The sequence below is a fragment of the Geodermatophilus sp. URMC 64 genome, from assembly GCF_053502555.1.
Map to the genome: position 1 here is coordinate 3,545,919 of NZ_CP199955.1, position 55,915 is coordinate 3,601,833.

General features: G+C 71.0%; 52 protein-coding genes, 1 other RNA gene, 2 pseudogenes and 1 other annotated feature (2 of these 56 only partly in view). Of the genes and pseudogenes, 16 read left to right on the forward strand and 39 right to left on the reverse strand.

The window, feature by feature from the left end:
* Together ACWIYF_RS17245 and ACWIYF_RS17250 are read right to left on the reverse strand one after the other, a co-directional pair.
* A protein-coding gene (locus ACWIYF_RS17245; RefSeq protein WP_448624057.1) for a DUF6414 family protein crosses the window boundary here: on the reverse strand, nt 1-206 show its beginning. It extends 673 nt beyond the left edge of the window; 206 of the gene's 879 nt are visible here — the first part of the coding sequence; it begins with the start codon at nt 204-206; the stop codon falls past the left edge of the window.
* A gap of 254 nt (nt 207-460) precedes the next feature.
* Nucleotides 461-943 carry a cupin domain-containing protein gene (locus tag ACWIYF_RS17250; protein ID WP_448624058.1) on the reverse strand — a complete coding sequence of 161 codons (483 nt, stop codon included), beginning with the start codon at nt 941-943 and terminating at the stop codon, nt 461-463.
* A 142-nt stretch (nt 944-1,085) separates the two neighbouring features.
* Here ACWIYF_RS17250 and ACWIYF_RS17255 point away from each other — a divergent pair, with 142 nt between their 5' ends.
* The gene (locus ACWIYF_RS17255; RefSeq protein ID WP_448624059.1) at nt 1,086-2,225 is read left to right on the forward strand and encodes a diguanylate cyclase; all 1,140 of its coding nucleotides are present in this window, start codon (nt 1,086-1,088) and stop codon (nt 2,223-2,225) included.
* A gap of 110 nt (nt 2,226-2,335) precedes the next feature.
* Complete coding sequence (locus tag ACWIYF_RS17260; RefSeq protein WP_448624060.1) at nt 2,336-3,646, forward strand: M24 family metallopeptidase; 1,311 nt, start codon at nt 2,336-2,338, stop codon at nt 3,644-3,646.
* 16 nt (nt 3,647-3,662) lie between these two features.
* Here ACWIYF_RS17260 and ACWIYF_RS17265 read toward each other — a convergent pair whose 3' ends face one another.
* The 5 genes from ACWIYF_RS17265 to ACWIYF_RS17285 are packed head-to-tail and all read right to left on the reverse strand — an operon-like array spanning nt 3,663 to nt 6,181.
* The gene (locus ACWIYF_RS17265; protein WP_448624061.1) at nt 3,663-4,094 is read right to left on the reverse strand and encodes a ChaB family protein; all 432 of its coding nucleotides are present in this window, start codon (nt 4,092-4,094) and stop codon (nt 3,663-3,665) included.
* Nucleotides 4,095-4,142: 48 nt separating this feature from the next.
* Nucleotides 4,143-4,550 carry an acyl-CoA thioesterase gene (locus tag ACWIYF_RS17270; RefSeq protein WP_448628764.1) on the reverse strand — a complete coding sequence of 136 codons (408 nt, stop codon included), beginning with the start codon at nt 4,548-4,550 and terminating at the stop codon, nt 4,143-4,145.
* On the reverse strand, nt 4,547-4,777 hold the full coding sequence (locus ACWIYF_RS17275) for a hypothetical protein (RefSeq protein WP_448624062.1): 231 nt from the start codon (nt 4,775-4,777) through the stop codon (nt 4,547-4,549). Before ACWIYF_RS17275 ends, ACWIYF_RS17270 begins: the two co-directional genes overlap by 4 nt.
* Nucleotides 4,778-4,787: 10 nt before the next feature.
* On the reverse strand, nt 4,788-5,045 hold the full coding sequence (locus tag ACWIYF_RS17280; protein WP_448624063.1) for a DUF2795 domain-containing protein: 258 nt from the start codon (nt 5,043-5,045) through the stop codon (nt 4,788-4,790).
* Nucleotides 5,042-6,181: a baeRF2 domain-containing protein gene (locus ACWIYF_RS17285; protein WP_448624064.1), complete on the reverse strand. Its 1,140-nt coding sequence runs from the start codon at nt 6,179-6,181 to the stop codon at nt 5,042-5,044. Before ACWIYF_RS17285 ends, ACWIYF_RS17280 begins: the two co-directional genes overlap by 4 nt.
* Nucleotides 6,182-6,323: 142 nt before the next feature.
* Here ACWIYF_RS17285 and ACWIYF_RS17290 point away from each other — a divergent pair, with 142 nt between their 5' ends.
* On the forward strand, nt 6,324-6,671 hold the full coding sequence (locus ACWIYF_RS17290; RefSeq protein ID WP_448624065.1) for a hypothetical protein: 348 nt from the start codon (nt 6,324-6,326) through the stop codon (nt 6,669-6,671).
* Nucleotides 6,672-6,740: 69 nt separating this feature from the next.
* On the opposite strand, the gene ACWIYF_RS17295 is transcribed toward ACWIYF_RS17290, so the two are convergent.
* From ACWIYF_RS17295 to ACWIYF_RS17335, 9 genes are all read right to left on the reverse strand, one after another.
* Nucleotides 6,741-7,643, reverse strand: a complete 903-nt coding sequence (locus ACWIYF_RS17295) for a type II secretion system F family protein (RefSeq protein WP_448624066.1) — start codon at nt 7,641-7,643, stop codon at nt 6,741-6,743.
* The gene (locus ACWIYF_RS17300; RefSeq protein WP_448624067.1) at nt 7,643-8,578 is read right to left on the reverse strand and encodes a type II secretion system F family protein; all 936 of its coding nucleotides are present in this window, start codon (nt 8,576-8,578) and stop codon (nt 7,643-7,645) included. Before ACWIYF_RS17300 ends, ACWIYF_RS17295 begins: the two co-directional genes overlap by 1 nt.
* Nucleotides 8,578-9,984 (reverse strand): CpaF family protein, encoded by a 1,407-nt coding sequence (locus ACWIYF_RS17305; protein ID WP_448624068.1) that lies wholly within the window; start codon nt 9,982-9,984, stop codon nt 8,578-8,580. Before ACWIYF_RS17305 ends, ACWIYF_RS17300 begins: the two co-directional genes overlap by 1 nt.
* The gene (locus tag ACWIYF_RS17310; RefSeq protein WP_448624069.1) at nt 9,981-11,171 is read right to left on the reverse strand and encodes an AAA family ATPase; all 1,191 of its coding nucleotides are present in this window, start codon (nt 11,169-11,171) and stop codon (nt 9,981-9,983) included. Before ACWIYF_RS17310 ends, ACWIYF_RS17305 begins: the two co-directional genes overlap by 4 nt.
* Nucleotides 11,168-11,899 (reverse strand): Flp pilus assembly protein CpaB, encoded by a 732-nt coding sequence (gene cpaB, locus ACWIYF_RS17315; RefSeq protein WP_448624070.1) that lies wholly within the window; start codon nt 11,897-11,899, stop codon nt 11,168-11,170. The genes ACWIYF_RS17310 and cpaB overlap by 4 nt, the downstream gene beginning before the upstream one ends.
* Nucleotides 11,900-11,906: 7 nt before the next feature.
* Nucleotides 11,907-12,866: a pilus assembly protein TadG-related protein gene (locus ACWIYF_RS17320; protein WP_448624071.1), complete on the reverse strand. Its 960-nt coding sequence runs from the start codon at nt 12,864-12,866 to the stop codon at nt 11,907-11,909.
* On the reverse strand, nt 12,854-13,249 hold the full coding sequence (locus tag ACWIYF_RS17325; RefSeq protein ID WP_448624072.1) for a TadE/TadG family type IV pilus assembly protein: 396 nt from the start codon (nt 13,247-13,249) through the stop codon (nt 12,854-12,856). The genes ACWIYF_RS17320 and ACWIYF_RS17325 overlap by 13 nt, the downstream gene beginning before the upstream one ends.
* Nucleotides 13,250-13,344: 95 nt before the next feature.
* Complete coding sequence (locus tag ACWIYF_RS17330; protein WP_448624073.1) at nt 13,345-13,572, reverse strand: Flp family type IVb pilin; 228 nt, start codon at nt 13,570-13,572, stop codon at nt 13,345-13,347.
* 174 nt (nt 13,573-13,746) lie between these two features.
* Nucleotides 13,747-14,409: a prepilin peptidase gene (locus ACWIYF_RS17335; protein WP_448624074.1), complete on the reverse strand. Its 663-nt coding sequence runs from the start codon at nt 14,407-14,409 to the stop codon at nt 13,747-13,749.
* 48 nt (nt 14,410-14,457) lie between these two features.
* On the opposite strand from ACWIYF_RS17335, the gene ACWIYF_RS17340 reads away from it, so the two are divergent.
* Nucleotides 14,458-15,774, forward strand: coding sequence for an APC family permease (locus ACWIYF_RS17340; protein ID WP_448624075.1), 1,317 nt, complete (start codon nt 14,458-14,460; stop codon nt 15,772-15,774).
* Nucleotides 15,771-16,001: a hypothetical protein gene (locus ACWIYF_RS17345; RefSeq protein ID WP_448624076.1), complete on the forward strand. Its 231-nt coding sequence runs from the start codon at nt 15,771-15,773 to the stop codon at nt 15,999-16,001. Before ACWIYF_RS17340 ends, ACWIYF_RS17345 begins: the two co-directional genes overlap by 4 nt.
* Nucleotides 16,002-16,003: 2 nt before the next feature.
* On the opposite strand, the gene ACWIYF_RS17350 is transcribed toward ACWIYF_RS17345, so the two are convergent.
* The 5 genes from ACWIYF_RS17350 to ACWIYF_RS17370 all read right to left on the reverse strand — a co-directional run bounded on the left by ACWIYF_RS17350 (nt 16,004) and on the right by ACWIYF_RS17370 (nt 23,080).
* Entirely contained in the window at nt 16,004-16,681 is a 678-nt protein-coding gene (locus tag ACWIYF_RS17350; RefSeq protein WP_448624077.1) for a hypothetical protein, read from the reverse strand.
* Entirely contained in the window at nt 16,678-20,229 is a 3,552-nt protein-coding gene (locus ACWIYF_RS17355; protein ID WP_448624078.1) for a PKD domain-containing protein, read from the reverse strand. Before ACWIYF_RS17355 ends, ACWIYF_RS17350 begins: the two co-directional genes overlap by 4 nt.
* Nucleotides 20,230-20,409: 180 nt before the next feature.
* Entirely contained in the window at nt 20,410-21,204 is a 795-nt protein-coding gene (locus tag ACWIYF_RS17360) for an alpha/beta fold hydrolase (protein ID WP_448624079.1), read from the reverse strand.
* Between the two features lie 292 nt (nt 21,205-21,496).
* Nucleotides 21,497-22,360 (reverse strand): sensor domain-containing diguanylate cyclase, encoded by an 864-nt coding sequence (locus ACWIYF_RS17365; RefSeq protein WP_448624080.1) that lies wholly within the window; start codon nt 22,358-22,360, stop codon nt 21,497-21,499.
* A gap of 153 nt (nt 22,361-22,513) precedes the next feature.
* A complete protein-coding gene (locus ACWIYF_RS17370; RefSeq protein WP_448624081.1) occupies nt 22,514-23,080 on the reverse strand; it encodes a dihydrofolate reductase family protein in 567 nt (188 codons plus the stop codon).
* A gap of 494 nt (nt 23,081-23,574) precedes the next feature.
* Between ACWIYF_RS17370 and ACWIYF_RS17375 the strand changes: the two are divergent.
* Nucleotides 23,575-24,832, forward strand: a pseudogene (locus tag ACWIYF_RS17375) (IS3 family transposase).
* Nucleotides 23,860-23,988 (forward strand) — a sequence feature (AL1L pseudoknot). Its footprint overlaps the pseudogene before it by 129 nt.
* Before the next feature lie 1,103 nt (nt 24,833-25,935).
* On the opposite strand, the gene ACWIYF_RS17380 reads toward ACWIYF_RS17375, so the two are convergent.
* The 4 genes from ACWIYF_RS17380 to ACWIYF_RS17395 all read right to left on the reverse strand — a co-directional run bounded on the left by ACWIYF_RS17380 (nt 25,936) and on the right by ACWIYF_RS17395 (nt 31,540).
* On the reverse strand, nt 25,936-26,454 hold the full coding sequence (locus tag ACWIYF_RS17380; protein WP_448624082.1) for a hemerythrin domain-containing protein: 519 nt from the start codon (nt 26,452-26,454) through the stop codon (nt 25,936-25,938).
* A 680-nt stretch (nt 26,455-27,134) separates the two neighbouring features.
* Nucleotides 27,135-28,217, reverse strand: a complete 1,083-nt coding sequence (locus ACWIYF_RS17385; protein WP_448624083.1) for an S-4TM family putative pore-forming effector — start codon at nt 28,215-28,217, stop codon at nt 27,135-27,137.
* Nucleotides 28,136-29,821, reverse strand: coding sequence for a phosphotransferase (locus tag ACWIYF_RS17390; RefSeq protein ID WP_448624084.1), 1,686 nt, complete (start codon nt 29,819-29,821; stop codon nt 28,136-28,138). The genes ACWIYF_RS17385 and ACWIYF_RS17390 overlap by 82 nt, the downstream gene beginning before the upstream one ends.
* A 3-nt stretch (nt 29,822-29,824) precedes the next feature.
* The gene (locus ACWIYF_RS17395; protein ID WP_448624085.1) at nt 29,825-31,540 is read right to left on the reverse strand and encodes a GAF domain-containing protein; all 1,716 of its coding nucleotides are present in this window, start codon (nt 31,538-31,540) and stop codon (nt 29,825-29,827) included.
* A gap of 1,619 nt (nt 31,541-33,159) precedes the next feature.
* Between ACWIYF_RS17395 and ACWIYF_RS17400 the strand changes: the two genes are divergently transcribed.
* The 3 genes from ACWIYF_RS17400 to ACWIYF_RS17410 all read left to right on the forward strand — a co-directional run bounded on the left by ACWIYF_RS17400 (nt 33,160) and on the right by ACWIYF_RS17410 (nt 34,975).
* Nucleotides 33,160-33,723 carry a hypothetical protein gene (locus ACWIYF_RS17400; protein WP_448624086.1) on the forward strand — a complete coding sequence of 188 codons (564 nt, stop codon included), beginning with the start codon at nt 33,160-33,162 and terminating at the stop codon, nt 33,721-33,723.
* A gap of 199 nt (nt 33,724-33,922) precedes the next feature.
* Nucleotides 33,923-34,138, forward strand: coding sequence for a hypothetical protein (locus ACWIYF_RS17405; protein WP_448624087.1), 216 nt, complete (start codon nt 33,923-33,925; stop codon nt 34,136-34,138).
* A gap of 402 nt (nt 34,139-34,540) precedes the next feature.
* Nucleotides 34,541-34,975 carry a hypothetical protein gene (locus tag ACWIYF_RS17410; RefSeq protein ID WP_448624088.1) on the forward strand — a complete coding sequence of 145 codons (435 nt, stop codon included), beginning with the start codon at nt 34,541-34,543 and terminating at the stop codon, nt 34,973-34,975.
* 194 nt (nt 34,976-35,169) lie between these two features.
* Here ACWIYF_RS17410 and ACWIYF_RS17415 read toward each other — a convergent pair whose 3' ends face one another.
* From ACWIYF_RS17415 to ACWIYF_RS17425, 3 genes and pseudogenes are all read right to left on the reverse strand, one after another.
* Nucleotides 35,170-36,165: a restriction endonuclease gene (locus tag ACWIYF_RS17415; protein ID WP_448624089.1), complete on the reverse strand. Its 996-nt coding sequence runs from the start codon at nt 36,163-36,165 to the stop codon at nt 35,170-35,172.
* Between the two features lie 1,214 nt (nt 36,166-37,379).
* Nucleotides 37,380-37,712: a helix-turn-helix domain-containing protein gene (locus ACWIYF_RS17420; protein ID WP_448624090.1), complete on the reverse strand. Its 333-nt coding sequence runs from the start codon at nt 37,710-37,712 to the stop codon at nt 37,380-37,382.
* 74 nt (nt 37,713-37,786) lie between these two features.
* A pseudogene (locus tag ACWIYF_RS17425) lies at nt 37,787-39,040 on the reverse strand (IS256 family transposase).
* Between the two features lie 246 nt (nt 39,041-39,286).
* Between ACWIYF_RS17425 and ACWIYF_RS17430 the strand changes: the two are divergent.
* A complete protein-coding gene (locus ACWIYF_RS17430) occupies nt 39,287-40,330 on the forward strand; it encodes an IS110 family transposase (protein WP_448624091.1) in 1,044 nt (347 codons plus the stop codon).
* Nucleotides 40,331-40,456: 126 nt separating this feature from the next.
* Here ACWIYF_RS17430 and ACWIYF_RS17435 read toward each other — a convergent pair whose 3' ends face one another.
* Nucleotides 40,457-40,597: a helix-turn-helix domain-containing protein gene (locus ACWIYF_RS17435; RefSeq protein WP_448628765.1), complete on the reverse strand. Its 141-nt coding sequence runs from the start codon at nt 40,595-40,597 to the stop codon at nt 40,457-40,459.
* A 968-nt stretch (nt 40,598-41,565) separates the two neighbouring features.
* Between ACWIYF_RS17435 and ACWIYF_RS17440 the strand changes: the two genes are divergently transcribed.
* Nucleotides 41,566-42,660, forward strand: coding sequence for a tyrosine-type recombinase/integrase (locus tag ACWIYF_RS17440; protein WP_448624092.1), 1,095 nt, complete (start codon nt 41,566-41,568; stop codon nt 42,658-42,660).
* Between the two features lie 29 nt (nt 42,661-42,689).
* Here the strand turns inward: ACWIYF_RS17440 and rnpB are convergent.
* An RNA gene (gene rnpB / locus ACWIYF_RS17445) (RNase P RNA component class A) lies at nt 42,690-43,090 on the reverse strand.
* Between the two features lie 28 nt (nt 43,091-43,118).
* Nucleotides 43,119-43,835 carry a PIG-L deacetylase family protein gene (locus ACWIYF_RS17450; RefSeq protein WP_448624093.1) on the reverse strand — a complete coding sequence of 239 codons (717 nt, stop codon included), beginning with the start codon at nt 43,833-43,835 and terminating at the stop codon, nt 43,119-43,121.
* Between the two features lie 130 nt (nt 43,836-43,965).
* Between ACWIYF_RS17450 and ACWIYF_RS17455 the strand changes: the two genes are divergently transcribed.
* A complete protein-coding gene (locus ACWIYF_RS17455) occupies nt 43,966-44,721 on the forward strand; it encodes a sulfite exporter TauE/SafE family protein (protein WP_448624094.1) in 756 nt (251 codons plus the stop codon).
* A 7-nt stretch (nt 44,722-44,728) separates the two neighbouring features.
* On the opposite strand, the gene ACWIYF_RS17460 is transcribed toward ACWIYF_RS17455, so the two are convergent.
* Both ACWIYF_RS17460 and nadA read right to left on the reverse strand, forming a co-directional pair.
* Nucleotides 44,729-45,385 carry a hemerythrin domain-containing protein gene (locus tag ACWIYF_RS17460; protein WP_448624095.1) on the reverse strand — a complete coding sequence of 219 codons (657 nt, stop codon included), beginning with the start codon at nt 45,383-45,385 and terminating at the stop codon, nt 44,729-44,731.
* A gap of 66 nt (nt 45,386-45,451) precedes the next feature.
* On the reverse strand, nt 45,452-46,483 hold the full coding sequence (gene nadA / locus ACWIYF_RS17465) for a quinolinate synthase NadA (protein WP_448624096.1): 1,032 nt from the start codon (nt 46,481-46,483) through the stop codon (nt 45,452-45,454).
* A 130-nt stretch (nt 46,484-46,613) separates the two neighbouring features.
* Here nadA and ACWIYF_RS17470 point away from each other — a divergent pair, with 130 nt between their 5' ends.
* The 3 genes from ACWIYF_RS17470 to ACWIYF_RS17480 are packed head-to-tail and all read left to right on the forward strand — an operon-like array spanning nt 46,614 to nt 49,077.
* Entirely contained in the window at nt 46,614-47,483 is an 870-nt protein-coding gene (locus tag ACWIYF_RS17470; RefSeq protein ID WP_448624097.1) for an ABC transporter substrate-binding protein, read from the forward strand.
* Nucleotides 47,444-48,337 (forward strand): amino acid ABC transporter permease, encoded by an 894-nt coding sequence (locus ACWIYF_RS17475; RefSeq protein WP_448624098.1) that lies wholly within the window; start codon nt 47,444-47,446, stop codon nt 48,335-48,337. Before ACWIYF_RS17470 ends, ACWIYF_RS17475 begins: the two co-directional genes overlap by 40 nt.
* Nucleotides 48,334-49,077: an amino acid ABC transporter ATP-binding protein gene (locus ACWIYF_RS17480; protein WP_448624099.1), complete on the forward strand. Its 744-nt coding sequence runs from the start codon at nt 48,334-48,336 to the stop codon at nt 49,075-49,077. Before ACWIYF_RS17475 ends, ACWIYF_RS17480 begins: the two co-directional genes overlap by 4 nt.
* On the opposite strand, the gene ACWIYF_RS17485 is transcribed toward ACWIYF_RS17480, so the two are convergent.
* The 6 genes from ACWIYF_RS17485 to ACWIYF_RS17510 all read right to left on the reverse strand — a co-directional run bounded on the left by ACWIYF_RS17485 (nt 49,074) and on the right by ACWIYF_RS17510 (nt 54,433).
* Complete coding sequence (locus tag ACWIYF_RS17485; RefSeq protein WP_448624100.1) at nt 49,074-49,571, reverse strand: pyridoxamine 5'-phosphate oxidase family protein; 498 nt, start codon at nt 49,569-49,571, stop codon at nt 49,074-49,076. The genes ACWIYF_RS17480 and ACWIYF_RS17485 overlap by 4 nt on opposite strands.
* Nucleotides 49,572-49,677: 106 nt before the next feature.
* Nucleotides 49,678-50,769, reverse strand: coding sequence for a bifunctional RNase H/acid phosphatase (locus tag ACWIYF_RS17490; protein WP_448624101.1), 1,092 nt, complete (start codon nt 50,767-50,769; stop codon nt 49,678-49,680).
* A gap of 46 nt (nt 50,770-50,815) precedes the next feature.
* Nucleotides 50,816-51,556, reverse strand: a complete 741-nt coding sequence (locus ACWIYF_RS17495; RefSeq protein ID WP_448624102.1) for a zinc ribbon domain-containing protein — start codon at nt 51,554-51,556, stop codon at nt 50,816-50,818.
* 26 nt (nt 51,557-51,582) lie between these two features.
* Nucleotides 51,583-53,235 carry a monocarboxylate uptake permease MctP gene (gene mctP / locus ACWIYF_RS17500; protein ID WP_448624103.1) on the reverse strand — a complete coding sequence of 551 codons (1,653 nt, stop codon included), beginning with the start codon at nt 53,233-53,235 and terminating at the stop codon, nt 51,583-51,585.
* Nucleotides 53,236-53,238: 3 nt separating this feature from the next.
* Nucleotides 53,239-53,544: a DUF3311 domain-containing protein gene (locus tag ACWIYF_RS17505; RefSeq protein WP_448624104.1), complete on the reverse strand. Its 306-nt coding sequence runs from the start codon at nt 53,542-53,544 to the stop codon at nt 53,239-53,241.
* Between the two features lie 37 nt (nt 53,545-53,581).
* Nucleotides 53,582-54,433 (reverse strand): Nif3-like dinuclear metal center hexameric protein, encoded by an 852-nt coding sequence (locus ACWIYF_RS17510; RefSeq protein ID WP_448624105.1) that lies wholly within the window; start codon nt 54,431-54,433, stop codon nt 53,582-53,584.
* Nucleotides 54,434-54,538: 105 nt separating this feature from the next.
* Here ACWIYF_RS17510 and ACWIYF_RS17515 point away from each other — a divergent pair, with 105 nt between their 5' ends.
* Nucleotides 54,539-55,915 carry the 5' portion of an FUSC family protein gene (locus ACWIYF_RS17515; RefSeq protein WP_448624106.1) on the forward strand. 561 nt of this gene lie beyond the right edge of the window, so the window shows 1,377 of its 1,938 coding nt (coding positions 1-1,377); it begins with the start codon at nt 54,539-54,541; its stop codon lies beyond the right edge, outside the window.

Below are 55,915 nucleotides of genomic sequence, written 5' to 3' on the forward strand. Positions count from 1 at the left end.
CGCTTACCGCCATTTGACGGCTCTTCCCCTAGTCTGGGCGAAAGCTCCCCTGTTCTCTCTACCTCACTTGCCAGGCGCACCATCTCGCGCACGCTCTCGGCATTGCCCTGATCGAACCGCGACCAATAGTCCTCCAGGCGATTCACGTCCAGGTAGAGGTAGTCCCAAAAGCGCATGGGCGCTTGAGTTTGGCCGTCCTCGCTCATCAGATCTCCAAGTTGCTCACGACGTCAGGGGGGCATCGGGTAGACATGTGCTGGCACCTAGATTCAGTCGCGCCGGGTTCCGTCCGATCACCCTTAGCCTTGCTCCGCTATCCTGTTGCTCGTCCAGGTGGAAGGACCACGGTAGCCGCTCGACGGTGTGGTGCTTGAGGCAGAAGAACCAAGGACCCTCGGCCATCGACGGTCTCCTCTCGACTCGGCGCAGAACGCCCGAGCCGTCCCCGGGCCTCCACGGTTCAGATGTCCACGTTCACCTGGTCGTGCCGGGCGTAGAACGCCGTCCGCTCCTCGGGGCTCAGGTCCGCGGGGCTGCGGCCGCTGTTGCGCAGCTCCGCCACCTCGGCGAAGAAGTTCTCCCGGGCGATGCCGGGCGCGAACAGGATGAGGAACGACGTCTCCTCGTCCCCGTCGTTGCGGAAGCCGTGCACGCCGGTCTCGTGCACCAGCGCGTAGTCCCCGGGCCGGTAGGGCTGCCACGAGCCGTTGGCGTAGACCGTCAGCTCCCCGGTGAGCACGTAGAACGACTCGGAGAACGTCTGGTGGTAGTGCGGCGGCGCGCCGGCCGAGCGGGGCGCGACGCGGTACTCCACCAGGCCGTAACGCCCGTTGGTCACGGCTCCGGTGGCGACCATGCGCAGCGAGCTGGTGGGCCCGTTGGCGACCAACGGGTGGTCGGCGAAGGTGCGGACGTCGACCAGCGACGGATCGGGATGGGACATGTCCGACACCCTGGCATCCCCGCCCGTCCGTGGCAGCCGGTGAGGACGTCGCCCCGCCACCCGCCGTCCGCGCGACCCTCACGCGGGTGATGGCGCGCGGGAACCCCCGCAGATCGCGAGAAGTACGGCATCCTCTCCGGTGATGGACGGGGGCCAGGTGGTGGACGCGGACCACGGGTCCGGGCTGGCCGCCCTGAGCCGGGGACCGGAGCACCGGGTCGCCGCGCTGACGCTCGCCGTCCTGCTGTTCCTCGGCGGCCTCATGGGCTCGGTGAACCTCTTCGTCGACGGCATGATCCACGAGGGCGCCCAGGAGTGGGTCTACGGCGGCACGATGCTGTTCTGCATGGCGACGGCGGTCGCACTGGCGGCGCGCCGGCGGGCCAGCCGCGCGCAGACCTTCGCGCTGGTGCTGCTCGGGGACCTGATCTACGTCGTCGTCGCGCTGTGCGTGGAGGACGCCGTCCGCTACGCCACGCCGCTGATGCTGCTGTTCCCGGCGTTCGTCGCCGCCTGGTTCCTCGGCCGCTGGCAGCTCGCGGTCAACCTGCTGGTGACCCCGCTCGCCGTCCTGGTGGCGATGTGGACCAGCTACGAGGACACCACGGGCCTGGTCCTCCAGGTCGTCGTCGACGCCGGGATGCTCGACGCCGCCGCCGTCGGGCTGTTCATCCTGCGCCGGCGCGTCCAGCGGCTGCTCGAGGCGACCCAGGCGCTCACGGTCATGGACCCGCTGACCGGTCTGTACAACCGCCGCTACCTGGAGGAGCAGGCGCCGCGGGTGTGGCGGCAGTCCCGCCGCGACGGCCGCCGGGTGGCCGCGATGGTGCTCGACCTCGACCACTTCAAGCGGCTCAACGACGCCCACGGTCACGCCGTCGGCGATGCCGTGCTGCGGGCGGTGGCCGGCGCACTGTCGGCGAACGTCCGGCCGGCCGACGTCCTGGCGCGCACCGGCGGGGAGGAGCTGGTCGTGCTCGGCATGGTCGGCGACGCCGCCGAGGCCCGCCGGCTGGCCGAGCGGCTGCGCGCCGCGGTCTCCGCCTGCCGCACCGACGCCGGGCACGGGGTGACCGCCTCGATCGGCGTCGCGCTGACCTGGCCGGTCGACGGCGAGGAGCCCCGCGACTGCCTGTGGCGGCTGATCGACCGGGCCGACGCGGCGATGTACGAGGCCAAGCGGCAGGGCCGCGACCGGGTGGCGGCCCTGCTGGTCCCGCAGCCCCGCCCGGCCCGCGCCGCCGACCCCTTCGCCGACACCCCGGCGAGCGACGTCGCCTGAGCTCGACCGGTGGCCGAGCTCGACCGGTGGCTGAGCTCGACCGGTGGCTGAGCTCGACCGGTGGCTGAGCTCGACCGGTGGCATCGCCGGTTCTCTGCTTCGCTGTCGGCATGACCCTCGTCGTGCCCGACCCGACGCGCACGGTGCCCCTGCCGCTGCGCGAGCAGGCCGACGTCCGCGACCGCTGGCTCACCCAGCGGCTGCTCGACCTGCTGCCCGCGCTGATGGACCGCGCGGGCATCGACCTGTGGCTGGTGATCGGGCGCGAGTACAACGAGGACCCGGTGCTGGCCACGCTGCTCCCGGCGACCTGGCTCTCGGCACGGCGCCGCACGATCCTGGCCCTGCAGCGCAGCGACGACGGCGTCACCGCCGCGGCGGTCTCGCGCTACCCGGTCGGGCAGTTCCTCGCGGCGTGGTCGCCGGACGAGCACGCCGGAGTCCCTGCGGAGGAGTCGCAGTGGGCGGAGGTCCGGCGGATCGTGGAGCAGGCCCGGCCGCGGCGGATCGGCATCGACGTCTCGGCCGACGTCGCGCTCGCCGACGGGCTCTCGCACACCGAGCACCGGCAGCTCACCGAGGCGCTGGGCCCCTATGCCGACCGGCTGGTCTCCGCGGAGGAACTGGCGGTCGGGTGGCTGGAGACCCGGCTGCCCGAGGAGATCGCCGTCCTGCACGCGCTCAACCGGCTCGCGCACCAGGTCATCGCCGAGGCCTACTCCCCCGCTGCGATCACCGTCGGCGTCACGACCGCGCTCGACGTCGCCTGGTGGATCCGGCAGCGCTTCGCCGACCTGGGCGTCGGCGTGTGGTTCCAGCCGACCGTCGGCCTGCAGCGCGCCGGCGTGCCGCTGGTCGAGGAGCGGGGGACGACGCTGCCCGCCGTCCCCTACGACGCCGTCATCGAGCCCGGCGACCTCGTGCACTGCGACATCGGGCTGTCCAGCCTCGGGCTGACCACCGACACCCAGCGCAACGGCTACGTCCTCCGCCCCGGCGAGACCGCAGCGCCGGCCGGGCTGCGGGCGGCGATGGCCGCGGGCAACCGGATGCAGGACCTGACGACGGCGGAGCTGCGGATCGGGCGCACCGGCAACGAGGTGCTGGCCGCCGCCCGCGCGGCCGCGGCGGCCGAGGGCCTCGACGGCGACGTCTACTCGCACCCGGTCGGCTACCACGGGCACGGCGCCGGCCCGGCGATCGGGCTGTGGGACCAGCAGGACGGCGTCCCGGGCACCGGCGAGCGCCGGCTGCGCCCCGACACCGCCTACGCGCTCGAGCTCTGCGTGCGCGTGACGGTGCCCGAGTGGGGCGGCCAGACGGTGCGGATGGCGCTGGAGCAGGGCATCGCCCTCACCGACCGCGGGGTCGAGTACCTCGACGGCCGGCAGACCGAGCTGATCCTCATCCCCGGCGCCTGAGCAGCCGGGGACGGCCTCACTTCTTCTTGCGGGCGTCCGCGGTCTTCTTGTCGTTCGCCTTCTGGATGGCGTCGACGAGCTCCTTCTTCTTCATCTTCGTCCGGCCGGATATCGACAGCCGCTTGGCGACGTCGAGCAGGTGCTCCTTGGACGCGTTGGCGTCCACGCCGCCCTTGGTCCTCTTCCCGGTGTTCCGGCCGCCGGCGGCCTGGGCGTCGGACGGGCCCTTCTTGCCACCGGCCTTCTTCTCCCAGTGGTCGCCGACCTTCTCGAAGCTGTGCTTGACCGCCGCCCACGCGACCTGGGTGGCGCGCCGCTCGTCGCCGTACTCGTCGACGGCGGAGTCGTGCGCCTTGGCGAAGGTCCGCTGCGCCTTGGCCGGCGAACGGCGCAGGGTGCTGGGCAGCTCGCTCTTCTTCGCCGTGCCGTTCTTCGTGGTCTTCGGCATGACCGCTCCCTTCGTGATCACGAGCGGCCTACCCGCGGCCTGCCGCGGTCATTCCTGCAGGTAGCGCGCCCAGAAGGCGCGTTCCTCGTCGGTCAGCGCGCGGGAGGTGTCGGTCGTGATGTCGAAGACGACGAGGACGGCGTCCAGCCGGATCGCCACCTGGCCGTCCTGCACCAGTTCCTGGCGCATGGTGAAGGACTTCGTGCCGAGGCGGGTGATCCAGCTGGACACGCACAGCCGCTCGCCGGCGCGGTAGTACAGCTGGCGCAGGTAGTCGACCTCGAGCCGAGCCAGGATGACGTCCGGCTGCCGCCCGGGGGCGGCCGCCGGGGCCTCACCGGCCAGCGCCAGGCGGGCGTCCTCTAACAGGCTCAGCGCCCGGGCGTGGTTGACGTGCCCGTAGGAGTCCGGGTCCGACCAGCGCAGCTGGACCGGGTGCTCGTGCCGCGAGCTCAGGGCTGGTCCGCCGTCTCCGCCGACTGCCGGTGCGCGCCCTGGGCGTCGTCCGGGTCGGGGTGCACGGTCCGCTCCTCGGACTCGGCGAGGATCACCTCGGCGGCGACCTCCTCCATCCCGCTGCCCTGGAGGTCCTTCTCCTCCGGGAGCAGCTGGGCGCGGGTCTCGATGTTCTCCTCGGTGACGTTGGCCAGGGCCTCGGGGCTCGGCTCCTTCTGCGTGGTCATGCGGGCCTCCTCAGAAGCGCTGCTGCTCGGTGCCCAGGCCGAGGGCCCGGGCGACGTCCTGCACGTTCTCGAACTGCCGGCCCTCGGGGAGCCGGCGCAGGTCGGCGAGTACGCCGTCGGGCGCGTTGTTCTCGGTGGCCCGCCCGATGAGCTCGTCGCGGGCCGCCGGCCACACCTCCTTGCCGAGGTGCTCGGCCAGCGCCGCGCGGCGGTCGAGGTCGGCCTGGCCGGTGCCCGGCGCGGTGGCCGGCTGGTGCGGGTCGCTCATGCGTTGCCCCCACCCGGGGTCGAGGCGTCGGTGTACCGCAGGACGGCCGCCACCGGGATGTCCCCGGGCAGCGCCGACCGCGGGACGACGACGACGCCGGCCTTGGTCGCCACCGCCGCGGCGAGCAGCGCACGCTCGGCCGGCACCGAGTGGGTCTCCTGGGAGCCGAGCGCCTGCAGGTCGGCCTGGTCGACGCCGAGCTCGAGCGGCGACCCGCCGACGAAGAGCTTCTCGTCGTCCTGCGGGGAGCCGAGGACGAGGGTCTCGACCTGGTTCTTCCGCAGCGCCTCGACCACCAGCGCCGTCCCGGTGACCGAGAGGCCGTGCGCCGAGGCCGCCTCGATCTGCTCGACCGCCCGGGCCTGCTCGTGTGCCTCGTGCTCGGCGAGCAGCTCGGCCGCGCGCCGGTCGATCGGCTCGCGGTCGGCACCGGCCGCGCGGCCGCCCTCGTCGAGGGTCACGACCTGGTCCTTCCACAGCTCACTGGCGTTGTCCAGGAGGTGCTGGCGGGCCCGGACGTCGCCGGCGACCAGCACGAACTTCACGCCGCCGAGCCGCCGGACGTAGGAGGTGATGTGCGCGGCGACCTGCTCGGCGTTCCGGTCCCACGCCTCCTCGGCGCTGTTCTGCCAGTGGTCGTGCGCCCAGCCGCCGACCTTGACCTTCTGGATGTGGAAGGTCTCGCCGTCGACCTGCTCCTCGACGGGCTCTCCGCCGAGACCCGACACGGTGATGTCGGCGCCCACCCGGTCCAGGACGACGACGATGTGCGGGATGCGGCCCGGCAGCTGGCTCAGCACCGACAGCAGGTCCGGCTGCGGCGACCACTCGGCGACCTCCTGCCGCGGCTGGTCGACCAGCGCCTCGTCGAGCAGGACCGACCCGTCGGAGGCGACGACGACGGCCCGGCCGCGCAGGGTGCCGGCCACGCCGCCCTCGTTGCCCTCCAGCAGCCGGCCGCGCACCGCCTCCACGACCGCCTCCGGCGCGCCCTGCTCGGTCAGCTTCTCGGCGACCGCCCGGACGCGGAGGTCCAGCTCGGTGTCGGCGTTCTCGCTCGTGTGCGTCACGTCGGCGCACACGGTGGCGTAGGGCCCGGGGCTGCTGAAGACGGTCTCCAGGAACGACACGTCCATGAGGGGGGACAACTCCTCGGATCGGTTCGGGGGGCGACTTCGCGGGGCGCGCACCGGCACACCCCGTCGGACTCGCCGCCTACCCACCGATCGCCCCCTCACACGCCGTGTCGGATCCCGGGGGCAGGGGTAGGCGGTCGGCATGACCGAGCACGACACGCTGCCCTTGCCCGACTACGACCACCTGCCGCTCGGCGGGCTGACGTCGCGCATCCGCACGCTGGACGAGGCGGGCGTGCAGACCCTGCTGGAGTACGAGCGGGCGCACGGCAACCGGCTGCCCGTCGTCGAGGTGCTGCGGCACCGGCTCGAGGCGCTGCAGAACGGCGCGCAGCCCTCCGGCGGCGACCCCGCGGCCGACTTCACGTCCGAGGCGCCCGAGCCCGCGGCCGGCGGGTCGAAGGTGTCCGAGGCGACCAGCGGCCCCGCGATGAACCCGCCGTCCCACGGCGACCCGACCAACCCCGCCCAGCCCCGCCCGACCGGCTGAGCCCCCGTCGAGATCGGCGATCTCGCCCGCTTCGGCGGCCGGAAGCGGGGGAGATCGCCGATGTCGGCGTCACTGACCGCTGAAGGCGTCGACGATGTCCATGGCCGCGGGCCCGAGCAGCACGATGAACAGCGTCGGCAGGATGCAGAGGATCAGCGGGAAGATCACCTTGACCGGGATCTGCATCGCCTTCTCCTCCGCCCGCTGCCGGCGCTTGAGTCGCATCTCCGCGGCCTGGGTGCGCAGCACGTCGGCGATGGAGATGCCGTAGGCGTCGGCCTGGACGACGGCGCGGATGAACCGGCGCAGGTCCGGGACGCCGGTGCGCTCGGCCAGCGCCAGGTAGGCCTCCCGCCGGGGCTGGCCGACGGCGATGTCCTGCAGCGTGCGGACCAGCTCCTCGGCCAGCGCGCCCTTGCCGTTCTGCCCGGCCCGGGCCATCGCGGCCTCGAAGCCCAGCCCGGCCTCGACCGCGATCGTCATCTGGTCGAGGGTGTCGGCCAGCTCGAGCGCGATGGCCTGCTGGCGCTCCTGTCCCCGGCTGTAGAGGAGCAGCTCCGGGACGACGTAGGCGACGCCGGCGACGGCGATCATGGCCAGCGCCAGCAGCAGGCCGGGCCGGGCCGAGACGAGCAGCAGCCCGAGCGCGCCGGCGACCGCGGCCAGGACGATCTTGGCGGCGACGACCCGGCCGAGCGGCCACGCGGCGGGCCGGCCGGCGGTGCCGAGCAGCCGGTTGATCCGGTCGACCGTGCCCGCGGGCGTCAGGGCGCGGGCCAGGCCGGCGAGGGCGCCGGGCCCGGTGCGGGCGGGCGCGCCGGCGGCGCCCGCGGGGTCCAGCCCGCGGACCAGGTTGTCCCGGGCCTGGACGGCGGCCCGGCCGGGGCGGGTGAACAGCGCCCAGCCGAACAGCGGCAGGGCGAGGGCCACGGCGCCGGCCGCGGCGAGCACGGAGGGAGGCAGGCTGCTCATCAGAACCGGATGCTCACCATCTTCTTCAGCCAGAACCCGCCGACCACGAGCAGCAGCCCGGCGAGCGCCAGCATCCCGTAGCCGACCACGCTCTCGGTGAACCCGGCGAGGTAGCCGGGGTTGGTCGCCCCGATGAACCCGCCGATGCCGAACGGCAGCGCCATCAGCACGACCGCCGACAGCTTGCCCTCGGCCGAGAGCGCCTTGACCTGGCGGCGGATGGCGTTGCGCTCCCGGATGGTGTGGCCGACCGCGTCCAGCACCTCGGCCAGGTTGCCGCCGACCTCGCGGTGGATCGCGATCGCCTGCGCCACCCAGGTGAAGTCGTCGCTGCCCATGCGGGCGGCCACCTCGTCGAGGGCCGCGTTGAGGTCCCGGCCCACCCGCGTCTCCACGACGATCCGGGTGAACTCCTCCGAGGTCGGGGCGGCCGCCTCCTGCGCGACGGAGTCGACCGCGCGGAGCAGGCTGTGCCCGGCGCGCAGGCTGCTGGCCATGAGCTGCAGCGAGTCGTCGAGCTGGTCGGCGAAGGCCGCCTGCCGCCGTCCCGCCTTGACCGACAGCAGCAGCTTGGCGCCCAGCGGCGTCAGGACGGCGAGCAGCAGGCCCAGCAGGACACCACCCAGCAGCGTGCCGAGGGTGCCGGCGACCAGGGTGGCCAGCCCGACGGCGAGCACGAAGTCCGGCAGCGACGTGCCGATGCCGGCCCGCTCCAGCGCGGCGGTGCCGGAGGCGAGGCGGCCGCGCTTGGTCAGCGCCTTCTCCACCGCGGCGCCGGCCGCCGCGCCGGCGCCGGCGAGCGCCGAGGGCGGCGGGGCGACCGAGGGGTCCAGGCGCGCCAGCGGCACCTTCGCCGGCGCCGGGAGCACGACGAGGGTGAGCAGCAGCAGCGCGCCGAGCACGGCGGCCAGGCCGACGACCAGCAGTGCCGTCATCAGGCCCAGCCCCGGGCCCGCGGCGGCTCGGCGGCGCCGAACACGCGCGGCGAGAGCTGGATGCCGAGCTCGGCGAACCGGTCGGTGAACCGCGGCCGCACCCCGGTGGGCACCGGCTTGCCGAGGAACCGGCCCGCGGGGTCCACGCCGGCGGAGTAGTCGAAGAGGAAGGCGTCCTGCAGGGTGACCGTCTCCCCCTCCATGCCCTGCACCTCGGTCACGTGGGTGACCCGCCGGGTGCCGTCGCGCAGCCGGGTCAGCTGGACGACGACGTCGACGGCCGAGGCGATCTGCTCGCGGATGGCGCGCAGCGGCAGGTCCATGCCGGCCATCAGGACCAGCGTCTCCAGCCGCGCGATCGCGTCGCGCGGCGAGTTGGCGTGCACCGTCGACAGCGACCCGTCGTGGCCGGTGTTCATCGCCTGGAGCATGTCCAGCGACTCCCCGCCGCGGCACTCGCCGACGACGATCCGGTCCGGCCGCATCCGCAGCGAGTTGCGGACCAGGTCGCGGATGGTCACCGCGCCCCTGCCCTCGATGTTCGGCGGCCGCGACTCCAGGCGGACGACGTGCTCCTGCTGCAGCTGCAGCTCGACGGCGTCCTCGATGGTGACGATCCGCTCGCCGTCGGGGATGAACGACGAGAGCACGTTGAGCAGCGTCGTCTTCCCCGTGCCGGTGCCGCCGGAGACGATCACGTTGAGCCGCGCCTCGACGCAGGCGCGCAGCAGCTCGGCCATCTCCGGCGAGAGGGTGCCGAAGTTCAGCAGGTCCTCGACCGTGAACGGGTCCTTCGAGAACTTGCGGATGGTCAGCGTCGACCCGCTGAACGCCAGCGGCGGGATGATCGCGTTGACGCGGGAGCCGTCGGTCAGGCGGGCGTCGACCAGCGGGGAGGACTCGTCGATCCGCCGTCCGACCCGGGAGACGATCCGGTCGATGACCCGGCGCAGGTGCTCCTCGCCGGTGAAGCGGACGCCGGTGCGCACCAGCTTGCCGCCCTGCTCGACGTAGACCATGTCGGGGCCGTTGACCATGATCTCGGTGACCGTCGGGTCGTCGAGCAGCCGCTGCAGCGGGCCCAGGCCGAGGACGTCGTCGGCGAGCTCGGCGGTGAGCCGCTGCCGTTCCTCGCCGGACAGCGGGACCTTCTCCTCCTCGACCACGGCGTCGAGCTCGGCGAGCACCAGCGCGCGCAGCTGCTCCTCGGCCAGCGTCGGGTCGGAGAGCCGGCTGCCCATCCGCTCGAACAGCGCCTTGCCCACGCGGTCCTTGAGCCGGGTGAGCGCGTCGATGGGCGGCGGCGGGGGTGGAACGGCGACGGCGGGGCGCGGCGGGGGCACGGCCGCTGTGACGGGCTGGGAGGGACCGCCGCGGGCGGCCTCGAGCCGGGAGGCGAGGTTCACGACGCCGCCCGGTGCTTGGCGCGGTAGCGGCTCGGCTTCATGATCGGCGTCGCCGAGAAGCGGGCGACCAGCCGCTTGAGCTCCTTGGCCAGCGGGTCCTTCTTGCCGCCCTCCAGCAGCGGGACGCCGCGGTTGGTGGAGGCGGGGGCCGCCTTCGAGCGGGGCAGGACGACATCGACGCCGGTGCCGATCGTCGTCTCGACGTCGCGGACGGACAGCCCGCCCTTCGGGTCGGCGAAGTTCATGACCACGTGCCGGCCGGCCGGGATCATGCACAGCTCGCGCAGCACGTCGAGCTCCTTGCGCAGCCCGCGGACGGCGGGGACGTCCATGCTGGTCAGCATCACCACGTCGGTGGCGCGGTCCAGCGCGGCCAGCGTCTGCTCCGACAGGCCGGGTGCGGTGTCGACGACGACGTAGCGGAACTCGCGGGCGAGGGCGGCCAGCAGCCGGGTCACGTCCTCGCCGGTCACGGTGTCGCCCGCGGCCGGCGACTCGGCGCCGCAGACCGCGTAGAGGCCGCTCGGGTGCTGGGTGAGGAAGGTCTTGAGGACCATGGTGTCCTCGCTGGCCGGCCCGCGGACGACGTCGGGCAGGCTGTACTCGGGCACCAGCCCCAGCGCCGACGCGACGTCCCCGAACTGCACGTCGAGGTCGACCAGCACCGTCGACTGCGGCGCGGCCTTGGTCAGCCCGATCGCCAGGTTGGTCGACACCGTCGTCTTGCCCACGCCGCCCTTCGGCGAGGCGACCGTGAGGACCCGGCCGGTGTAACGGGCGGTCTCGGTCACCGGGCGGAGCACCCGGCGCCGGCCGGTGGCGGCCGCGGCCGCGCGCTCGATGGCGCCGCGCAACGCGGCGACGTCGACGTCCGGGGGCACCAGGTCGCGGATGCCCGAGCGCATCGCCGCCTGCCACAGCTCCGGCAGGGGCTCGGTCAGCAGGACGACGCTGATGCCCGGCGCCTGCGCGTCCAGCCGGGCGGCGAGGGACAGCGCCTCGGCCGGCTGGGCGCCGGGTCCGATCACCAGCACGTCGGGCAGCTCGCCGTCGACGAGCTGCTCGAACAGCCGCGCCGGGTCGCCCGGCAGCCGCCCGGGCGGCAGCACGGACAGGTCGCCGTCCGTGGCCTCCTTCACGCGCAGGACGAGGTCCTCCCCCGCCGCCGCGAGCACGACGCGACTCACTGGTACACCTCCGTGTAGACGTTGCCGGGGGAAATGACGGTGGTGCCGCTGGTGTCGGCGCCGTCGGGCTCGAGGGAGAGCCAGACGGTCCCGTGCTCCATGCCGAACACGATCGGCTCGGCCTCCTCGGCGGTGACCGCGAACGTGATCATCAGGCTCTGCGACGGCGGCGCCGACGCGCCGGAGTCCTCGCTCGCGGCGGTCTCGGTCACCGCGGCGGCCGGCGCGCCCTGCACCTGGGTGACCAGCACGCCGTGCAGCACGGCATGCGTCGACCCCTCGATCGAGACGTAGACGCCGACGGTGTCCCCGGCCGCCAGCCGTCCGCCGACGGCGCGCTGCGGCTCGAGGAGCACGCTGAGCTCCTGGTCGCCCGGCGGCACGTCGACCGTGCCGGCGGCACGCAGCTCGTCCGGTGCCGCGAACCGGGCCGCGAGCAGCGGCTCGCCGGGCTGGAGGTCGACGGTGGCGACCAGCCCGGCGAGCTCCGCCAGGTCGGTGACGGAGCCGGGGGCCACGGCCTTCGCCGGCAGCAGCTCGGCGCGGACCAGGTCGGCGAGCTGGTCACCGGGCGTGCCGGCCGGCACGGCCTGGTCGACCACCAGGACGGACACGGTCTGCACGCCGGCCAGGGCGCGCGCGTCCGCCCCGCGGACGTAGGCCACCAGGACCACGGTGCCCACGAGGGCGAGCACGAGCGCCGCCAGCGCGGCCAGGATGCGTCTCACGGAGGGCCTACCTGATCAGTCGGAGGATGGAGGCCCCGAGGTCGGGACCGTCGTCGGTGTAGGTGAAGCGGTCGGACAGGTCGACGAAGCGGGTGAAGTAGCCGCTGATGCACCGGTCGTTGCCGCCGCAGGGGGCCGGGCTGGTCTTGTACTGACCGCCCAGCGAGTAGCCGGTGATCTTGAAGGCGGCGTACCCGAAGACCCGGTACCAGGCGTTGTTGCCGGTGGCGCCGGCCAGGTCGAACAGCGGGAGCAGCACGGTGCGGCCCACCCACGCCGAGAAGTCCGCCGTCGAGCAGTCGGAGGGCACGCTGTTGCCGGTCTTCGACGTCATCCGGTTGTCGAGGGCGCTGGTTGCCTGGCACCGGCCGGGGTCGGTGTCGATGTAGGCGAATCCACCGGGGACGACCAGGTCGGACGGTCCCGTGCAGCCGACCGTGTTCGAGGTCTTGGTGAAGTAGATGGTGTGCACTGTCGTCGAGGACGGCAGCCCGCCGTGGGTCTGCTGCTCGAACTCGCACCAGGAGAAGGTGACCGGCAGCACCGCGGTCCCGGCGCCGGGCGCGCCCCAGGCCACCGTCGCGGTCGCCGACACCTGGGTCGACTCGACGCCGATCACGGGAGCGAACCAGTGCTCGGTGGGCTTGCCGCCGGTCACGGTGACGCTCATCGGGGAGTTCGAGAGCACCGGCGGCGCGGTGCTCACGTCGGGGTCGTTGGCCGCGACCAGCGCCGAGGCCGTCGCGAGCATGTCCCCGCAGTTGCCGCGGGCGCAGTCCTGGGCCACGGCCAGGGCAGCGGCGTCGGCGGCCACCTGCAGGCGGGCCCGCTCGGCGTAGACGGCGCCGATGTCCACCGCGATCGCCGTGAAGCCCAGCATGGGCACGAGCAGCAGCGCCACGAGGACGGCGGAGGCGCCATGCTCCTCGGCCAGGCGGGCGCGCAGCCGGCGGGTCAGCCGTTGCATCGCATGACCCCCGTGCCGGTCAGCTGGACGCCCGAGCCGAAGAAGTCGGTGAAGAACGGGTGGCGGTAGGTGATGGTCACCCGCACCGAGGCCCCGGGGGTGTAGACGAGCGGGCAGGACGCCGGCGAGATGGCGATCTGCGCGTCGGTCAGCGCGGGGTCGAGCGACGAGGCGACCGAGCGCACCATGGCCCGGGTCTTGGCCTGGTCGTTCTGCAGCGCCATCGTGCGCACGCCCTCGCGGGCGGCCGCCGACAGCGTGCTCTGCACCTGGAAGGCGCGGCCGAACTCGGCGATGCCGATCACGAGGACGATCAGCAGCGGCACGATGAGGGCGAACTCCACCGCGCTGGCGCCGCGTTGCTCCCGCAGTCGCTGCCACATGGTCGTCCTCCCTCCTCGAGTCCTCGGTGCCGTGTCCGGATGCGCCTCGGCGCAGCGGCCCTCCGGGGGAAGGGCCGCTGCGCCGATGAGGAAGGTCAGCCGGCGGCCGGGGCCGGGGTGGAACCGCTGGGCAGCTTGGTGCCGATCAGCTCGAACAGGCCGTTGAGCTTGTTGCCGAGGATCACGACGGCGGCGATGATCACGACGGCGATCAGCCCGACCATCAGGCCGTACTCGACGGCGGTGGCGCCCTTCTCCTCGCGCTTCAGCCGGTCCTGGGCGAAGGCGGCGAGGGTGACGAAGGTGGCGTAGGCCTTGTGCATGCGGTGCTCCCTGGGGGTGGCGGCCGGCCAGGCCGGGTCGGGTGACCCGTCGTCGCGGCTCGGGAGGGGACGTCGGCCCGGTTCGCGCCGAACTGAAACTTCTTCAGCCGTGCGCGGGACCTCCGCCACACGATCGGGTAGCCGGTCGGAGGCCGCGGTGACGCTGGGTGACCGCTATCCCGCGAAGGTCGTCCAGCCGAGGGCCAGCCCGGCGCCGATCAGCATCGCGGGTCCGAACGGCAGTTCGCCGCGCAGCGCGACGCGTCGGGTGGCCAGCAGCACCAGCGCCAGCAGCGCCTGGACGACGAAGCCGGCCGCGCCCCCCAGCGCGACCGCCTCCCACCCCAGCCAGCCCAGGTACAGCCCGAGCAGCGCGGCCAGCTTCACGTCGCCCATCGCCAGCCCGCTCGGCGCGATCAGCGCCAGGAAGAGGAAGACGGCGAAGAGGACGACGGCGCCGAGGACGGCGCGCAGCAGCGACGGCCACTCCCCCTCCGCCGCGGCGGCGCCGGCCAGCAGCACCAGCCCCGCGACGCCCGCCGGCAGCAGCACCCGGTTCGGCAGCAGCCGGTGCCGCAGGTCGAGGACGGCGAGCAGCACCCCGACGGCGGCGAGCAGCAGGAAGGCCGGCAGCTCCCAGACCAGACCAAGGCACAGCGTCACCAGGCCGAGGACCAGCCCGGTGGCGAGCTCCACCCACGGCGGCCGGACGGCGGGCTCGGCGAGACGCCGCTCCTCCCACGGGAAGGCGCCCGCGGCCCGGTTGACGACCGCGCCGACGCCGAGGCCGAGCACACCGACGGCGATCGCCAGCAGCACGGTCGCCGTCGTGAACACGATGGCCACCCTCGCACAGGGACCGCACGCCACCCGGGAGGCCGATCGGTGAGCACCGGCCCGCAGCTGGACCGCCGGCTGGGCACCGCCGACGCGGTGCTCATCGGGCTGGGCTCGATGCTCGGCGCCGGCGTCTTCGCCGCCTTCGCGCCGGCCGCCCGCACCGCGGGGACCTGGCTGCTCGCCGGGCTGGCCCTCGCCGCGGCGGTCGCCTACTGCAACGCGACCTCCTCGGCGCAGCTGGCCGCGCAGTACCCGACCTCCGGCGGCACCTACGTCTACGGCCGCGAGAGGCTCGGCCCGTGGTGGGGATTCCTCGCCGGCTGGGGGTTCGTCGTCGGCAAGACGGCGAGCTGCGCGGCGATGGCGCTCACCTTCGCCGCCTACGCCGTCCCGGCGCAGTGGCAGCGGCCGGCCGCGGTGGCGGCGGTGCTGGTACTGACGGCGGTCAACTACCGCGGCATCACGCGCACGGCGCGGCTGACCCGCGTGCTGGTCACCGTCGTCCTGCTGGCCCTGGCCGTGGTCGTGGCGGCGAGCCTCGCAGGCGGCGAGGGCCTCGGCCGGCTCACCGCCTGGGCGCCGCCGCCCGACGGCTGGTACGGCGTGCTGCAGTCGGCCGGGCTGCTGTTCTTCGCCTTCGCCGGCTACGCGCGGATCGCGACGATGGGCGAGGAGGTCAGGGACCCGGCACGGACCATCCCCCGCGCCGTCCCGCTCGCCCTCGGCCTGGCGGTGGCGGTGTACGCGGTCGTCGCCGTCACCGCGCTCGCCGTCATCGGGCCGGAGGGGCTGGCGGGGGCCCGGGCACCGCTGGCGGCCGCGGTCGGGGACTCCGGCTGGGCCGTGCCGGTCGTGCGGATCGGGGCCGCCGCGGCGGCGCTGGGGGCGCTGCTCGCGCTCGTCGCGGGTGTCGGCCGCACCGCGCTGGCCATGGCCCGCGAGGGCGACCTGCCGCGCGCACTGGCCGCGGTCCACCCGCGGTTCCGCGTGCCGCACCGCGCCGAGCTCGCCCTGGCCGTCGCCGTCTGCGCCCTGGTGCTCACCGTCGACGTCCGGGGCGCGATCGGCTTCTCGTCGTTCGGCGTGCTGCTCTACTACTTCGTCGCCAACGTCGCGGCGTTCACCCAGCCCCCCGACCGGCGGCGCTGGCCGCGCGCACTGCAGGTGGCCGGGGCGACCGGGTGCCTGGTGCTGGTCGCCACCCTGCCCTGGCCGGCCGTCGTCGCCGGGCTGGCCGTCTTCGCCGCCGGCGCCGGGTACCGGCTGATCCGGCTGCGGCTCGGCCGCGCCAAAGCCCGCCGGAGCGGTTACCGTCCGCCGCACAGCGGCCAGCGGGAGCCGCGGGAGGGCGGGCGAGCATGAGCGTCGACGTGGACCTGAACGGGCTGCCGAACCCGGGCGGCTCCACCACCTTCTCCGATGCCGACCTCCCGGCCGGCACCTACTGCTTCCACGTCGGCGCCGGCGGCCAGCTGATCATCCTGGTCGACGAGCGCGGGGAGAGCCGCGTCGACCGGGTCTACAGCCCGTCGGCCTGGCACAGCGTGCGCGGCGACGTCTGGCGCAAGGGCCTGCTGCTGCAGGGCTGACCTCAGCGCGCCGGGACCGCTCCCCTGAAGACGGCGGGGAACCGGTAGCCGTCGACGTCCACCGACAGCACCACGTCGCCCAGCCGGTCGGCGGGGATGGCGAAGGAGTAGACCGCGGTCGCGCTCGCCCCGGGCGCCAGCGTGCCGCCGAAGTCGGCACTCTGCGCGTCGTAGATCGGGCTGGCCTGCGCCGGCGGCGCCCCGTAGGTGGCCTGCACGACGACGGTGTTGAGGTCCAGCGGCCGGCCGGTGTCGTTGGTCAGCTCCAGGGTGACGACGGTCTGCGGCTGCCCGGTCCGCTCCCCCGGGCCGGTGCCGGTGGTGACCTGCTGGTGCGCCTCGGTCACCCGGATCGTCGCGCCGTCGGACCAGGACGCCGGCGCCGCGAAGTCGGCCGTGGTGACCTGGACGGTCCGCGCGGACGCGGGGACGCCGTCGCGGGCGACCACCGACGCCGCCGGCTCCTCCGTCGCCGGGGACGGCGAGGCGGTCGGGCCGTCCTCGGCCTCCTGGGCCGTGGGGGCGGCGGGCGCGGAGGTCGACCCGGCCGCCGCACCCGGGGCGCCGTCCCCGTCCCCGCGGAGCCCGAGGAACGCGACCACGCCGGCGACCAGCACGAGCGCGAGGGCGGGGAGGACCCGCCGGAGCAGCAGGCTCCGCCGGGCCGGGGCCGGCGTCACGCGACCGGCCCGGCGCTGAAGGCCGTGAACCGGACGGCGGTGGCCGCAGTGGCGCTGGACGTCCGGTAGGCGGCCAGGCCGACGGCGCCCGCGGCCTGCAGGACGGCGGTGGTGTCGGTCCGGCTCAGCTGCCAGGTCGCCGGCTCGGCAGTCCCCGCCCACACCCGCGCCAGGACCTGCGTGGTTCCGGTGCCCGACACGCGGACCCGCACGTTGAGGCTGCCGCCCGCCTGGTACCGCAGACCGGTCACGGTCACCTCACCGTTCGGCCAGGCCTCGGTCGTGCCGGTCAGCCGCGACAGCGCGAGGTAGACCTGTCCGTCCGGCGCCACTCGGAGGCGCACCCGGTACTCGCCCTGGCCGGCGACGCGCCGGCCCGTCACGTAGACGTAGGTGCCGCCGCCGGTCGGCATCGAGCTCAGCGAGAACGAGGCGGTGATGTCCGCGCTGGTCCGGGCCACCCCGCCGAGGTAGGCGGCGGTGTTGTTGCCCGCCGCAGGCAGGTTCAGCACGCCGGCGCCCGGGGTCACCGACAGCCGGGCGGCCCCGGCCGAGGCCGTCCAGGCGCCACCGACGTCCGCCGTCCCCCAGCTCCCGGCGGGCACGGTCCGCGCGAAGCCGTCCTGGGCGAACGGCGCCACCCCGGGGGCGGTCACCGTGACCGTGCGGGTCGCGGTCCCGGTGGCGTCGGCGCTGTCGCGCACGGTCAGCGTGACCGTGTAGGTGCCCGACACGGCGTAGCTGTGCGTCGCGGTGGCGCCGCTGCCCGCGGCGGTGCCGTCCCCCCAGTTCCACGAGTAGGAGGCGATCGGCCCCTGCGCGTCGGTGGACGCCGAGCCGTCCACCGCCACCTGCAGGCCCGTCGGCGTCGCGGTGAACGAGGCGGTCGGCGGGGTGTTCGCCGGGCCGGTGACGGTCACCGTCCGCGACGTCGTCGCGGTCGCGCCGCCGTCGTCGGTCACCGTGAGCGTGACCGGGTAGCTGCCGGGGGCGGCGTAGGCGTGCGTCGCCGTGGCGCCGTTGCCGGCCGGGGTGTTGTCGCCCCAGTTCCACGAGTACGCGGCGATCGTGCCCGGCGCGGTGTCGGTGGAGCCGGAGCCGTCCACCGAGACGGTCAGCTCGTCGACGGTGCTGGTGAACGACGCGGTCGGCGACGGGTTCGTCGTCGTCCCGGTGGCGGTCGAGTAGTGGCCGGCCACCTGCGCCGCGGTGAGCGCGGCCGGGTAGATCGCGACCTCGTCGAGCGAGCCGTTGAGGTAGGCGGCGGCCGGCCGGTTGGTCAGCGCGGTCGTCGTCCCGCCGCCGACCACCCACCACCCGGTGAACTGGGTGTTGACGCGGGTCAGGGTCGGGATGTTGGCCACCTGCGCGCCGTCGACGTACAGGGTGGTGCCGCCGGGGTTGGCGGTGGACGCCACCACGTGGTGCCACCGGCCGTCGTTGACCGCCGCCGGGCTCTGGATCGTCGTGTAGGTGAGGACGTTGTTCTGCGTCCGGGAGTAGCCGAACGAGACGCGGCCCTGGGCGTCGACGTAGAGCGTCCGGTCGGTGGTGCCGCCCGCCCCGGAGGCGGAGTTGCCGTACTGGGCGATGATGCCGCCGGCCGTCGACGTCGTCCGGACCCAGGCCTCGACGCTCAGCGACGCACGGGTCTGGACGAACTGGGGCACCTGCTGGCTCGTGACCGCCCGGCCGGTGCTCGTGCCGTGGCCGGTGATCGCGCCGTTGCCCGTGACGGCACCGGCGGTCGTGCGGCCGATGCCGGCACCAGCGGTCAGGTTGAAGTTGCTCGCCGAGTCGACGATCGCCGTGCCGGAGGTCTCACCCATCCGCCAGAACGCGGCCGGGGCGTCGGCCAGGACGGCGATGGCGTAGGGCTGCGCCTGCGACGCCACGGTGACCGTCGGGCTGGTGGTGCTGGTGACGGTGTTGCCGAACGGGTCGGACACCCGCACCGAGTAGCTGGCCGTGCTGCCGGCCGGGCGCGTCTCGGTGAAGGTCAGGTTCTGCCGCTTCCACCAGTCGGACGTGACCGTGGTCGTGTGGATCGGGGTCGCGGTGCCGGTGCGGTACAGCGCGTAGGTCAGGGTCTGGTTGTCCATGTCCCAGGACGACGGCCACGTGACGGTCACCTCCCCCGGCGCGTTGGATACGGCCGCCGGCTGCATCCGGGCCGCGGTCAGCTCGGGACCGCGGCGGTTAGGCGCGATCGCCGTCGTCGCGACGCGGACCAGGCCCTGCTGCCGCGCGCCGTTGACGGTCGGGAACTCGCCGCCGAGCACCATGTAGTTGCTGTTGCCGGTGAGCGTCCAGGCAGCCTGCGACTGGCCGGTGTAGGTGCCGGCCGCGAGGGTCGGGAAGAAGGTGAGCACCGACGGGCACGGCCGCCCGGCCCAGCTGGTGTAGCGCGGGGTCTGGGTGGTGGCCTTCAACGTGCAGGTCGGGGCCACGGTGTTGGCGATGACGCGCTGCCACGTCGTCGGCACCGGGTTGGGGTAGCTGCCCGACGTCTCGCAGTCGTGCTGGTGCCCGGCGGTGTAGACGACGCCGCCGGTGGTGAACGTGTCGTACGGGTCGCCGTGGCAGTCGTTCATCCACACCAGGTCGAGGGTGTTGGCGTCGAGCGCGACGGTGCCCTCGATGTTGCCGACCATGAAGCCGTACAGGGTCACGTAGATGGTGGTGCCGGCGGCGCGCAGGCTGTGGGCGCCGCCCGCGTCGCCGCTGTTGGTGATCCCGAGGTCCCAGGTGCGCATGTCGGTGCCGGCGGTGTTCACCGAGGCCACGGCGACCGCGGCCGCCCCGTTCACCTGGGAGAACTGCCCGCCCAGGACGACCCGCGTGCCGTCCGGGCTGAGCGCGATGCCGCGGACGGTGTGGTTGGCCGTCGGCGCCCAGGTGGTGACGGCCCCGTTGGCGGCGTTGAACGCGGCCAGCCGGGTCCGGCTCTTCCCGCCGGCGGTGAAGAACATGCCGCCGGCGTAGACGGTGCTGTTGGTGGCCGCGAGGCTGTGGACCGCGCCGCTCACGTTCGGCGCGAACGTGGAGAGCAGGGCGCCGGTGGCCGTGCTGAAGGCGGCGACGTGCCCGCGGGCGATGCCGTCGACGGTGGTGAAGTCGCCGCCCACGTAGATGCGGGTGCCGTCCGGGGAGGCGGTGATGGTCCGGCCCTGGCCGTTGAGGGCGTGGTTGAACGAGGTCATCACGCCGGTGGTCAGATTGAACGCGAGCAGGTTCGCCCGGGCCGTCTCGTTGACGCCCGCCGCCGCACCGGCCGGGCGGGCCCGCGTGAAGCTGCCGGTGGCGTAGACCGTGTTGCCGACCGTGGTCATGGCCCAGACCACGCCGTTGACCTGGACGGTGCCCAGGCCGTCGGCGGCGAAGGTCGCGGGGACGCCGGCGTCCGGCCGGGTGTCGGCCGAGGCGGCGCCCGGGACGGCGAGGCCGAGGACGAGGAGCCCCAGGGCCAGCAGGACGGCGACGGGTGCCGAAGCGGCGCGCCGCCGTCGATAGCGGGCGCGCCGCGGCGCCGCGTCGGCCTGTGCCATGGTGGAACCCCCGTGAACCGCGATCAGCCTGGTGGCGCGCGGTCCCCCTGCCGGCGACATGACCGTGCGGTCGTCCCCCGACACCGGCGCTGACACCCGCTAGAGACCACGGTTGATTGCGGAGAGTCAACATCGCCTCGCGCGGTGTCGCCCGATCGTGCGGGTGCCGCGCGAGTTCCCCTACGCGCGGTAGAACTCGGCCAGCGCCGGCGCGAGGACGTCCGGCGGCACCTCGTGGAAGCCGCCGGGCAGGCGCACCCACCGGCCGTCGGGCACGGCGGCGGCGACCTCCTCCACCGTTCGGGACATCCAGGGCACCGCCGTCCCCTCGCTGGTCACGCCGAGCACCGGGACGCGGACCTCCGCCAGCAGGTCGACGGGCAGGGACTGCTCGTCGCCGCCCATGGCGTGCGCGTCGTGGACGAGGGTCGGAGCGAGGGCCTCCAGGCCCGGCCACATCGGCGTCGTCTTGAACGACGCGACCATCTCGGCGGGCAGGCCGATGACCCGGGTCTGGAAGTACTCGACCAGGCCGGAGCGGTCGCCCCGGTCGATGTAGCTCTGCAGCGTGCCGACGTAGTTCTCCGGCGCCGGCGGCGCGCCCTCGATGCGGTACGGCGGCTCGAGCACCGAGGCGCGGCTGATCGGGACGCCGGCGGCGACCGCCCGCAGCAGCAGCGCCCCGCCGGAGGAGACCCCGTGCGCGAAGACGGGCGCGCCGGGCTGGACTGCGTCGACCACGGCGGTGAGGTCCTCGAACTCCCGCTCGAGGGCATAGGGCGCGGTGTCGCCGCTGTCCCCGCGGCCGCGGCGGTCGTAGGACACCGCGCGCAGGCCGTGGTCGGCCAGCGCCCGCCCGAGCTCTGCCCAGGTGTTCCGGTCGTTGAACGCCCCGCCGACGATCACCACGGCCGGGCCGTCCCCCCACACGTCGTAGGCGATCGTCGTCCCGTCCGCCGAGGTGGTCTTCTCCACGTCGTCCTCCCTGCGCTCGATGGCTGCTACCGGGGAGGACCGGGCGGGAGGGCAGGACTCATCGGCTCCGGCGCGGCCGCTTCGGACCGTGCGGCTCGGCGAACGCGGGCAGCAGGTCGGCCACGGTCAGCAGCGCGAGGAACAGGGCGAAGAGCACGAATGCGACGGTCATGGTGCACACCTCCTGGGCTACCGGCCCGACGGTCCCCGCCGCGCCTGGGGGCGCGCTGTGCGCCTGCTGCGCGGAGACCGTGAGCCGCGACCAGGATTCGTCGCTGCGTCCCGGATCGGATCAGCGCCGGGCGCGTCTGCGGTGCTTGATCCGGTACATGGCGGAGTCCGCATGGGTCAGGACGTCGTCCGGGTCCTCACCGGGGTGGCCGACGGCGGCGCCGATGCTGACGCGGAGGTCGATCGGGCCGGCCGCCGTGGGCAGCGGCTCGTGCAGGCGGGCGGCGACGCGTTGGACCAGTGCGGCGAGCGAGGCCTCGTCACCGGCGGGACAGACGACGACGAACTCGTCCCCACCGATCCGGGCCACGGTGTCGGTGGGCCGGGCGGTGTCCCGCAGCCGGTGGGCCACCTCGACCAGCAGGCGGTCGCCGACCGTGTGCCCGTACGCGTCGTTGACCAGCTTGAAGTCGTCGAGGTCGCAGAACAGCACGGCGCAGCCCTCTCCCCGTTCCGGGTGCAGATGGCGGTTGAGCGCCTCGAACAGGCCGGCACGGTTGCGGGCTCCGGTCAGCGGGTCGACGGTGCTGCGCTGGTGGACCTCCGTGACGTCGATCGCCACGCAGGCGATGGCCGCCGGCCGGCCGTCCAGGTCGGGCAGCACGCTGTTGTGCATCACGACCCGACGGCGGGCGCCGTCGGCATCGAGCCAGTCGGCCTCGATCGCGAACGCGGCCGCCGTGCTCATCGCCGTCCGAACCGCCTCCTGGGCGGGCGCGACGTCCTCGGGCACGACGTACACGTCCCAGAAGAAGCGACCGGTCAGTTCGGCGGCGGTCAGACCCGTGAAGGCCTCCACCGCCGGGTTCACCAGCTGGATGCGCCCGGCGCCGTCGACGACGATGACCATCGCCGCCGTGGAGGTGACGAAGGCCTGGGTGAGGTCCCCCGTCGAGGACTCCAGCGGCGCGACGGACCACACCATCGACGACCTCGCTGTGCTCTCGTGCTCTCGGACCGGTGCGTCCCGATTCCCGATCGACCGGCACGACAAACTCCCGCGCGGAGCACCAGGTCGCCCGGGCAGCCCCGGCCGGGCCGCCGTCGTCGCGACCTGGCACAACCGCGCCACCGACTACTAGGGCCGGCGGACGGCGTAGCGCAGCCGAACGACACCGTTGCCGAACCGCCGGTTGTCCACCAGCTCCAGGTCGGTCGGGTGGTCGGCGGTCTCGAACAGCCGTCGACCGCGGCCGACGACGACCGGGCTGATGTAGAGCCGGTACTCGTCGACCAGGTCCAGTCGGCGGAAGGTCTCGACCAGGTCGACCCCGCCGAGCGTCATGTCCCCGCCGGGCTGCAGCTTCAGGGCGCGGATCTCATCGGGGTCCACCTCTGCCCGCAGCGAGGCGTTGTGGCCGACCTCCTGCAGAGTGCGGGAGAACACGATCTTCGGTACCGCCCGCCAGATGCCGGCGAACTCGCGCATGGTCGGCGGGTGGTCCGGATTCTGGTCGGCGGTCGGCCAGACCGCTTCCATGAGCTCGTAGTTGACCCGACCCTCGATGAAGGCGCTCATGGTCGCGAGCTGCTCGTTGAAGTGCGCGTGCAGTTCCTCGTCGACGAGGTGCCAGCTCAGGTCGTGGTCCGGGCCCTCGAAGTAGCCGTCCAGCGACAGCATCATCTGCACGACGATCTTCCGCATGCGGCCTCCTGGTCGACTCGGTCCGGGAACTCGGACCCGCCGACGCGGACGATCTCATCGGTCCGGCCGGTCTTCGCTCGGCACGGCCGGTAGAGGGTGCGCCTGCTGAGGGGATTGCCTCAGGCCATGTGGGCGACGGACGAGTCGGCCTGTACGCCGGGAAATGTGGAGGGCCCATCGACTACTGTTGGGAGCCGATGAATGTGGCTCTTGAGCTGCGCTTCTAGCGTTGGCGACCGTTAGCCGTGTGTGGCCGTTTTCGGACAAGTTGCGGACTCTGTGCGGACTGAGAGCGCCCGCCAGTAGGTCAGCGGACGCGGTGTGATCTTGGCCGGGTGGTCCAGCGGCGGGCGGGTGTGGACCTCGCCGCCCTGACGGCTGCCTGGCCGTTGCTCGCGGCTGCCCGCAGCGGTGATGGCCACCCGGTGCTTGTGCTGCAGGGGTGAACCGCCCCGGGATTGATGGAGGCTTCCAACCACCGAAGGATGGAAGCCATGGCGGCACCGAGGAAGTACCCCGACGAGCTGCGGGAGCGGGCGATGCGCTTCGCGCTCGACCTGGTGGAGGGGCCGGAGAAGCTGAGCGTCAACGCCGCCTGCAAGCGGGTCGGTGAACGGCTGGGAATCGTGCCGGACTCGCTGCGCAACTGGGTGCAGCAGGCCCCGCATCCACGCCGGCGGCGCACCGGGTCTGATGACCGACGAGCGGGCACGGCTGGCCGAGCTGGAGCGGGAGAACCGTGAGCTGCGCCGGGCGAACGCGATCCTCAGGAGCGCGTCGGCTTTCTTCGCGGCCGAGCTCGACCGGCCGTCCCAGCGCTGATCGACTTCATCGACCAGCACCGTCAGGAGTTCGGAGTCGAGCCGATCTGCCGCGCGCTCACCGAGGCGGGCGCCAAGATCGCTCCGAGCACCTACTACGCCGCCCGGACCCGCTCACCGTCGGCCCGGGCCGTGGCCGATGAGCAGCTCAAGGCCGAGATCGTCCGGGTGCACGAGGCCAACCTGGGCGTCTACGGCGCCCGCAAGGTCTGGCGGGCGCTGAACCGGGAGGGCATCCCGGTCGCCCGCTGCCAGGTGGAGCGGCTGATGCGCGAGCTGGGGCTGGCCGGCGCGGTCCGCGGCAAGGTCAAGCGCACCACCGTGCCCGCCGATGCGGCCGCCCGCCCCGGCGATCTGGTCGACCGGGCCTTCAGCGCCCCGGCGCCCAAACCGGCTGTGGGTGGCCGACCTGACCTACGTCGCCACCTGGTCGGGGTTCGTCTACGTCGCCTTCGTCATGGACGTCTACAGCCGGCGGATCGTCGGCTGGCGGGCGTCGACCAGCCTGCGCACGGATCTGGCCCTGGACGCTCTCGAGCAGGGCCCGTGGACCCGAGCCCGCGACGCTCGCGACGTGACCGGCCTGGTGCACCACTCCGACCGCGGGGTGCAGTAGCTGGCCATCCGCTACACCGAGCGACTCGACGCCGCCGGCGCTGTTCGCTCGGTGGGCAGCAAGGGCGACTCCTATGACAACGCCGCCGCCGAGTCCCTCATCGGCCTCTTCAAGACCGAGCTGATCCGCCGCCGCGGCCGCTGGCGCGGCCTCGACGACGTCGAGCTGGCCACGCTGGAGTACGTCGACTGGTTCACCCATCGCCGGCTGCACGGCGCCTGCGGCGACATCCCACCGGTCGAGTTCGAGGACGACTACTACCGTTCGATCGCCGGCCTCACCGAGGGTATCCCGGCAGAACCAAGCCTCCACTGAACCCGGGGCGGTTCAGGGGCTGATGACCGGCGACCCCGCCACCCTGCTGCTCCGGACCCGCGCTGCGCGCCCTCGGGCACAACGTGTCCAGCTGGAGTTGGGCATCAACCGGGGCCCGACCGGCCGCGTCGTCGACACGTTGTACGCACAATCGTCGACACGTTGTACGCACAACTGGAGCGGTTGCGCCGAGCCTCGAGACGGCGGGTCAGCCTGGTGGGCTGGAGTCTCGGCGGGCTCTACGCGCAGGACCTGGCCAGAGCCGCGCCGGGCAGCGTCCGGGGACTGGTCACCCTCGGCACGCCGGTGGTGCGATCGGTGCCGGGGGTCCGCACGGCGTCGGGGATCGTCGAGGCGGCACGCGCCTTCTCCGGGGGGCGGCGGCGCTGCCCCGGCCCTGGGCCGAGCGCGGCTCCCTGCGCGTGCCCGCGACGTCGGTCTACACGCGGGCCGACGGTGCATTGGTCTTCATGTCGGCACGAGCTCCGCGCTCGGTAAGTACGCGGCAGCCACCTCGGCCTCGCCTACAACCCGGCGGTCCTGTGGCTGCTGGCCGACCGGCTGGGAACGGCCGAGAGCGCCTGGACACCATTCCGCCCCCCGCCCGGACTGAGCCTGCTCTTCCCCCGCCGTCGATGTCACCGGCAGGCCCACCCAGGTCGTCGCCAGGTGGGCCGCTTGGGGCACCGGCGCCGGACCTGATGCCGACATAACCCCCAGCCGTCGGCCGTGAGTCCGCGGCCAATCACGACAGTCCATCTGCGCAGGGTCAAGCGGCATACGCAACGGCGGCGAACCGCAGCCAACCGCCCCGGACAGGGCGCAATGGTGGTCAAGCATCGCCGGCCCGACCTGCAGGATGCGTCCTCTCCTCCGCCCGAGCTTCCGTTGCCGAGCGTGACGACGTCTCAGAGGTCTACACGTGCCCGCCTGCGGAGTCCTGGACATCGTCCGCGAAGGCACCCGCGCGAAGTCGCGCTGCTGGCGACCGGACGAGACCCATTTGGAGTGCCCCTTCAGCTGATTTCTCGTGGACGTCCTCCCGATTTCAGACACCTGCCCGCTGACAGCTGCGCCGACCGCGCGCCCATGGGGCCGCGTCCTCAGAGGGACGGCTCCCCCTCCGGTACCTCGGTCGCCACCACCTCGGATACCTCTGCGTCCTCACCGGACAGCCCGTCGCCCTGCTCGTGATCGTCGTGGAAGGCCAGCCAACGCATCCCGAGAGCCTCCCGCTGTTCCTCGTCGACGGACTCCTTGAACGGTGGAAAGAAGTCCACCTCCTCTTCGGTCATGTGGTCGGCGTTGACCTGCCGCGTGGTGTGCACCGCCTCCCACCAACCCTCGCTGCCGACCTGCTGCTGCACGACGGCGGCCGCGGCGTGCCGGATCTCGTTGTGGTCGTGCACGCCCTCCGCCGTCTCCTGCTCGCCACCCGCCTCCTGGGCGAGCAGTGGGTAGAACAGCTGCTCCTCGGCGACGGCGTGCACCTCGAGCTTGGCGTGCAGCGCCTCCCACGCCGCGGCGAGCTCATGGTCGGGCAAGGTCTCGAGCGCGGCGAAATCCCGCCGGAAGACCTCGTGCTCGGCCAGTACCAGGGCGGTGATCTCGAAGTCGGACATGACAGACCCCTACCCGCGTCCGGTCACCGGTTCACCGCCGACCAGCTCCGCTTGACACGACATCCGACCCACCCAGACTGCTGCCCCGCCAGCGACGGCGAATTGCAGCACATGGCCGGCCCGCACACTGCCGGCCGTCATGATCGCGTTCATGGCGGTTCGCGGCCGTTCCGGAAGCCGCTTGACGTGCCGTTGCCCCCGACAGACAACCTTGGGCGCACAAGCGCGAACCTCGCCAACTGCAATCGACAGTGCAACCACGTCGCCGCAGCCCGGCTCGGTGAAGCCCATCCGCCGCTTGGGCCCGTGTGGCTGCAGGACATGAAGTCGAAACTGACGCGCTCGCCGGCCGACAGCACTGCCAGGACCCCCGACTCGTACGCCGCGAACGGGGCTCGGGCGCTCAGGACGTTGGTGCCATCCCTGAGTCCGGCTGTTCCCGCGGCGGGCGAGCCGGAGCCGCTGGCGCCTGGCCGGCGGTCTCGCCGGCATCCAACCTTCCGCGCACCAGTCCTCCCACCGGCGGGCACCGGCGAGGGAAAGCGTCACGGGGCACCTCGGCTCCGTTCGCAATTTCGTCATGAAAGGCCCCGAGAATGCTTCCGGCCAACACCCAGCTGTTCGAGGAAACACTTCGCGGCCCACCAGTGTGGTTTACTCATGCACCGATTGTCCGACCCTCATGTGCCACGAAGAGCGTTCGAAGGCTCATCCGCAAAGAACCGCGCGGCCGACGCAGCATCTCGGTCGAGGCCCATCTTACGGAATTCATAAAACATTAGCGGAACGCCAGGAGTCCGGCTTCGCCACTCTAGTGCCGCCTCCTCCAACTCCCGCGGCAGTGAGGGAGGCACAGTGCCCGACCGCAGAAAGTCGCGCCAGGCCTCATCGGCGCGCCCGACGGCCGCAGCCCGCTGCCTGGCCCCGGCGCGGTGCAGTGCCGCCAAGTCCCCCGCATCTAGCAGCGCCGGCACCACTGGCAGCCAAAGCTCCACAAGAAATTGTCCCAGAGACAGCCCCCAGACGAGCCCGAGAGATAAGTAGCCCAGCCCCAATAGGACGGCGAGGCTGCCTACTATCGTCCCCCACTCCATATTCAGACGACGCCCATATTCTGCCGAGCCTCGTTGACACAGTATGACCGCAACAGGCTCCGGCACACCTGAGACCGGCTCGAACCAGTCTCGCAACGGGGAGAACGGCTCCTGTCCTGGAGCCATGCGCACACGTCCCAGCGTCCTAAATCGGATCCACCAACGGGAGTACCAATGTCGGGCACGCGCCGTCTCCCGCTGGATATAGGCAGCCGTCGAGGCCTCAGCTTCTTCCGGGCTGACTTTCCCAAGGGACCCTGCCGTGTCAGCATCCGTGAGATCCAGAACTCTCCGCTCGAAACGCTCGGTGAGTAAGGCACCCTTCAATCGATGCCTCATTTCGACGGGATCGAGGACCAGCCGAGAGAGCAGGAGCCATGTGCTCGCCGCCGCAGCCAAGACGTCGCTTCCGTCTGGAAACAGTGACGACACAACGGGAGCCGCTGCGGCGACGATTATCGTCACAAGGACTCTGAGTCGTCGCCACCTCTGAGCCCGCATGCGCTGGTCCTGAGCGGCCGCAAGCACCGCCAGGTTAGACACCTGGCTCTGGCGCAGTCTTATGCCCTCTCCACCATCGACCTGAGTCAAGTGGCCCGCCTCGCAATATCCTCGATCGTCTTCGCAGTAGCCGCCACCCACGTCAATAGACGCACTTTCCTGTACCACTCCATATGGACAAACCTGAACAGACTCAGCCCGTAGGCGAGGTTGGACCAAAGGGCCTCGTCGCGTTCGTGCTGGAAGTTGCGGAAGCTAGCCTCTTCCAACTTGGCAACAACTGCGGCCCACCAGTCTGTTGCCGCAGTAGCGCGCTTAACCACACCCAGCTCACGATCATAAATTCGTCCAATTGTCCCCAGGAGCCCCTCGTCCAGCTTTCGGGGCCAACCACTCTCTGGACGCATAGTTGCGACGTGGGCAAACCGCGTAGTCGCCTGGAGGGCGGCGAAGTCCAAAAGTCTTGGGCCGATGCCAGCATTTCGATAGTCTATGAGATATGGCCGCCAGCTTGGAGAGGCCACCATGATGTTTCCACCATGCAAGTCCCCGTGTATGAGGCAGGCAGGCACCGGGTCCACCATTCGCTCATCCGCGAGCAACTCTTCCCTTGGTATAGGTATTACAACGCCCGATCCCAAGCGGAGCCTTGTTCCACGTCCCTCCAGACGCGCGGACGGCTGAGTTCCGAGGAACTCGACATACTCCACCAGTTGCCTGTAACATCGCCGCAACTCTGAACCGATTTCATCAGCGAAGTAGTCGCGGAGCGATGGGCCGGTCACGGATACCGAATACCAGTTGCTGGCTTCTTTTGAGAAGACCTGGTCCAGAACGGATTTCCACCCGTCCGAGTCTTGATCGATCAGCAGATCGTCAAAGCTCGTCAAATCCGACAAGTTTCCGCCGGCGAACGAGTAGCAGACGGCCGCGAGGGCATCGCCCCTTGCTAGCCCCATAAGTTCGACTCGATAATCGAGGGCTACGCCAAACCGGACCACCCGTTCGTATCGAGTCGCCTCGGCCTCGATCTCGGGACGGGGTCCAATCTTTACCACGCATCTGTTCCCCGGCAGTTCATGATCCATTCGAGGTAGCCGAAGATATGGGAGGACTTCCACAACGATGGAGGAGCTGAACCCTCGTCGCAAGACTCTCAGATTTAACGTTGGTCGTTCATCCTCAACGCCTGCCCCCATCTGGCCGAAGATCTCAACGAATAAGTACTCGAGCTCGGACGCTAGCGCGGTAGTGTCCCGCCGGAGTGAGAGCACCTCATTTCCATTCAATCGGAGATCACCGTCAATCCGCTCCGCCCTCTCGCTCACGGCAGAGACGACTTCTCCCAGCCCGGTGAGGCGGACCCGTCGTCCGTGCCAGTCATCAAATAGGCGCCGGACTCCACGCTCGAACCATGTCGTGGGTCCCTCTACCTTATTGACTAAGGCTGAAAGCGAAAAACTCGGCTGACTAAGAAGGGAGACCAATTCTTGTGCGAAGTCAGACAGATACTTTGTCATGACGAATATTGCGCATGTTGGGGACAGTACCGACGCATTGCGAATGACGGAGGTTCCCCGCTGGCGACCAAGTTTCAGGTCTATGAACATAGCGCGATAAAAGTTCACGCTCATTGCGTCTGCAGCCTCATCAACGGAATGGGCTGAATGCACGCGCACCCCTTCCAGTGCGGCCAGCTCCCGCCTGGCTTTATTGTGCGCATGTGCCCCGTTATCTACGATAAGCACATCGAAGTTGGTGGAAGCATCCATTATTCAGATTTCCTCCGGAATCGAAACAAGTGTGAGGAGCCTATCCCTACTGATCTCTTTCGCAAATACCTCTCCACCGAGGGAACGAACTATGGCTCCTGCCGTGTAGGCACCAAAGTGGAGGCGTTCGTTGTCGGCTATGGCGACGCGATAAAGATTACGTGCTTTCTCGCCAAGCGACTCTGAGATCTCATGGGTAATGGCCACATCGATGAAGCGACGCCCGCCTAATGTTCGCACTGTTGCGATCACCAGTGGGAAACCTTCGGGCGAGATGGTTCCATAATGATCAATGTTGCGGAATATTTCATACATTGCCAAGTAGAACCGACGGCTGGCCCGCTCCCCCCAGTGAACTGGATATCCCAGTGAGGACAATCGCGGGAACGAGACTCCCGCGCGAGAGGCGGCGCGGCGCACCAGCGCCTCCAAGCTGTCCGACTGGGACGCTGGCGGCGCGCTTTCAGCATTCAATGCGCCGATGACTTCCGCCAGCGTGTCTACGGAACTCTGAAGCAGTGCCCTACTCCCTGCATGCTCCGAGGCATAACAGGCTTTACGGAGGTCGTCGGCGAGACCCATAAGTTCATGCGCGCTACTTTGGACGTCGGATCCAATCGATAGAACTTCGCGAAGCTGTCGCCGCCGTATGGCCGACAGCAGAATGGCCACCTGAGCGGCCGATGCTCTACCCACGTTCTCCAGAATGGCGAACGCGTTGGCGTGCGCACTCTGGAAGAGGAGCGTTCCCACCACTCTCTGGTCAACCTTGATCGGGATGCATAGGACGGATCTTGTTTGAAGACCGGGGGTCCGAAGCGCCCCCCGCAGTCCGTGGAACCGGGCGAGGTCTGCAGGAACGTTAATGTTCCCTACATGGCAGACTTTTCCATGCAAGACCACCCAGCCCGTGATGGATTCCTCTGTAATCTTTATCTGCCTCGGCCCACTCTGAGTTGGTGACAAGCTTGGCCATTCGACAACTTTAGTGAGGGCCATCTCGTCGTACGGACGTGAGCGATCCTCGGTAAGGGTCATGAAACGCAGGGTTGCGGACTGCGCCCCCATCAGGCTGCCCGCCGCCTCCACCATTGGCACTAGCTTGGGGAGGGTGTCCGCAAAGTCCGTCGGCAAGTATGCTTCCTGAGCAACTGATGCCTCAGGCCTATCAACTGCCCACTGGAGGAAGCTTTGTTCCTCATCCTCCGGATCGTTGGCATCTTCTGTCACGGCAAATAGTTGTGCCGTGGATGCTATGGCGCTACTGGCTCGATCCATCATCAGCGTCGTGCGGAGCAGTGCTATTCGCAGGGCAACGTTTCGTAGCAGTGCGAGTTCATAGTTGCCATAGGGCTGGCCGTGGAGATCGCGGCAAAGCACAAGAACGCCAGCGTACGGGGTGAACATACCCCCAGGGGCCGCAGGGACAGGCACAGCGATCTCGACCCGGGCGTCTGCATTATTTACAAGCCAAGTGGAGATCGGCGCCTGACCGATCTCGGGCCTATGTGGAAGCATCTGGGGACGTTTACGCTGGAATGCGATGGACGCCAAGGAGGGCATGGCGGTGGATTGTAGACCTAATTTTGAGGTGCGAATCTCGCATCCTTGCTCCATTGACTTCGAGGAGGGGTGAGCAATCAGTCGCCCTTCGGGAGAGCCTGTGGGGTCATAGAGGTAGGTGACCGCTGCAATGCTCTCGGTCACCTTCTTGGCCATATGCACAAGAGCATCAAGGGCAGTAGCGGGCGTGTCATTGTTCGAGATTGTGCTTAATGCATCGTCGATGAACTCAGTGATCCTCTTATCGCGATGAACCGAAGCGTTGGCCGTGCCATTTAGTCGTTCAGTCGTTGCCTTATGAAAAGAGCGTCCGAGTTCACGGCTCGATCTCCCGCCTTGTTGAAGTACCAGGCAGTTGATGGTTAGCCGCGGATCTGGGCGATATGGTGTCGCGAGGGTCCATGGTTGTTCGTCATGCAGCCGCAGGACCTCTGATAGGAATGCATTACCGTGGCGGCCTTCGTGTGTGTCGACCGATGCGAGTCCTTGGATAGCGCCCCCGAGTGTCCTGCTGTCTAGGCCTCTCCATATGGGGTTCCACCCGGTCCCGTCAGTCCTTCTCCGAAACGGGCTTGCCAGTAAGAGTTCTTGGAGTGCAGGGTGAGGTGGGTCGGGGGCTGATGCCGCGAAGCTCAGCGTGTGCAGAAGAAAGTCGCTGTCGGTTGCGAGGATCAATGCATGTCGCGCGCCCGCCCGCGATCGGTAGTCTTCAAGCGTTGACTGAATCAAGGGCAGGGGACAAAAGGCGCGCGTCAACAGGTAGTCGCTCGGCGTCCATGACTTAGAAGGGCCAGGGTGCATGGCAGATCTCCACCTGGATGGATGCAGCAGCGGAGGGTAGTGTGACCGTGACGATTAGCAACCTGCTCGCCTAGCCTGGCCGTGTGATGCTACCTACGGCTGACTGTCGGAGGAACCCGTTGGGATCCCCGAGAGACGTATCGGTGGACGACGACGTGTTGATCATTGTCTGATCGAACCGGCACCAGATCGGCGCCAGTGGCCACCCCAGTGGCAGCAGAAGCGACTCGGGCCGTCCCGGATGGGAGAACGGCCCGGTCAAAGGGGTGAAGGTGAGGGACTCGAATCCCTGCCCCTCCACTGCCAGGCCGATATGATCGCGTTCAGGGCGGTTCGCTGACGTTTCGTATGCCGCTTTAGTTGCGCTTATGGATGACCACGAACGAGTCCGCACAACCGCGGACGGCCCGAACTGCAACCACAACTGCGACCACGAGAGCCGACTCTTAGGCAAGCTCATCAGGTGCGTCCGCGGCGCAAAGACCACGCGGTCACGTTCGCGTCGCCCCACTGCAAGGGCGGGCCTAGGGGTACTCGGATGTCCGTCGCCGTCCGTTAGGGCAGGTCACGTCCTACTGCGGTCGTCAGAAAACTTTTGTGGACGCCCATAAACACGGTGGTCTGGCCACCATCACCGTGGCACCACACGGAGGTTGCCTAATCAACGCGCCGCCCCTCGCCGATGCACGACGACGGAGGAGCCTCGGGGAGGGGTCGACGCTGTGCGGGGAGTATCCGCCCCGAGGCTGCCAGCACCTCCCGCCGACCCAGCGCCCCCCTGCGGCATGCGACCTGTGGCCGGCCGGGACCTTCCCCGCCACGGAGCTGTTCCCGGGGTCGGCCACTGCCCGGTGGGCGCGGCGATCGGTGCCCTGAGCGGGTGAAGAACCCGCCGTCCGCGCCCAAGTCGGCCAGTGCGCGGCCTACCGTGCGCGGGGTTCGCCGCACGCCGGCGCTGGCAGAAGGAGAACGGAATGGGATTGTTCGGCCCAGGCGCGGACGAGGAGGTCGCGGTCGCGCTGCGCGTGACCGGCCCCGCCGAGATGGTTCTCCCGCCGCCGCACCTGCTGACCAACCGCAAGGCGATCGCCGAGGCGAACTACCTGATCGGATTTTGGAACGCGATCGCGAGCCGCGACGCCGAGACGCAGCTGCCGACGATGCGGGAGCTGGTTCGTAAGCACCTCGCCCCTTCACTTCCCGGCACCCTCAGCCGGGGCCGCCCGGACGGCTGGGACCCAGTGGAGCCGCTGGCCGTCGGCCTCGCGATGGGCTGGACGCTGCCGACCACCCTGGGACGCAGTATGCGGCCCGGCCTCGTCCGCTCCGGCGTGGTTACCGCGTGGCTACACCTGGCCGCGGTGACGCTGTTCTCCGACCTCGCCCACGACCCGCTCGTCGACGCGCTGGCGGGTTGGGGTGCGTGGACCGGGTACATCGGCCGGGTCAACGGCCTCGACCCCCAGCGGCTGGGGAGCTACGTCACCGCCTGCGCCGCCCGCGCCAGCGACCTCGCTGGCTTCGTGCCCGCCGACTGACCAGGCGCCCGCAGCGCGCCAAAGGATAGCGCGCCGCAGAACAGAGTGCGAAGGACCGCAGACCGGTAGGTCGGCGGCCCTTGGCGCCCGGTGCGTCGCCAAGGCCGCCGTCACGCGGTGTAGGCGCGCGCCCCGCTGAGGGAGGTGGGCCCGAGCGGTTCGGGCATGTGGAAGGACCGCCGACCCGCATCGCGGAAGGTTGCAACGACCACTTGGATTCGTCCAGAACACCGCGATCCGCTTCACCGGCACCCTCGCCTTCGAGGGCCTGGCCGCCTCGATCGGCAGCGTCGGAGACGTCTACGACAAAGCCGCCGCCGAGACCGCGGTGGGCCCGTTTCAGAACAAAGCGGTCGCCGCCGGCTCCCGTTCCGCGACGGCCCACTGCGCAAGCTGGCCGACGTGGAATGGCTGACCACCAACTGCGTGCACTGGTACAACCACGCCCGCCTGCACGACCAGTTCGACTACGTCATGCCCGAGGAGTCCGAGTAGGCCTACTACGCGCCCCACCCGGACCCGCCACCTGGGGAGTCCTCACACCGGAAGACGGCAGGAAACCCGGGACGGCTCAATCCAGGCCTGCAGCGACACCGAGTTGCTGACCATCGCCCTGGTCCAGCATCTGCTCCAGCGCCGCAGCGAGGCGGGATTCCTGCACGAGGTCGGCCGCGACTGGGCGAAGCTGTTTCCGCGCCTGCCGCATTAGTCCGAGGTCAGCTGGCGGAACCGCTGGCTGTGGGGCCGCCTTCGAGCAGCTACGGGCCGCGCTCGCAGCCGGGGTGCCGATCGATGCTCGCAGCCGGGGTGCCGATCGATGACTGCGCCCGTCGACACCACCGCGCTGTCGCTCAAGCACCCGTCCCGGGTCCGCGGCAACGGCTGGGTCGGCCCAAACGAACTGGTGGCGCGCTTCGGCCGGGACGCCGCCCTCGGCGAGTGGTTGTACGGCTTCCGGCTCGCGATCAAGACCGACTTGGGCAACCGGCTGGTGCGCGCCTGGAGCATCGTGCCCGCCCCGGTCAACGAGCGCGACCTGACCACCGATCTGCTCGCCACCGGCCCACCCGCGCGACCTGCTCCTCGACAACGGCTTCGACGGCCGGCCGTTTGTCGCCGCCCAGGCCATCCGGGGCACCGCCGTGCTCGTCGCGCCCACCAAGGCCCAACGCGCCCGCATGCCCCGTTACCTGGAGCGAGTCATCGCCTGCTGGCACAACCGCGTGGAAATCAGTTTCGGCGAGCGCACTGACCGCATGGAGCTGGCCCGAAACGGCGCACAACCTTCTGGGGCCTACTCGCTCGCACAGCCGCCGTCATCGCCGCGCACACCCTGCTGCGGACATGCCAGACCGAGCTCGAAGCCGGAACTAACCCCCATATGGCGCCTTTGGAATTTAGGCGAAAGGCACACTACCTCCTCGCAATTCTCGGCATGCCGGGGAATCAGTCACCAGTGTTGCTTTGACTGTGGCGCGACGATCGGAACGGCCTTTCCCCTCTTAGCCTATCAAGGCGAGCAGGCCAGTCTGTCCCCAAATGCTCATTTAGGAGAGATATCATGTTCCTACCCGGGATGAGTTCAACGCGGCGATCTCGCTCTGCGAGTCGGCGAGCACCCAACGTAAAGTCACTACTGGTGACGACCACCCCCTTGTTTGCAAGTTCGGTGGAGATAACACCAATCAGGCGTCTAACGATCTCGACCCCGACCTTGGCTTCGTAGCGCTTGCACTCGACATACAAGGTCTCGCGTCGCCCCGGCTCGTTGCGCCTTGCAATGATGTCTCTACCACCGTCCCCCTGGGATGGAGTCAGCTCGGTCTGATATCCCATTGCGTCATACAGATGCTCTACGAGCTGCTCGAACTCTCGGAACGACAACCCAAGCAATAGCGCTTGAAGCTCGCTCGATGATTCAGGGACGCGTATATACCGAGCTCGAATCACCTCCTCAGCGTCGGTGACGGCGTTGATCATTGATCCCGTTAGGCAGTGCATATGTGCGTCAAAGTATGCAGACAGGGCCTCCAACGCAACGCGCGGCCGCCCAGGAAGCAGCTCATTAATCCACGTGATCCCCTCCCACGGCAACTCTTCCGTGGCCCCGGAGAAGTAGCGGATTACTCTCTGAAAGTGCGCATCCTGCTCCATTTTCTTACCAGCTTGCAACAGAAGCGGATCGTCACTCTGCTTCATGGAGAGGTATAAGTCTAGGTTCATGCGATCGGAGCCAAGCGCGCTGGAGGGAATTAGAAGTCTTCGAAGCACCATCCTGACCTGCTCCTCAGGGCGGTCGTGGATGCCGGCCAGGAACTCTTGAAGAGTCAGGTCGCTAGGAAATGACCACACTTGTCGAGACTCATCCGCGTCAGGAAAGCTACTCCGCACTTCCGCCAGCCAAGCAGTGAGTTCCGCCGAGTCTTCGGAAATGACGACCACCTTCCATCGAACGACCAGAGCAGGTGCGTCTAGCTATGTGGTGTCTTTTGAAGCGGTCAGCTATCGGCCGCCATGACACCGAAGCAGGACGCGTGGCTATCGCAATCAGGAAAAACTCCCTGCAGTCGCGCCAACCCCGCCGACGGACTGGGGCGGGTTCTTGAGTAAGGCATGTAGGTACTTCAGACGTTCGCAAAATTCGTCGTAACCGAGGACCGTTACCACAGTTAGTCCTTCGCGAAGCGCAGGAAAGAGGCCCCCGGTTCGTCGCTGAGCTCGGAGACTCTTCCAATAACTCTAGCGCCACGGACATGCCACTTGTCGATCAGTCCCAGATTGGGAGCCTCCCCAAGATCACGCGAGACGGACTCCCTCTGCGCCTGCACCTGGCTGACGGCGCGTTAAGGTTCTGGTGCGGCGGATAGACCCCGGCGGTGCCGCTTCCCCGGAAGGCCTTGGTCGTCATCAGCTCGGTTGCGGGGGTCTTTATCTCGACAGCCCGCACTCCAGCAGCTGGGCGTTCCACTCGGCGTCGCGCACGTCGGTCTTGCGCCCGGGGACAACCTTGATGTGCGCGGCAGCCAGGCCTCCATCACCTCCCTCAGGCAGTAGAACGCGCCCTTCCAGTAGGTCGAGGTCGACTGCATGGCCGCGTGCGTCACCCCGCCTTCCGCAGCCGGGCACGCATCACGCCAGTGCCCGCGTGTCGTCTTGAACGTCCGCGTCTCACTGACCCGGCGGCCACCGGGGCCCATCATCCCCCGGCACACGGTTACCGAGGCCTTGCCGATGTCCAGCCCGGCGACCCGCTTGAACAACACCTCCACCAGAGACCACTCCCTCCGCGTCGACGGCCGGTGGGACGCCGTCCGGAGGGTCCTATGCCAGGACACAGACCCACGCACCAGCCGCAGATAGCCGGTGCGCCGGTCGACCAGGGTGCCGATCGCCGAGCGGCTCGGCCGACCGACGATCAGGTCTCCGTCCCAGTCGCCGATTCGAGCGCGCTGCTCGACGACGGCCGGTCGGGCGTGGATCAGCCGGCCGGGCGCGATGAACCGCGGCGCGCGCGCTATCGGGCTGCGTCGGCGCTTGCGCAGCGGTCGACCGGTCCGCAGCCTTTTGGTCAACGTCGCGCTCAGGCCGCCCTTTGCGGCGTGGTAGAGGGCCTGGTAGATCGTCTCGTGGCACAGCTGCCACTCCGGCCGGTCCGGTTAGGACTCACGCAGATACGCGGCGATCTGCGCCGGACTCCATTCCTCCTTCAGCTTGTCCTGAACGATCCGGCGCAGCTCCGGTTCGCGGGCCAGGAGCGGCCGTCGCGGTCGCCGCGATCGCTCTCGGGCGCGGGCATGGGCCAGGTCGCCGTCGTAGATCCCGCGATCATGCGGCCGAAGATGGCGGCGGAGCTCCCGGCTGATCGTCGACGGAGACCGGCTGAGCCGTCGGGCGATCTCGCGAACGCCGAGCCCTCGCTCGCGCAGGGTGGCGATGCGCTGCCGCTCCAGTCGGGAGAGGTAGCGGCCGGAGTGCGCCGACTCGGCCAACCGGCTCGGCGGCAGGCAGTGATGTCCCCGGTCGTGGTGTAGCTCGTGGCCGCGGAGAGCTTCTGCGGTTGGGACTATGACGCCATCAGCGCCGGCTGCGCCACCACCTCCTCGTTGGACTGGGGTGGGTTGAGCAGGGCCATGGAGCCCTCGGAGAGGTAGCGGCGGTCGGAGACCTGCCATTCGTCGTGCGTCTCGACCAGCACCGCGCCGGCCAGCCGCAGCAGCGCGGCGGAGTTGGTAAAGACGCCGACGACGTCGGTGCGGCGCTTGATCTCCTTGTTCAGCCGCTCCAGCGGATTGGTCGACCAGCTCTTCTTCCAGTGCGAGACGGGGAAGGCGGTGAAGGCCAGCAGATCGGTCTCGGCGTCGCGCAGCATGGTCTCCACCTGCGGGAACTGGCGGCCGAGCATGCCGGCGATGACGTCGAGCTGGCCGTGCACGTGCTCGGCGTCGGGTTGGGCGAAGACGGTGCGGATCGCCGCGGCGACCATCTCGGCGTTGCCCTTGGGCACCCGGGCGAGCACGTTGCGCATGAAGTGCACCCGGCAGCGCTGCCAGGCCGCACCGAGCAGCACCGCCTCGATGGCGGCCGTCAGGCCGGTGTGCGCATCGGAGATGACCAGCTGCACCCCGCCCAGGCCGCGGGCCTTGAGGGTGCGCAGGAACGCGGTCCAGAACGCGCCGTCCTCGGAGTCGCCGACGGCGCAGCCGAGCACCTCGCGGTGGCCGTCGGCGGCCACGCCGGTGGCGATGACCACGGCCTGGGAGACCACCCGGCGGTTGACCCGCGCCTTGCAGTAGGTGGCGTCCAGGAACACGTAGGGGAACGTGGTCTCGGCCAGCGAGCGGTCCCGGAACGCGCCCACCTCCTCATCCAGGTCCGCACAGATCCGGGAGACCTCGGACTTGGAGATCCCGGTGTCCGCACCGAGCGCGCGGACCAGGTCATCGACCTTCCGCGTGCTGACGCCGTGCAGATAGGCCTCCATCACCACGGCGAACAGCGCCTGGTCGATCCGCCGTCGGCGCTCGAGCAGGGAGGGGAAGAACGAGCCGGTGCGCAGCTTCGGAATCCGCAGCTCCAGATCCCCGGCGGTGGTGGTCAGCGTGCGGGTGCGGTGACCGTTGCGCTGGGCGGTGCGGGCCTAGGTGCGCTCGTGCGGCGCCGCGCCGATCACCGCGGTCAGCTCGGCCTCGATCAGCGCTTGGTAGAGCGTCTCGGTCGCGGTGCGGATGCGGTCATCGACGTCGGCAACTTTCAGTGCCTCGAGCAGTTCGAGCAGGGCTGTGAGGCTGAGGGTGTCGGGTCGTGAGGCCGGCCCGATGCCAGGCTGGCGGCTACAGCCGAGGCGTGACCCCCGTGGCAAGCAGGGTGGCCCGCAGCACCAGGGCGGTGCCTTGAGTCTGACCTGTCCGCCGGAGGCTGCCGGCGCCGGCCTGGGCCATCCGCACGTTGGCCTGATCAGAAGCCTGTCCGCCTCGCGGCGTGACTCATCACAGTCCTGCCACGCGGTGTCCTCTCCCTGGCCGGCGCCGGACCGTCCCATCCTGCGCCCGAAGGGAAGCCCGCAATGCTGGCCGAAGAAGTCGACGCGGTCATCGGCGTCGACACCCACCGCGACACCCACACCGCTGCGCTGGTGCGCCCCACCGGAGCGAGCATCGCCTCCACGGTGATCTCCACTGACCCGGCCGGCTTTGCGCAGCTGCTGGACTTCGCCGTCGTCAACGCGCCCGGCCCTCGCCTGGTCTGGGCGGTCGAGGGCAGCCGGAGCTATGGCGTCGGACTGGTCCGCTTTCTGCAGCGGCACGGTCAGCATGTCGTCGAGATCGACCACCCCAAGCGCCCGGCTCGTCGCCGCGGCAAGTCCGACCAGCTCGACGCGGTGCAGGCCGCGCGCGAAGCGCTCGCCCGCCCCGTGCAGAGCAACCCACGCGCCGACGGCCCGCGCGAGGGGCTGCGGGTGCTGCTGCTGGCCCGCGACACCGCGGTAACCGCCCGCACCGCCGCGATCAACACGCTCAAGGCCCTCATCCTCACCGCCCCCGACGAGCTACGCAGTCAGCTGCGCGGGCAGCCCGCACTGGCCCAGGCCCGCCGCTGCGCCGCCATGCGCGGCAGCGGCCGGCGATGCCCGTCGGCGCACGCCCTGATGCTCGCAATGCGCAGCACCGGGCGCCGCATCCTGGCCCTGCACCAGGACGCCGCCGAACTTGAACGAGAACTGCACGCCCAGGTCCGCGCCCTGGCGCCCTCTCTCCTCGAGGAGCCCGGCGTGGGACCGACCGTCGCCGCTCAACTGCTCGTCGCCTGGTCTCACCGCGGGCGGCTGCACTCCGAGGCGGCCTTCGCCCGCCTGGCCGGCGTCGCCCCGCTGGAAGCCTCCTCCGGCCAGACGGTCCGACACCGGCTCAGCCGCACCGGCGATCGCGCGGTCAACCGGGCGCTGCACATGGCCGTCCTCAGTCGCCTGGCCTACCATGCTCAGACCCAGGCCTACCAGAGTCGGCGCCTCAGCGAAGGAAAGTCCAAAGCCGAGATCCGCCGGTGCCTGAAGCGGCACCTGGCGCGCCACCTCTTCCGCGTCATGCAGGCCCTACCCGAGGCGGCTTGACAGCCATAGAAGCGTCAGACTGGTCCTGGGCCATCGCGTGGCCTTTCTCTTCCGAGTGTTCCTTGGCGGGTTCACGCAGAAGATCCACGCGGTGGCCTCTCGCACGCCAGCACTTCGCCGACGAGCTCAAGACCTCCGACCAGCTACACCACTTCCATGGACGTCACCCGGCAGGCCGCCGTTCTGGGCCCGCCAGCGGTAGCCGGTCCTGCGGCCGATGCCCAGCAGCTTGCACGCGGCGACCGTGCCGACGCCGGACTGCAGCAGCTTCCAGTACTCGGACTTGAGATCAAGTTGTCGTTACCGGCCCCGCCGTCCCACTCGCACACCCGTCGCCTACCAGGAGTGTTGCGACAAGCCGTGGAACCCGCCCGTCGCTAGAGGGTCAACTTTCGACCGTCGTTGACAAGAACTCTCGCTGACCTGCCGCCAGATCTCATCCTGCGCATATCGCATACCGGACAAGCTCGACGGGAGCAGGCCAAGCGGAGCGACACTCGCCGCTCCGCTTGTGCGACCACGCCTGAAGCAGACGGCACGTATGCTACCGATACCGGTAGCCCCGGCTGCGGCTGCCGAAGGCGCCGATCGCTTTTCCCCGGTGATCCGGCTGTCCCACGCCAGATTGTCCTGACCGGACCGGCCGCCGGAAGGGCGCTGACGCGTCCCTGGCGGGATGGGCCTTCGGCCCACCCTTCCCCCGCCCGCTCCGGCCAGCAATCGGCGCCTATGGGACAGCCAGCCCCAGTGGCCTCCTGCGGCGTGTCACCCCGGCGATCGGCGGCCAGCAAAGACGATCCCGAAAACGACTGCCCGCCGCGGCTGCTCTCCGCGCTTCTGGCCATGCCTCAGTCCTCAGCAGCCCTCCTCCTGCACGGGGTGCCGCTCCGATCACCACCCCAACCCCGGCAGGGGTGACGAGTCACGTCGGCTGGGCCCGCGAAACCTCCGGCGTCGAAAGGCTGGGCTAAGCATGGGCGGCCGTGGGTCCGGAGACCGGCTGCAGTGCAACTGGAGAAGAACAGGAGCTCGGCGCGTCACAGTCAGCAGTTGGAGAGAAAGTCACGCTCCCTTGCCTGGCAGACGCGCGACGAGCGCGAACCGGCTGCTGTGCTAACAGGCGTGTCACTCCTTCCAGAGATCATGGCGGGACGGCCCTCGGCCGGGGTGCCGTGCTCAGCGGCGTCCATATCCATCCGGAGCGAGCGGACGCCCGACCGAGAGGAGTCCCGCCGATGGCGAGCATCGCTCGCAGACCAGACGGCACGTACCGACCGCGCTTCCGCGACGCGACGGGCAAGGAGCACGCCCGGCACTTCAAGCGGAAGGTCGACGCCCAACGCTGGCTCGACGAGATGACCGCGGCGATGGTCACCGGGCAGTACGTCGATCCCGCGGCCGGCCGGATGACCGTCTCCGAGTACGCGGAGCGGTGGCGTGTCACCCAGGTCCATCGACCGACCACATCCGCTCACGTCGAGACGATGCTGCGCCGCCACGTCTACCCGACCCTCGGCGACAAGCGGCTCGGCTCGGTGCTGCCCAGCGACATCCAGTCCCTCGTCAAGCAGCTGTCCCTCGACCTGGCACCCGCGACCGTAGGAGTGGTCCACCGCATCCTCGCGGGGATCTTCAAGGCCGCCGTCCGCGATCGTCGGATCGTCGCCTCCCCGTGCGAGGGCACCAAGCTGCCGAAGATCCATCGCCGCCGCATCGAACCGTTGGCGCTCGAGGCGGTCGAGGCACTGACCGAAGCGATGCCGGAGAAGTACCGGGCACTGATCCCCCTCGCGGCGGGCACCGGGCTCCGGCAGGGTGAGGCCCTCGGGCTCACCGTCGACCGCATCGACTTCCTGCGCCGGCAGCTCACCGTCGATCGGCAGCTCGTCACCATGCCCGACCGGGCGCCCTACCTGGCGCCGCCGAAGACGCAGGCGTCCGTCCGGGTGGTCCCCCTCCCCCAGGTCGTCGTCGACGCCCTGGCGCTCCACCTCGCTACCTGGCCGGCCGACGAGTTCGTCTTCACCACGGAACTCGGCGACCCGATCCGCCGTACGGCGTTTTCCGCGGCCGTCTGGCGACCCGCGGTACGGCGTGCCGGGCTCAGCGGCGTGACCATGCACTCCCTGCGGCACTTCTACGCGAGCCTGCTCATCCGGCACGGGGAATCGGTGAAGACCGTGCAAGCGCGGCTGGGTCACGCCAGCGCCGCAGAGACACTCGACACCTACAGCCACCTCTGGCCCGACTCCGACGACAGGACGAGGGCCGCAGTCGACTCCGTGCTCGGACGAGTTGCGGACTCCGTGCGGACTGACGCCCTCCTCTGACCGTATACGTGCTGGTCAGAGGCGGGCGACGGACGAGTCGGCCTGTACGCCGGGTTCTGTCCACGGGGGCCTTGCGGCCTCCCGATGGGCGGTCATCCATCTAGGCCTGCCGTTGCCGGCAGGCTCGAGCGGTCCACCCGCAGGCATCGGGCGGGCAGCCCTCGAACGCCTGCGCAGGACGGCGGCGGACCGCCGTCCCTCTCGACCTTGCTCCGGGTGGGGTTTACCGAGCCACACCGGTCACCCGGTGTGCGGTGGTCTCTTACACCACCGTTTCACCCTTACCAGCGCGAACGCTGGCGGTCTGTTCTCTGTGGCACTGTCCCGCGGGTCACCCCGGGTCGCCGTTAACGACCACCCTGCCCTGTGGAGCCCGGACGTTCCTCGGCGACGGGGTCTCCCCCGCCGACGCGACCGCCCGGCCGACTCGTCCGTCGTGATCACCAGTGTACGTGCGCTCACCCCCAGTAGAGCGTGAAGCCGACCCGGCGCCCGCCGTCGTCCTCCCTCAGCGTGGCCATGTCCACGATCTGCCGGGCCTGCTCCTCGACAGGCGTGTCCGAGAGCAGTTCCAGGTAGCGACGGTGCTCGCTGAGTGAGGCGACCGCCTTATCCACGTACTCGCCGACGTCGACCTCGTGCGCCGGGTCGAGCAGCTCCGTCACCGCGATGTACTGCACCTTCCACGGCGGATCGGTCAGGTCACGGAAGATCCACTCGTTCGACGCATCGGCGACGGCGTCCAGCGCGCACTGACCCAGCGCACGGTGGTCGGGGGAATTCAGCCAGCCCGGCGACGTCCCTGGCGGGGTCCACGTGGCGCCGTGGTAGCCGGTGACCACCATGTTCGGCTTGTGCCGACGGATCGCGCCGGCGATCGCCTTGCGCAGGTCGGGCCCCGCGACGAGGACGCCGTCCTGGAAGTCGAGGAACTCCACCTCGCTGACGCCGACGACGGCCGCCGACCGGCGCTCCTCTTCCTCCCGGATCGGCGCCACCTCCTCCGGCGGCACCCCCGCCATGCCGGCCTCACCGCGGGTGGCCAGCAGGTAGTGCACCTCCTTGCCGGCGTCGGTCCACGCGGCCACCGCCGCCGCGAGTCCGTACTCGATGTCGTCGGGGTGCGCCGCGATCACGAGGGCGCGCTGCCAGTCGCTGGGCATCGGCTTCGCCATGCCGGGCAGTCTGCTGTCGACCTGTCTCCGTGTCGACGTATCGGCTGGTCGCCAGGGAGACCAGACGACCCGCACCGAGAGCTCGGACCAGCGGAGGAGCGCGGAGGTCTGGGACGTAGGCTCGCCGATCGTGTCCGCCGTCGATCTGCTCATCGCCGCGGGAGTGGCCTTCCTCGCCGGCGGCATCAACTCCATCGCCGGTGGCGGCTCGCTGATCCTCTTCCCCACGCTCGTGGCGCTCGGGCTGGGCACGGTGCAGGCCAACGTCACCAACTCCGTGTCCCAGTGGCCCGGCTACCTCGGCGGCGTCGCGGGCTTCCGCGAGGAGTACGCCGGGCAGCGCAACCGGCTGGTCCGCTTCGGCATCGTCGCCGCCCTCGGCGGGACGGCGGGCAGCGTGCTGCTGCTGACCACGCCGAGCGAGGCCTTCGACGTCGTCGTCCCGATCCTGGTCCTCCTGGCCAGCCTGCTGCTGGCCGTGCAGCCGCTGGTCAACAAACGCCTGCGCCGGGCGGAGGACGCCGCAGCCCACCGCGATCCGGTCTGGCTCTACGTCGCGCTGTTCCTCGCCACCGTCTACGGCGGCTACTTCGGCGGTGCGCTCGGCGTAATCCTGGTCGGGGTGCTCGGCCTGGCGCTGCACCGGCTGAAGCTGGCCAACGCCCTGAAGTCGGCGCTCTCCCTGGTCACCGCCACGGTCACGGTCGTGATCTTCGGCCTGTTCGGGCCGGTGCACTGGGTCGTGGTCGCGGTCGCCGCCCCGGCCAGCCTGCTCGGCGGCTTCCTCGGCGCGCGCGTGGCGACGAAGATCCCCTCCACACCGCTGCGTGTGCTGATCGTCGCCTTCGGCGTCGTCGTCTCGATCTACCTGTTCCTCCGCATCTGACCGGCGTTCAGCTCGCCCGCAGCCGGCGGGCGTACCGGGCGTAGAGGCGCGGCGCCACCCGCGGCAGCAGCACCCGGACCGGCGGCGGGGCGTGCGACAGCATCGTCCGGATCACCTCCGGGTCGCCGTCCTTCATGATCATCCCGAACACAGTGGGGAGCTGCTTCTTCGGGATGCCGCCCATGCCCTCCTCGCCCAGCTGGTCCCACTCCTGCTGGGTCAGGCAGCGGGCGGCCAGCGGCAGCAGCCGCTCCTCCTCGGCGGCCAGGTGCTCCTCCAGCAGTGCCGTGAGCCGCTCCACGCAGCCGGCCAGCTGCTCGCGCTCGTCCGCACCCGCCGTGTCGCGCCAGCGGGCGAGCGACTCCGTCGCCCGCCCCAGCTCGGCGTGGATGCCCTGGTGCTGGCGCTCCATCAGCTCGATGACCGGCCGCAGGTCCACCTCGACGCGGTCGAGCAGCTTGGGCCAGAGCAGCCGGTCCTCGCCGTCGTGGTGGTGGTGCAGCATCTCGAGCATCAGCTGGACGTGGTCGCCGACCCGCCGGACCCGCTCCCGGTCGCCCGCGGCGACGGAGCGGATCAGCGCCGGGGCCTCCGTGAACTCCCGCCGGAAGGCGGTGTGGACGACGACCATCTCGCGGGTGTCGATGGTCTGCGCAGCGGTCATCGGGACTCCTCCGGAGAAAGCCGGAGCCTCCCGACCCGTGGCGGCCGGCGTCAAGGAGTTCGGCGTCTACTCCCCGCCCCGGCCGGGCTCGCCGATCGCGATCATCGCCTCGACGGCCGCCCGGGCCCGCGCCGCGGTCTCCGGGTCGACGTCCACCGCGCCCTCGCCGGTCCGCAGCGTGTGCAGCAGCTTGGCCGGCGTGATCATCTTCATGTAGCGGCAGGCGGCGCGGTCGTTCATCGGGATGAACGCCGTACCGGCGTTGAGCGCGCGCAGCTGGTGCAGGATGCCGACCTCGGTGGCCACCAGGACCTCGCGTGACGACGTCCGCGCGGCCTCCTCGACCATGCCGCCGGTCGACAGCACGCGGGTGCGGTCGGCCGGGAGGTCGCCGTGGCTGACCAGGTCGAGCACCGAGGTGGTGCAGCCGCACTCGGGGTGCACCAGGATCTCGGCGTCCGGGTGGGCGGCGACCTGCGCGCGGACGTCGGACGGGCTGATGCCGGCGTGCACGTGGCACTCCCCCGCCCAGATGTGGATGTTCGCCCGCCCGGTGACCCGCTTGACGTGCGCGCCGAGGAACTGGTCGGGGCAGAAGAGGATCTCCCGGTCGGCCGGGATCGAGCGGACGACGTCGGCGGCGTTGGACGACGTGCAGCAGATGTCGGTCTCGGCCTTCACCGCGGCGGTGGTGTTGACGTAGCTGACCACGACCGCGCCGGGGTGCTCGGCCTTCCACTCGCGCAGCTGCTCCGCGGTGATCGAGTCGGCCAGCGAGCAGCCGGCCGCGTGGTCCGGGAGGAGCACGGTCTTGTCCGGCGAGAGGATCTTCGCCGTCTCGGCCATGAAGTGGACGCCGCAGAAGACGATCTCGCGGGCGTCGGTCTCGGCCGCCACGCGGGACAGGTACAGGGAGTCGCCGGTGAAGTGGGCGACGTCCTGGATCTCGGGCACCTGGTAGTTGTGCGCGAGGATCACCGCCCCGCGCTCCTCGGCGAGCGCGCGGACCTCCGCGGCCCACGTCTCGTACTCGGCGGGTGTCAGCGTCCGCTCGTCGCCGGCAACGGCGGGGGTCGCGGGCGCGATGGTCGCGGTCACGCGGGCTCCAGGGGCTGGTCGTGGGGGCCGTCACAGGACGAACCCCGCGCGGAGCGCTCATCTTCCCAGGCCTCGCCGCCGCCCTAGGATCCCCGCTGTCCTGCACCGTTCAACCACCCGAGGGGCCCCGATGCGCCGCCTTGTCCCGCTGACCGCCCTCGCCGCCGCCGCGCTGGCCGCCAGCGCCTGCGCCCCGCAGGAGTCCTCGGAGGAGAGCGCGGGGACGTCGCCCTCGTCGGCGGCCGGCGCCTGCTCCCCCGACGAGCTGCAGACCCTCGAGCCCGGGACCCTCACCATCGCCACCGACCAGCCGGCCTTCGAGCCGTGGATGGTCGACGACACCCCGGAGAACGGCCAGGGCTTCGAATCGGCGGTCGCCTACGCCGTCGCCGGCCAGCTGGGCTACAACGAGGAGGACGTCACCTGGGTGCGGGTGCCGTTCAACGCGGCGATCCAGCCCGGCGAGCGGCCCTTCGACTTCGACATCAACCAGTTCTCCATCACGGAGGAGCGCAAGCAGGCCGTCGACTTCTCCTCGCCGTACTACACGGTCAGCCAGGCCGTGATCACCACCGCCGGCTCGCCCGCCGACGGCGCCACCAGCCTGGCCGACCTGCGTGGCCTGCGGATCGGCGCGCAGGTGGCGACGACCAGCCTGCAGGCCCTCACCGACGTGATCCGGCCCGACAGCGACCCCGTCGTCTTCAACACCAACGACGACGCCAAGCTGGCCCTGCAGAACGGCCAGGTGGACGCCATCGTCGTCGACCTGCCCACGGCCTTCTTCATCACCGCGGCCGAACTGGACGACGGGGTGATCGTCGGGCAGCTGGAGAACTCCGGCGAGGGCGGCGACCAGTTCGGCCTGCTGCTGGAGAAGGACAGCCCGCTCACCGACTGCGTCAGCCAGGCCGTCGACGCCCTCCGCGACGACGGCACCCTCGCCGACCTCGAGGAGCAGTGGCTCTCCGACGTCGCCGACGCGCCCGTCCTGAGCTGACCGCCGACCTCCCGGCGCCCAGCGAGCTGGAGCTCTCCCGCCGGGCCTGGCGGGGTCGCCGGGCCCGGCGGTCGACGCTGGTCGCGCTGGCCTCGACGCTGGTCTTCGCGGTCGTCGCCTACCTGCTGGTGACCCGCGCGCCGGGCTGGCCGCGGGTGCAGGCGACCTTCTTCTCCTGGTCGGCCGCGGTCGACGCCTTTCCCGAGGTGCTCGAGGGCCTGTGGCTGAACCTGCAGGTCCTGCTGGTCGGCGCCGTGCTCGTCCTGCTGTTCGGCCTGCTGATCGCGGTGCTGCGCACGCTGCGCGGGCCGGCGTTCGCCCCGCTGCGGATCGTCGCCACCGCTTACGTCGACCTCTTCCGCGGCATGCCCCTGATCATCGTGTTGTACCTGGTCGGCTTCGGCGTCCCGGCGCTGCGGCTGCAGGGGGTGCCGACGTCGTCCTTCGTGCTGGGGACGGCGGCGATCGTGCTGGTCTACTCCGCCTACGTCGCCGAGGTCTTCCGGGCCGGCATCGAGTCGGTGCACCCGAGCCAGCGGGCCGCGGCGCGCTCGCTGGGGCTGACCCACCGGCAGACGATGCGGATCGTCGTCCTCCCCCAGGCGCTGCGCACCGTGACGCCGGCGCTGCTCAACGACTTCGTCGCACTGCAGAAGGACGTCGGGCTGATCTCGGTCCTCGGTGCGATCGACGCCGTCCGGGCGGCGCAGATCATCGTCGGGCAGACCTTCAACTTCACCCCGTACGTCGTGGCCGGCCTGCTGTTCGTGCTGCTGGCGGTCCCGTCGGCGCGGGTGGCCGACGCGGTGACCGCGCGGGCGCGGCGCCGTCAGCAGTCGGGGTCGCTGCTGTGAGCGTCCTCGAGCTGAGGAACGTGGTGAAGGCGTTCGGGGAGAACGTCGTCCTGCGCGGGATCGACCTGGCGGTCGACGAGCACCGCGTCGTCGCCCTGATCGGCGGCTCCGGGTCGGGCAAGTCGACGCTGCTGCGCTGCGCCAGCCTGCTGGAGACGGTGGACGACGGCCAGGTGTTCCTCGACGGGGAGGACGTCACCGACCCGCGGGTGGACGCCGACCAGGTGCGCCGCCGGATGGGCGTGGTGTTCCAGGCCTACAACCTGTTCCCCCACCTGTCCGTGCTGGACAACGTCACGCTGGCGCCGACCGTCGTCCACGGCCGGGCGCGGGCCGAGGCGCGCGAGGAGGCCCACGCGCTGCTCGCCCGTATCGGGCTGGCCGACAAGGCCGGCGAGTTCCCCGACCGGCTCTCCGGCGGGCAGCAGCAGCGGGTGGCGATCGTGCGGGCGCTGGCGGTGCGCCCGCGGGTCCTCCTGCTCGACGAGATCACCAGCGCGCTGGACCCGGAGCTGGTCGGCGAGGTGCTGGCCGTCGTCCGCGAGGTCGCCGCACAGGGCATGACGATCGTGATGGCCACCCACGAGATGGGCTTCGCCCGCCAGGTCGCCGACACCGTCGCGTTCCTCGACGGCGGGGTGCTGCTCGAGTCGGGGCCGCCGGCGCAGGTGCTCGGCGAACCGCAGCACCCGCGCACCCGCCAGTTCCTCAGCCGGGTGATCGACGCCGGCCGTCTCTAGTGGTCTCGTCGGGCCGCACGCTGCTGGACGAGCTCCTCGACGGCGCTGGGCAAGGTCGTCTCGAAGTCGATCAGCTTCGCCCACGTCGGCGTCATCACGATGCGGACCATGCCGTCGTAGAGCGAGCGGACCTCGGCCTCCCACTCCACCCGTTGCTCGGCCGTCATCTCGTAGGAGCCGTTCATCTCGAGGTACTCCTCGGGAATGCCGTCCACCTCGTCGAGCTCGACGGTGCCGCGGATGAGCAGGATCTTGGGCGGGTGCACCTCGGTGTCGATCGTGATGGCGACGGTCGGGTTCTGACGGAGCGACGCCAGCTTCGGGGCGTTCTTGGACGTGCACATCACGACCTCCTTGCCGTTCCAGGCGAAGGCGATCGGGATGTTCCGCGGTGTCCCGTCCTTGGCCACGTAGGCCAGGCGGCAGAGATCACGAGCCAGCATCTCCTGGCTCAGCGGGCGATCGAGGATCTCGGTGATCTGGTCGTGCGTCATGCCGGGCCTCCTGAGGGCGGGGCGACCACGGTGGTCGCTTCCGCCCCTGGGACGGAGCCCGTCACGCCGTTCTCGACATCCGTACCGAACGCTCCTGGCTCGGCGATCAGTGCAGGTGGCTCGTGCCGTTGACCAGGCGCACGCTGGCCCGGCCGTCCGACGACCACGCCACCGTGCACAGGGACGCCGCCTCGAGGAAGACCCGGTGCACCACCTCGTCGCCGACGCCGAGCCCCGCGGCCAGCAGCAGCTTGATCGGCGTCACGTGGCTGACCACGAGCACGGTCTCCCCCGCGTGCTTCGCCAGGATCCGCGCACGGGCCTTCGCCACCCGGGCGCTGACGTCGGCGATCGACTCCCCGCCCGGCGCGCGGACGTCGGTCCCGCCGAAGAAGCGGCGGACGGCGAGCGGGTTGCGGGCGCGCACCTCGTCGCCGGTCAGCCCCTCCCACTCGCCGAAGTCGAGCTCGCGCAGGTCCTCGTCGACCTCGACGGGCAGGCCCAGCACGTCGGCCGCGGCCTGCGCGGTCTCCCGGCAGCGCTGCAGCGGCGAGCACACGATTGCGTCGATCCCGCGGTCCTCCAGGTGCCGCGCCGCAGCCCGCGCCTCGGCGCGGCCGAGCTCGGACAGCGGCAGGTCGCTGCTGCCGCTGAACCGACGCTCCGGGGTGTGCTCGGTCTGCCCGTGCCGCAGCAGGTGGGTCAGCGTGGTCACCACCGGCTGCGGCTCGGGCGCCGGTTGCACGTCGTCCTCGATGGTGACCGGCTCGGCGGCGGCGTCCCGGTGCACGGGCTTGCCGTCCATGGCGCTGTTGGCCAGGGCGTCGGCGGCGCTGTTCTGCGCCCGCGGCACCCAGGTGTAGCGGACCCCGCCGAGCTTCCGGGCGATCGACTGCGCCTGGAGGGCGAGCTTCTGCATGTCCGGGTGCTTGATCTTCCAGCGGCCGCTCATCTGCTCGACGACCAGCTTGGAGTCCATCCGGACCTCGACCTCAGCTTCAGGGTCGAGGTCGTAGGCGGCCTGCAGCCCCGCGACCAGACCCCCGTACTCGGCCACGTTGTTGGTGGCCCGCCCCACCGAGGCGGCCCGCTCGGCCAGCACCCGCCTGGTCTCCGCGTCGCGGACCAGCGCGCCGTAGCCGGCCGGGCCGGGGTTGCCCCGCGAGCCGCCGTCCGCCTCGACGATCAGCCGTCTCACCGGCCGCCCCGTAGGGCCGAAGTGGCCACTTTGGCCCCTCGCCGGGTCACAGGCCTGACTCGGCGGTCCGCACCAGGATGCGGCCGCAGTTGTCGCACCGCACGACCTCGTGCGGGTCGGCGGCGCGGACGGCGGCGAGCTCCTTGCCGAACAGCTCGATCCGGCAGCCCTGGCACTGGCGGGCCTTGAGCAGCGCCGCGCCGGTCGTCCCGGTCTGGGTGCGGATGCGGTCGTACAGCGACAGCAACGGGGCGGGGATGCCGCCGGCGACCTCGGCGCGCGCCGCCTCGTGCCGGGCGGTGGCGTCGGCGACGTCGGCGAGCGCGTCGTCGCGCAGCTGCGTGGCCCGCTCGAGATCGGCGCGGGCCTTCTCCTGCCCCTCGCGGGCGGCCGACAGGGCCTTGTCGGCGGCCTCCTGCCGCTCCATCAGCTCGAGCTCCTGGTCCTCCAGATCCCCCTGCCGGCGGGCCAGCGAGTCCAGCTCGTGCTGCAGCGCGGTGACCTCGCGGGCGGGCAGGCCGCCGGCCTGCATCCGCTGCTGGTCGCGGGCGGCCCGCTGGCGGACCACGTCGACGTCCCCCTCGAGGCGCGCGACCTCGCGCTCGAGGTCGCGCGCCTCGGTCTCGGCGCGCACCAGCGCCGCGGCCAGCTCGCGCTCGGCCTCGGCGGCCGCCTCGACGGCGGCCGCCTCCGGCAGCGTCCGCTTCCGGTGCGCGAGCTGGGTGAGCGCGACGTCCTCGGCGGCGAGGGCCAGCAGCTTCTGCTGGTCGAAGTGGTCGGCCTTCACCCGCCCAACCTATCTGCGCGGCCGAGCTACCTCCGCGACCGGACCTCCTTGTCGAGCCCCGGCGGCGCGGAGGCGAGCGGGTCGGGCAGGTCGCGGACCGTCGGGTCCTCCCGCTCGGCCGTGTAGTCGGTCTCCGCCGTCCCGTCGACGCCGTCGTCGACCTTCATCGCCCGCAGCACGAACGTCACGACGACGGTGACGAGCAGGTTCACCAGCAGCGCCAGGAACCCGGCGTAGATCGCGACCTTGGTGTCGAAGCCGAGCTTGGACAGCGGGAAGGACGAGCCGCCGAAGTGCTCCCGGGCCACGGTGCCGTCCGGGTTGAGCCGCGGGATCTCGTAGACCATCCAGAGCCCGGCGATCATGCCGGCCGCCCACCCGGCGATGAGCGCGCCGCGGTGCAGCCATCGGGTGTAGAGGCCCAGCGCCACCGACGGCAGCGTCTGGAGGATGATCACGCCGCCGATCAGCTGCAGGTCGATCGAGAACTGCGGGTTGAGGAAGAGGATCGCCGCGACCGCGCCGATCTTCACCACCAGCGAGGTGATCTTGGCGACCCGCGCCTCCTGCTCGGACGTGGCGTCCTTCTTCAGGAACTCCTTGTAGACGTTGCGGGTGAACAGGTTGGCCGCGGCGATCGACATGATCGCGGCCGGCACGAGGGCGCCGATGGCGATCGCGGCGAAGGCGATGCCGGCGAACCAGCTCGGGAACATCTCCTGGAACAGCTCGGGCACGATCGTGTTGCCGTCGGTGCCGATCGGCGTCGTCCCCGCCGCGATGGCCATGTAGCCGAGCAGCGCGATCAGGGCAAGGGCGAGGCTGTAGAGCGGCAGCGCACTCATGTTCCGCTTGAGCACGTCCCGGTTGCTCGCGGCGAGCACGCCGGTGATCGAGTGCGGGTAGAGGAACAGCGCCAGCGCCGAGCCCAGCGCCAGGGTGGCGTAGCCCAGCTGGCCGGTCGCCGGCAGGATGACGCCCGCTCCGGCGGAGAACTTCTCCTCCGCCGCGCCGAAGATCTCGCCCCACCCGCCGAGCTTCGCCGGGATGACCAGCACCGCGACGATGATCGTCAGGTAGATCAGCGTGTCCTTGACGAACGCGATCAGCGCCGGCGCCCGCAGCCCGGAGTTGTACGTGTACAGCGCCAGGACGAGGAACGCGATGATCAGCGGCAGCTCCCCCGCCAGCCCCTCGCCGGAGAAGCCCATCGACTTGAGGACGGCGGAGATGCCGACCAGCTGCAGCGCGATGTAGGGCATCGTCGCGACGATGCCGGTGATCGCGACCAGCAGCGCCATCGTGGGCGAGTCGAACCGCGCCCGCACGAAGTCCGCCGGGGTCACGAAGCCGCGCACGTGGCTGACCGACCACAGGCGGATCACCACGAGGAAGACCAGCGGGTAGATCACCACGGTGTACGGGACGGCGAAGAACCCGGCCGCGCCCGCGCCGAACATCAGCGCCGGCACGGCGACGAACGTGTACGCGGTGTAGAGGTCACCGCCGAGCAGGAACCAGGTGATCCACGAGCCGAAGCTGCGCCCGCCCAGGCCCCACTCGTCGAGGTGCATGAGCGACTGCGCGCGCCGCCAGCGGGCCGCCGCGAACCCCATGACGGTGACGAGCAGGAACAGGAAGACGACGATGACCAGCTCGACGACGTTGACGTCCTCCACGGCTCAGCCCTCCCGGTCCCGGTCGGCGTGCCGGGCCGCGGCGCGGGCCGCTGCCTCGCGCTCGGCGGCCGGGCGGCGGGTCATCCGGTAGACCAGCACCGTCGTCGCGACGCCGAGGGCGACGAAGGCCAGCTGCAGCCAGTAGAACCGCGGCCAGCCGAACAGGGTCGGCTCCACGTCGTTGTAGAGCGGCACGAGCAGCGGCACGACGATCGGCACCAGCAGCAGCCAGTTCCACGGGCTGCGGTCGCTGCGACGCGGCGCGACGTCGCCGACGCCCGTCGTGGTCGGTGGTGTCTCGGTGGTCAACGCGACTCCCCTCTCCCGGGAGCCGGGCCCCCGGTCCTCAGCCGGCGGCGGATCCGACGGGATCCGGTGCCACGTCCTGTGCCACGTGCGCGGTCCACGGGTCGGTTCGCCGGGCGGAGACGCTCACCTGCACCCGCCCCTCGAGATCGCGGGCGAGGGTCTCCGCGGCGACCGGCAACCAGGGCCACTCGCTGGCGAAGTGTGCCACGTCACAGAGCGCAGGACCCGTCGACTGTTGCCGTTCTGAAACAAAGTGGTGCTTCAGGTCACTCGTCAGGAGGACATCGGCGCCGGCCGCCGCCGCGGCCTCGTACAGCGATCCCCCGCTGCCGCCGCAGACGGCGACCGTGCGCACCGGGCGGTCGGGGTCCCCGGCGACGCGCACGCCCCCGGCCGTCGCCGGCAGCGCGCGGGCCACCCGCTCGGCGAACCCGCGCAGGGACACCGGTTCCGGCAGCTGCCCCAGCCGGCCGAGACCCGCCCGGCTGCCGGGCGTCACCGGCTCCAGCGGCGCGCAGCCGGTGAGCCCGAGCGCCGCGGCCAGGGCGTCGTTGACGCCGACGTCGGCGGCCCGGTCGGCGTTGGTGTGCGCGACGAACAGCGCGGCGCCGGCGCGGATCAGCCGGTGCACCACCCGGCCCTTGGGGTCGTCCGCCGGCACGCCGTGGACGGGCGTGAGCAGCAGCGGGTGGTGCGTCACGACCAGTTCCGCGCCGGTCTCGAGCGCCTCGTCGACCACCTCCTCGACGGGATCGACGGCGAACAGCACGCGGGTCACCTGCTCCGACCGGTCGCCGCAGACCAGGCCGACGGCGTCCCAGCTCTCCGCCAGGGCGGGGTCGTAGCGGGCCTCGAGGGCGGCCAGGACCTCGCCGAGCGTTGCGGTCACGGGGCCGGACGATAGGCCCGAGGGCTCTCGGTACAGAAAGCCCCGGCCTGTCCGGGCTTTCTGTACCGAAAGCTCGGAGGACGGCGGGATGGGAGGCTCCAGGACGTGGCGGAGAGGGGGCTTCGGGCGCCGGCCTGGCTCGAGGAGCTCGTCCGCACCAAGCGCCCGCCCGTGCCGTGGCGGGACGTCGTCCGCTTCGCCGTCACCATCCCCGCTCCCCTGGCCGTCGCCCTGCTCGTCGGCGGCGGGCTCGACAACGGCGCGGCGCTCGGCGCCGGCGTCTTCGCCACCACCGGCGCGCTGGCCGCCACGCTCGCGCCGCAGGCCGGACCGCTGCGCGACAAGCTGCGCCGGATCGCGGCAGCGGCCGGCTTCGGCGTGGTCGGGCTGCTGGCCGGGCAGTACGCCGAGGGTGGCGGATGGCAGCCGGTGGTCGTCATCGCCGTCCTGTCGGCGGTCGCGGCGCTGATCAGCGGGATCAACGCGGCGCTGTCCCTCGGCGCGCTGCAGCTGCTCGTGTACACCGCGCTGTCCTCCGGCCTGGTCACGCCGCTGCCCACCTACGCCGAGATCGGCTTCTTCTTCGCCGGCGCGTGCTGGGCGACGTTCACGACGCTGGTGCAGTGGCGCTTCGAACCCGAGGACCCCGACCGGGCGGCGGTCGCGGCGGTGTTCACCCGCATCGGGGCGCTGCTCACGGCCGCCGGGACCGACGCCGCCGACGACGCCCGCCGCGAGCTGACCACCGCGCTCAACGCCGCCTACGACCGGGTGATCCGCAGCCGCAGCCGGTCGGCGGGGCGCAGCCGCGAGCTCTCGGAGCTGGCCGGCGTGCTCAACGCCGCGGCGCCGCTGGTCGAGGGCGCGGTGGCCGCGGCCCGCGCCGGTGTGCCGGCCGATCCGCAGGACGTGACCGCGGCGCACGCGCTGGCCGCCGCGGTCGCCGGCGACCGGGAACTGCCGGAGGAGCGGCCCCCCGCGCTCGAGGAGGGTCCGCCCGGCCGGCGCGCCACCCGGCACGGCATCCGGCTGGTGTGGAACGTCATCGGCGATCCCGAGGAGCGCGCCGTCGCGGCCGTCGTGCCCCCGGAGGCCGACTGGCGCAGCCGGGTGCGCGACCTCGCGGAGAGCACGATCGCGAGCCCCGAGAGCCGGGCGTTCGCGCTCCGGCTGGCGCTGTGCATGACCGTCGCCGAGATCGCCCGCCAGCTGCTGCCGATCCAGCGGCCGTACTGGGTGCTGCTCACCGTGGCGATCGTGCTCAAGCCCGACTTCGGCTCGGTCTTCACCCGGGCGGTGCAGCGCGGCGTGGGGACCGTGCTCGGCGTCCTCGTCGGGTCGCTGCTGCTGACCGTGATCCCGCGCAGCCCGTGGGTCCTCGTCGCCATGGCCCTGGCCGCTGCGGTGCTGCCCTGGGCGCGGTTGGCCAACTTCGGGCTGTTCTCGGTGTTCCTCACCCCGCTGGTGATCCTGCTGCTCGAC

What these genes read in the sequence shown, in the direction of transcription:
- ACWIYF_RS17300 (WP_448624067.1), bottom strand. Translation starts at nt 8,578, where the DNA reads ATGACGGCACTGCTGGTCGTCGGCCTGGCCGCCGTGCTCGGCGCGCTG.
- ACWIYF_RS17365 (WP_448624080.1), bottom strand. Translation starts at nt 22,360, where the DNA reads ATGGTGTGGTCCGTCGCGCCGCTGGAGTCCTCGACGGGGGACCTCACC.
- ACWIYF_RS17290 (WP_448624065.1), top strand. Translation starts at nt 6,324, where the DNA reads ATGACCGAGCACGACACGCTGCCCTTGCCCGACTACGACCACCTGCCG.
- ACWIYF_RS17295 (WP_448624066.1), bottom strand. Translation starts at nt 7,643, where the DNA reads ATGAGCAGCCTGCCTCCCTCCGTGCTCGCCGCGGCCGGCGCCGTGGCC.
- ACWIYF_RS17400 (WP_448624086.1), top strand. Translation starts at nt 33,160, where the DNA reads ATGGGATTGTTCGGCCCAGGCGCGGACGAGGAGGTCGCGGTCGCGCTG.
- ACWIYF_RS17250 (WP_448624058.1), bottom strand. Translation starts at nt 943, where the DNA reads ATGTCCCATCCCGATCCGTCGCTGGTCGACGTCCGCACCTTCGCCGAC.
- ACWIYF_RS17370 (WP_448624081.1), bottom strand. Translation starts at nt 23,080, where the DNA reads ATGCGGAAGATCGTCGTGCAGATGATGCTGTCGCTGGACGGCTACTTC.
- ACWIYF_RS17255 (WP_448624059.1), top strand. Translation starts at nt 1,086, where the DNA reads ATGGACGGGGGCCAGGTGGTGGACGCGGACCACGGGTCCGGGCTGGCC.
- ACWIYF_RS17355 (WP_448624078.1), bottom strand. Translation starts at nt 20,229, where the DNA reads ATGGCACAGGCCGACGCGGCGCCGCGGCGCGCCCGCTATCGACGGCGG.
- ACWIYF_RS17330 (WP_448624073.1), bottom strand. Translation starts at nt 13,572, where the DNA reads ATGCACAAGGCCTACGCCACCTTCGTCACCCTCGCCGCCTTCGCCCAG.
- ACWIYF_RS17320 (WP_448624071.1), bottom strand. Translation starts at nt 12,866, where the DNA reads ATGCAACGGCTGACCCGCCGGCTGCGCGCCCGCCTGGCCGAGGAGCAT.
- ACWIYF_RS17470 (WP_448624097.1), top strand. Translation starts at nt 46,614, where the DNA reads ATGCGCCGCCTTGTCCCGCTGACCGCCCTCGCCGCCGCCGCGCTGGCC.
- ACWIYF_RS17380 (WP_448624082.1), bottom strand. Translation starts at nt 26,454, where the DNA reads ATGTCCGACTTCGAGATCACCGCCCTGGTACTGGCCGAGCACGAGGTC.
- ACWIYF_RS17450 (WP_448624093.1), bottom strand. Translation starts at nt 43,835, where the DNA reads ATGGCGAAGCCGATGCCCAGCGACTGGCAGCGCGCCCTCGTGATCGCG.
- ACWIYF_RS17345 (WP_448624076.1), top strand. Translation starts at nt 15,771, where the DNA reads ATGAGCGTCGACGTGGACCTGAACGGGCTGCCGAACCCGGGCGGCTCC.
- ACWIYF_RS17460 (WP_448624095.1), bottom strand. Translation starts at nt 45,385, where the DNA reads ATGACCGCTGCGCAGACCATCGACACCCGCGAGATGGTCGTCGTCCAC.
- ACWIYF_RS17440 (WP_448624092.1), top strand. Translation starts at nt 41,566, where the DNA reads ATGGCGAGCATCGCTCGCAGACCAGACGGCACGTACCGACCGCGCTTC.
- ACWIYF_RS17325 (WP_448624072.1), bottom strand. Translation starts at nt 13,249, where the DNA reads ATGTGGCAGCGACTGCGGGAGCAACGCGGCGCCAGCGCGGTGGAGTTC.
- ACWIYF_RS17265 (WP_448624061.1), bottom strand. Translation starts at nt 4,094, where the DNA reads ATGCCGAAGACCACGAAGAACGGCACGGCGAAGAAGAGCGAGCTGCCC.
- ACWIYF_RS17430 (WP_448624091.1), top strand. Translation starts at nt 39,287, where the DNA reads ATGCTGGCCGAAGAAGTCGACGCGGTCATCGGCGTCGACACCCACCGC.
- ACWIYF_RS17260 (WP_448624060.1), top strand. Translation starts at nt 2,336, where the DNA reads ATGACCCTCGTCGTGCCCGACCCGACGCGCACGGTGCCCCTGCCGCTG.
- ACWIYF_RS17275 (WP_448624062.1), bottom strand. Translation starts at nt 4,777, where the DNA reads ATGACCACGCAGAAGGAGCCGAGCCCCGAGGCCCTGGCCAACGTCACC.
- ACWIYF_RS17280 (WP_448624063.1), bottom strand. Translation starts at nt 5,045, where the DNA reads ATGAGCGACCCGCACCAGCCGGCCACCGCGCCGGGCACCGGCCAGGCC.
- ACWIYF_RS17410 (WP_448624088.1), top strand. Translation starts at nt 34,541, where the DNA reads ATGACTGCGCCCGTCGACACCACCGCGCTGTCGCTCAAGCACCCGTCC.
- ACWIYF_RS17390 (WP_448624084.1), bottom strand. Translation starts at nt 29,821, where the DNA reads ATGGATGCTTCCACCAACTTCGATGTGCTTATCGTAGATAACGGGGCA.
- ACWIYF_RS17395 (WP_448624085.1), bottom strand. Translation starts at nt 31,540, where the DNA reads ATGGCCAAGAAGGTGACCGAGAGCATTGCAGCGGTCACCTACCTCTAT.
- ACWIYF_RS17285 (WP_448624064.1), bottom strand. Translation starts at nt 6,181, where the DNA reads ATGGACGTGTCGTTCCTGGAGACCGTCTTCAGCAGCCCCGGGCCCTAC.
- ACWIYF_RS17485 (WP_448624100.1), bottom strand. Translation starts at nt 49,571, where the DNA reads ATGACGCACGACCAGATCACCGAGATCCTCGATCGCCCGCTGAGCCAG.